The sequence below is a fragment of the Micrococcus sp. GPGPB33 genome (genome assembly GCF_037853785.1).
In the GTDB taxonomy this organism is placed as follows: domain Bacteria; phylum Actinomycetota; class Actinomycetes; order Actinomycetales; family Micrococcaceae; genus Micrococcus; species Micrococcus luteus.
The window spans coordinates 1815067-1872737 of sequence record NZ_JAQMWO010000002.1; the positions used below are offsets into that span (position 1 = coordinate 1815067).

The 57671-nt window shown below is 73.1% G+C and carries 45 protein-coding genes and 4 pseudogenes (2 of these 49 only partly in view); 32 read left to right on the top strand and 17 right to left on the bottom strand.

Annotated features, from left to right (window positions below; translation table 11 throughout):
* The 8 genes and pseudogenes from POD19_RS08685 to POD19_RS08720 form a co-directional block, all read left to right on the top strand.
* A protein-coding gene (locus POD19_RS08685; protein WP_036382845.1) for an APC family permease crosses the window boundary here: on the top strand, window positions 1-1440 show its 3' portion. The gene continues 513 nt to the left of window position 1, outside the view; only the last 1440 of its 1953 coding nucleotides appear in the window; its start codon lies off the left edge, out of view; it ends in the stop codon at window positions 1438-1440.
* Between the two features lie 159 nt (window positions 1441-1599).
* A complete protein-coding gene (locus POD19_RS08690) occupies window positions 1600-3072 on the top strand; it encodes a class I SAM-dependent RNA methyltransferase (RefSeq protein WP_020625083.1) in 1473 nt (490 codons plus the stop codon).
* Window positions 3073-3273: 201 nt separating this feature from the next.
* A complete protein-coding gene (gene acnA / locus POD19_RS08695; RefSeq protein WP_020625084.1) occupies window positions 3274-5976 on the top strand; it encodes an aconitate hydratase AcnA in 2703 nt (900 codons plus the stop codon).
* A 183-nt stretch (window positions 5977-6159) separates the two neighbouring features.
* Window positions 6160-6751: pseudogene (locus POD19_RS08700) on the top strand (transposase); the annotation flags it as partial.
* 213 nt (window positions 6752-6964) lie between these two features.
* On the top strand, window positions 6965-8488 hold the full coding sequence (locus POD19_RS08705) for an IS21-like element ISMlu14 family transposase (RefSeq protein WP_031943827.1): 1524 nt from the start codon (window positions 6965-6967) through the stop codon (window positions 8486-8488).
* Window positions 8485-9270, top strand: coding sequence for an IS21-like element helper ATPase IstB (istB, locus tag POD19_RS08710; protein ID WP_010078636.1), 786 nt, complete (start codon window positions 8485-8487; stop codon window positions 9268-9270). The genes POD19_RS08705 and istB overlap by 4 nt, the downstream gene beginning before the upstream one ends.
* Before the next feature lie 127 nt (window positions 9271-9397).
* Window positions 9398-9574 (top strand): annotated as a pseudogene (locus tag POD19_RS08715) (IS5/IS1182 family transposase); the annotation flags it as partial.
* A 369-nt stretch (window positions 9575-9943) separates the two neighbouring features.
* Window positions 9944-11094, top strand: a protein-coding gene (locus POD19_RS08720; RefSeq protein WP_340309509.1) for an IS3 family transposase whose coding sequence is annotated in 2 segments (ribosomal slippage) — window positions 9944-10214 and window positions 10214-11094 — 1152 coding nt in all. Because the reading frame shifts where the segments join, the coding sequence is not laid out codon by codon here.
* 67 nt (window positions 11095-11161) lie between these two features.
* On the opposite strand, the gene POD19_RS08725 is transcribed toward POD19_RS08720, so the two are convergent.
* The 4 genes from POD19_RS08725 to POD19_RS08740 all read right to left on the bottom strand — a co-directional run bounded on the left by POD19_RS08725 (window position 11162) and on the right by POD19_RS08740 (window position 15127).
* Window positions 11162-11785, bottom strand: coding sequence for a CueP family metal-binding protein (locus tag POD19_RS08725; protein ID WP_144819003.1), 624 nt, complete (start codon window positions 11783-11785; stop codon window positions 11162-11164).
* A 182-nt stretch (window positions 11786-11967) separates the two neighbouring features.
* The gene (locus POD19_RS08730) at window positions 11968-12303 is read right to left on the bottom strand and encodes a metal-sensitive transcriptional regulator (RefSeq protein ID WP_020621614.1); all 336 of its coding nucleotides are present in this window, start codon (window positions 12301-12303) and stop codon (window positions 11968-11970) included.
* Between the two features lie 11 nt (window positions 12304-12314).
* The gene (locus POD19_RS08735) at window positions 12315-14450 is read right to left on the bottom strand and encodes a heavy metal translocating P-type ATPase (RefSeq protein WP_036382829.1); all 2136 of its coding nucleotides are present in this window, start codon (window positions 14448-14450) and stop codon (window positions 12315-12317) included.
* An 89-nt stretch (window positions 14451-14539) separates the two neighbouring features.
* Entirely contained in the window at window positions 14540-15127 is a 588-nt protein-coding gene (locus POD19_RS08740) for a YdhK family protein (RefSeq protein WP_020627858.1), read from the bottom strand.
* A gap of 501 nt (window positions 15128-15628) precedes the next feature.
* Here POD19_RS08740 and dxs point away from each other — a divergent pair.
* The 4 genes from dxs to POD19_RS08760 are packed head-to-tail and all read left to right on the top strand — an operon-like array spanning window position 15629 to window position 19466.
* The gene (gene dxs, locus POD19_RS08745) at window positions 15629-17644 is read left to right on the top strand and encodes a 1-deoxy-D-xylulose-5-phosphate synthase (RefSeq protein WP_144819005.1); all 2016 of its coding nucleotides are present in this window, start codon (window positions 15629-15631) and stop codon (window positions 17642-17644) included.
* Window positions 17641-18159 carry a hypothetical protein gene (locus POD19_RS08750; protein WP_036317662.1) on the top strand — a complete coding sequence of 173 codons (519 nt, stop codon included), beginning with the start codon at window positions 17641-17643 and terminating at the stop codon, window positions 18157-18159. Before dxs ends, POD19_RS08750 begins: the two co-directional genes overlap by 4 nt.
* A 3-nt stretch (window positions 18160-18162) precedes the next feature.
* Window positions 18163-19137: an aldo/keto reductase gene (locus tag POD19_RS08755; RefSeq protein ID WP_036317666.1), complete on the top strand. Its 975-nt coding sequence runs from the start codon at window positions 18163-18165 to the stop codon at window positions 19135-19137.
* Window positions 19137-19466: a PLD nuclease N-terminal domain-containing protein gene (locus tag POD19_RS08760; protein WP_020627854.1), complete on the top strand. Its 330-nt coding sequence runs from the start codon at window positions 19137-19139 to the stop codon at window positions 19464-19466. The genes POD19_RS08755 and POD19_RS08760 overlap by 1 nt, the downstream gene beginning before the upstream one ends.
* A gap of 7 nt (window positions 19467-19473) precedes the next feature.
* On the opposite strand, the gene POD19_RS08765 is transcribed toward POD19_RS08760, so the two are convergent.
* Window positions 19474-19986, bottom strand: coding sequence for a Rieske (2Fe-2S) protein (locus POD19_RS08765; protein WP_020627853.1), 513 nt, complete (start codon window positions 19984-19986; stop codon window positions 19474-19476).
* A gap of 94 nt (window positions 19987-20080) precedes the next feature.
* On the opposite strand from POD19_RS08765, the gene POD19_RS08770 reads away from it, so the two are divergent.
* On the top strand, window positions 20081-20737 hold the full coding sequence (locus tag POD19_RS08770) for a hypothetical protein (protein WP_036382836.1): 657 nt from the start codon (window positions 20081-20083) through the stop codon (window positions 20735-20737).
* A 41-nt stretch (window positions 20738-20778) separates the two neighbouring features.
* On the opposite strand, the gene POD19_RS08775 is transcribed toward POD19_RS08770, so the two are convergent.
* The 4 genes from POD19_RS08775 to msrB form a co-directional block, all read right to left on the bottom strand.
* Window positions 20779-22950, bottom strand: a complete 2172-nt coding sequence (locus POD19_RS08775; protein WP_186299591.1) for a 3-hydroxyacyl-CoA dehydrogenase NAD-binding domain-containing protein — start codon at window positions 22948-22950, stop codon at window positions 20779-20781.
* Between the two features lie 76 nt (window positions 22951-23026).
* Window positions 23027-24277, bottom strand: a complete 1251-nt coding sequence (locus POD19_RS08780) for a ribonuclease D (protein WP_144819009.1) — start codon at window positions 24275-24277, stop codon at window positions 23027-23029.
* A gap of 71 nt (window positions 24278-24348) precedes the next feature.
* Window positions 24349-24963 carry a DUF3000 domain-containing protein gene (locus POD19_RS08785; RefSeq protein WP_098471753.1) on the bottom strand — a complete coding sequence of 205 codons (615 nt, stop codon included), beginning with the start codon at window positions 24961-24963 and terminating at the stop codon, window positions 24349-24351.
* 75 nt (window positions 24964-25038) lie between these two features.
* Window positions 25039-25554, bottom strand: coding sequence for a peptide-methionine (R)-S-oxide reductase MsrB (gene msrB, locus POD19_RS08790; RefSeq protein WP_144819011.1), 516 nt, complete (start codon window positions 25552-25554; stop codon window positions 25039-25041).
* 87 nt (window positions 25555-25641) lie between these two features.
* Between msrB and POD19_RS08795 the strand changes: the two genes are divergently transcribed.
* A complete protein-coding gene (locus POD19_RS08795) occupies window positions 25642-27042 on the top strand; it encodes an alpha/beta hydrolase family protein (RefSeq protein ID WP_144819013.1) in 1401 nt (466 codons plus the stop codon).
* Between the two features lie 6 nt (window positions 27043-27048).
* On the opposite strand, the gene POD19_RS08800 is transcribed toward POD19_RS08795, so the two are convergent.
* Both POD19_RS08800 and POD19_RS08805 read right to left on the bottom strand, forming a co-directional pair.
* Complete coding sequence (locus tag POD19_RS08800; protein ID WP_340309426.1) at window positions 27049-28575, bottom strand: M3 family metallopeptidase; 1527 nt, start codon at window positions 28573-28575, stop codon at window positions 27049-27051.
* The gene (locus POD19_RS08805) at window positions 28539-29141 is read right to left on the bottom strand and encodes a hypothetical protein (protein WP_340309427.1); all 603 of its coding nucleotides are present in this window, start codon (window positions 29139-29141) and stop codon (window positions 28539-28541) included. Before POD19_RS08805 ends, POD19_RS08800 begins: the two co-directional genes overlap by 37 nt.
* Window positions 29142-29240: 99 nt before the next feature.
* Between POD19_RS08805 and POD19_RS08810 the strand changes: the two genes are divergently transcribed.
* From POD19_RS08810 to POD19_RS08845, 8 genes and pseudogenes are all read left to right on the top strand, one after another.
* The gene (locus tag POD19_RS08810; RefSeq protein WP_049147641.1) at window positions 29241-30002 is read left to right on the top strand and encodes a YebC/PmpR family DNA-binding transcriptional regulator; all 762 of its coding nucleotides are present in this window, start codon (window positions 29241-29243) and stop codon (window positions 30000-30002) included.
* Between the two features lie 47 nt (window positions 30003-30049).
* Window positions 30050-30684, top strand: a pseudogene (ruvC, locus tag POD19_RS08815) (crossover junction endodeoxyribonuclease RuvC).
* Window positions 30685-30764: 80 nt separating this feature from the next.
* Window positions 30765-31409 carry a Holliday junction branch migration protein RuvA gene (ruvA, locus tag POD19_RS08820; protein WP_049147639.1) on the top strand — a complete coding sequence of 215 codons (645 nt, stop codon included), beginning with the start codon at window positions 30765-30767 and terminating at the stop codon, window positions 31407-31409.
* Window positions 31406-32428: a Holliday junction branch migration DNA helicase RuvB gene (gene ruvB, locus POD19_RS08825; protein ID WP_144819690.1), complete on the top strand. Its 1023-nt coding sequence runs from the start codon at window positions 31406-31408 to the stop codon at window positions 32426-32428. Before ruvA ends, ruvB begins: the two co-directional genes overlap by 4 nt.
* A 60-nt stretch (window positions 32429-32488) precedes the next feature.
* Window positions 32489-32926: a preprotein translocase subunit YajC gene (yajC, locus tag POD19_RS08830; protein WP_049147635.1), complete on the top strand. Its 438-nt coding sequence runs from the start codon at window positions 32489-32491 to the stop codon at window positions 32924-32926.
* A gap of 70 nt (window positions 32927-32996) precedes the next feature.
* Window positions 32997-34800: pseudogene (gene secD, locus POD19_RS08835) on the top strand (protein translocase subunit SecD).
* Complete coding sequence (secF, locus tag POD19_RS08840) at window positions 34797-35837, top strand: protein translocase subunit SecF (RefSeq protein ID WP_036317952.1); 1041 nt, start codon at window positions 34797-34799, stop codon at window positions 35835-35837. The pseudogene secD and the gene secF overlap by 4 nt, the downstream one beginning before the upstream one ends.
* Before the next feature lie 136 nt (window positions 35838-35973).
* Window positions 35974-38253 (top strand): RelA/SpoT family protein, encoded by a 2280-nt coding sequence (locus POD19_RS08845; protein ID WP_340309428.1) that lies wholly within the window; start codon window positions 35974-35976, stop codon window positions 38251-38253.
* Between the two features lie 11 nt (window positions 38254-38264).
* Here POD19_RS08845 and POD19_RS08850 read toward each other — a convergent pair whose 3' ends face one another.
* Both POD19_RS08850 and POD19_RS08855 read right to left on the bottom strand, forming a co-directional pair.
* On the bottom strand, window positions 38265-38882 hold the full coding sequence (locus POD19_RS08850) for a hypothetical protein (RefSeq protein ID WP_036380977.1): 618 nt from the start codon (window positions 38880-38882) through the stop codon (window positions 38265-38267).
* 85 nt (window positions 38883-38967) lie between these two features.
* Entirely contained in the window at window positions 38968-40506 is a 1539-nt protein-coding gene (locus tag POD19_RS08855) for a DUF349 domain-containing protein (RefSeq protein WP_036380974.1), read from the bottom strand.
* 174 nt (window positions 40507-40680) lie between these two features.
* On the opposite strand from POD19_RS08855, the gene hisS reads away from it, so the two are divergent.
* Entirely contained in the window at window positions 40681-42057 is a 1377-nt protein-coding gene (gene hisS / locus POD19_RS08860; protein ID WP_036313678.1) for a histidine--tRNA ligase, read from the top strand.
* Window positions 42058-42117: 60 nt separating this feature from the next.
* On the opposite strand, the gene POD19_RS08865 is transcribed toward hisS, so the two are convergent.
* Window positions 42118-43419 carry an APC family permease gene (locus POD19_RS08865; protein WP_136939974.1) on the bottom strand — a complete coding sequence of 434 codons (1302 nt, stop codon included), beginning with the start codon at window positions 43417-43419 and terminating at the stop codon, window positions 42118-42120.
* 145 nt (window positions 43420-43564) lie between these two features.
* On the opposite strand from POD19_RS08865, the gene aspS reads away from it, so the two are divergent.
* The gene (gene aspS / locus POD19_RS08870) at window positions 43565-45379 is read left to right on the top strand and encodes an aspartate--tRNA ligase (protein ID WP_136939975.1); all 1815 of its coding nucleotides are present in this window, start codon (window positions 43565-43567) and stop codon (window positions 45377-45379) included.
* A gap of 23 nt (window positions 45380-45402) precedes the next feature.
* On the opposite strand, the gene dtd is transcribed toward aspS, so the two are convergent.
* The 3 genes from dtd to POD19_RS08885 all read right to left on the bottom strand — a co-directional run bounded on the left by dtd (window position 45403) and on the right by POD19_RS08885 (window position 48369).
* Window positions 45403-45855: a D-aminoacyl-tRNA deacylase gene (dtd, locus tag POD19_RS08875; RefSeq protein ID WP_036313682.1), complete on the bottom strand. Its 453-nt coding sequence runs from the start codon at window positions 45853-45855 to the stop codon at window positions 45403-45405.
* 44 nt (window positions 45856-45899) lie between these two features.
* On the bottom strand, window positions 45900-47639 hold the full coding sequence (locus POD19_RS08880; protein ID WP_020621557.1) for a choice-of-anchor I family protein: 1740 nt from the start codon (window positions 47637-47639) through the stop codon (window positions 45900-45902).
* Between the two features lie 139 nt (window positions 47640-47778).
* Window positions 47779-48369 (bottom strand): DUF1697 domain-containing protein, encoded by a 591-nt coding sequence (locus tag POD19_RS08885; protein ID WP_020621558.1) that lies wholly within the window; start codon window positions 48367-48369, stop codon window positions 47779-47781.
* Between the two features lie 52 nt (window positions 48370-48421).
* On the opposite strand from POD19_RS08885, the gene POD19_RS08890 reads away from it, so the two are divergent.
* From POD19_RS08890 to aroC, 8 genes are all read left to right on the top strand, one after another.
* Complete coding sequence (locus POD19_RS08890; RefSeq protein WP_020621559.1) at window positions 48422-49819, top strand: replication-associated recombination protein A; 1398 nt, start codon at window positions 48422-48424, stop codon at window positions 49817-49819.
* Window positions 49820-50107: 288 nt separating this feature from the next.
* Window positions 50108-50554, top strand: a complete 447-nt coding sequence (locus POD19_RS08895) for a general stress protein (protein WP_036313790.1) — start codon at window positions 50108-50110, stop codon at window positions 50552-50554.
* Between the two features lie 283 nt (window positions 50555-50837).
* On the top strand, window positions 50838-51464 hold the full coding sequence (gene rpsD, locus POD19_RS08900; RefSeq protein WP_036313685.1) for a 30S ribosomal protein S4: 627 nt from the start codon (window positions 50838-50840) through the stop codon (window positions 51462-51464).
* 555 nt (window positions 51465-52019) lie between these two features.
* Entirely contained in the window at window positions 52020-54731 is a 2712-nt protein-coding gene (gene alaS, locus POD19_RS08905) for an alanine--tRNA ligase (protein ID WP_036313688.1), read from the top strand.
* A gap of 7 nt (window positions 54732-54738) precedes the next feature.
* On the top strand, window positions 54739-55260 hold the full coding sequence (ruvX, locus tag POD19_RS08910; RefSeq protein ID WP_051995205.1) for a Holliday junction resolvase RuvX: 522 nt from the start codon (window positions 54739-54741) through the stop codon (window positions 55258-55260).
* A complete protein-coding gene (locus tag POD19_RS08915; protein WP_136939976.1) occupies window positions 55257-56525 on the top strand; it encodes an endolytic transglycosylase MltG in 1269 nt (422 codons plus the stop codon). The genes ruvX and POD19_RS08915 overlap by 4 nt, the downstream gene beginning before the upstream one ends.
* Window positions 56525-57448: a shikimate dehydrogenase family protein gene (locus POD19_RS08920; protein ID WP_036313793.1), complete on the top strand. Its 924-nt coding sequence runs from the start codon at window positions 56525-56527 to the stop codon at window positions 57446-57448. Before POD19_RS08915 ends, POD19_RS08920 begins: the two co-directional genes overlap by 1 nt.
* Before the next feature lie 79 nt (window positions 57449-57527).
* Window positions 57528-57671, top strand: the 5' end (the start) of a protein-coding gene (gene aroC / locus POD19_RS08925) for a chorismate synthase (RefSeq protein ID WP_036336604.1). It continues 1092 nt past the right edge of the window; 144 of the gene's 1236 nt are visible here — the first part of the coding sequence; its start codon is at window positions 57528-57530; its stop codon lies off the right edge, out of view.

Here is a 57671-nt window from a genome sequence, read left to right on the forward strand (position 1 = left end):
GTGCTGCCCGTGCTCGTGAGCGTGTTCGTCGCCCTGACCGCGCTGCTCGTCCTGGCGGGCCTGTGGCAGGAGGGCCGTGGGCTGCTCGGCGCGGCGCCGACGGCCGGCTGGACGCAGGAGGGCGCCGGGGTCGGCGGGACCGTCGGCACCGTGGCGACGGCGCTGCTCGCCCTGCGCGCGTTCAGCGCGGGATCGGTGCTGCTCACCGGCGTCGAGGTGCCGGTCTCGAGCACCCGCCTGATGGCCCGGCCGGCCGTGCCCACGGTGCGGTGGGTGCTCACCGTGATGGCCCTCACCCTCGGCGCGCTGACCGTGGGCGTCATGCACCTGGCCCAGCGCACCGGCGTCGTCGTCGGGCTGGAGCTGGAGAACCTCCGGGACGCCGCGGGTGCCGAGGTCACGCCCGACCGCGCCCCCGCCCCCGTGCTCGCCCAGCTCGCGGACACCGTGTACGGCCCGGGCAGCATCCTGTCCGTCGCCACCATCGCGGCCACCGCCCTGCTCCTGCTGTTCGCGGCCAAGTCGGCGTTCCGCTCGTTCCCCGCCCTGGCCGCGCGCGTGGCCGAGGACGGCTACCTGCCCCGGCAGCTGAGGGTCCGCAGCGACCGGCTGGTGCACACGTGGAGCGTCCTCGGGATGGGGGCCGTGGCCCTCTCGCTCGTGCTGTTCTTCGAGGCCCGGACCGCCCTGCTCGTGCAGCTCTACGTCATCGGCGTGCTGCTGGCCTTCACGCTCGCGCAGGCCGGCATGCTGCGGCTGTGGCGCCGCCGGCTCGTGCACACACCGGGCGCCCGGGCCCGCGCGGCCGTCCGGCTGCGCCTGATCATCACGGCGGTGGCCTGGGTGGTCACGGCGCTGGCGGGCGTCGTCGTCCTGGTCACCCGCTTCACGCAGGGCGCGTGGGTGGCGCTGCTGGCGATCGTGCTCGGCTCGCTGGTTATGGGGCGGATCCGCCGCCACTACGCGGACGTGGACCGCGAGCTCGCACCGGACCCCCAGGACGACGCGCGGGCCCTGCCCTCGCGGGTCCACGTGGTGGTCGTCGTGACCACGCTGGACCGGCCGGCGCTGCGGGCGCTGGCCTACGCCCGCGCGTCGCGGCCGTCCTCCCTCGAGGCCGTCGTCGTGGACGCCGAGCGCGCCGCCACCCTGGAGGTGATCGACGCCTGGGAGCGTGCCGGCCTGCCGATGTCGCTCACCGTGATCGCCTCGCCCTACCGCGACACGGTGGCCCCCCTGGTGCGGCATGTGCGCGAGCACCGACGCCGCTCCCCGCGGGACCTGACCATGGTGTTCATCCCGGAGTACGTGGTCCGGCCGGGCTGGCGCACGCTCCTGCACAACCGGACCGCCACCCGCCAGACGCGGCGACTGCAGCGGGAGCCGGGCGTGATGGTGGGCTCGGTGCCGTGGCAGGTCCACGAGGGCCAGGGCTCTTGACCGCCCCGGCGCCCCCGGGGAGCGGCGGATGACGCCGTCCGACGGCGCGCCCACGATCAAGGCGACACAGCCGCATCGGTCTGCAAGGATGATGATGATCTGACCAGTCGATGCTCAGGGCAAGACCTGAAGCGCGCTGCGATGCGAGAGGAGCCAGACATGGCAGTCGTCGACACGTCCACAGACGTCACCGGGATCGGGAGGACCATCGAGGTGGAGGTCGGGGCCATGGCCCACGGCGGCCACTGCGTGGCCCGGCACGAGGGGCGGGTCGTCTTCGTGCGCCACGCCGTGCCCGGTGAGAAGGTCCGGGTGGCCCTGACCGAGGCCGAGGACGGGGCCCGCTTCTGGCGCGGCGACGTCGTGGAGGTGCTGCGGCCCTCCGAGTTCCGCCGCATCCACCAGTGGAAGCTCGCGGACATGCTGCGCGCCCACGCCTCGGGTCGCCCGCCCGTGGGCGGCGCCGAGTTCGGCCACATCGTGGTCCCGCACCAGCGCCGGCTCAAGGCCCAGGTCTTCCGGGACACGGTGCACCGCATCGCCGACCTCGCGGTGGAGCCGGAGGTGTGCTTCGCCGGCTCCGAGGACGAGCCCACCGGCCAGCGCTGGCGGACCCGGAACGCGTTCGCGGTGACCCCCCAGGGGCACATCGCGATGCACGCCTACCGTTCGGCGACCCTCCTACCCGTGCGCAACATGCCGCTCGGCGTGCCGGCCCTCGATGCGCTCGCCCTGTGGGACTGGGACTTCACCGGAGCCGCCCGCGTGGACGTCGCGACGCCGGCCTCCGGCTCCCGCCCCCTCGTGCTGGTGACGCCCACCCCGCAGACGCGGGCGGACGAGGTCAAGCTCGGCCGGCTGCGCACCCGGATCCGCCAGGCGGCCAATGCGTGCGGCGTGGACGTCTCCACCGGCCTGGCCCTGCCCGGCCCGAAGCAGTTCCAGCCGGTCAAGGTCGAGCGCATCACCGGCAAGACCTGGGTCGAGGAGACCGTGGAGTCCGAGCGCGGCGGCACCAAGCGCTTCCGCGTCACGGGTGACGGCTTCTGGCAGGTCCACCAGCACGCCCCGGCCACCCTCGTGGACGCGGTGCTCGAGGACGCGCGCGTCGAGCCGGGCCAGGTCGTGGCCGACCTCTACGGCGGCGCCGGCCTGTTCAGCGCGTACCTGGCGGACGCCGTGGGACCCGAGGGCCGCGTGTACTCGGTGGAGGCCTCCCGCCAGGCCTCGAAGGACGCCCGCCGCAACCTGCACGACCAGCCGCAGGCCTCGGTGCTCAACGGCCCCACGGACAAGGTGCTCGGCAGCTGGCTGAAGTACCCCGAGCGTCCCGTGGCGGACGGCGGCCTCGGCGGTGCCGCGCTGGACACCGTCGTCCTGGACCCGCCGCGGGCGGGCGCGGGGCGGCGGGCGATCGAGCGCATCCTCGCGCTCGAGCCGGGCCGCATCGTGTACGTCTCGTGCGACCCCGCCTCGTTCGCCCGCGACCTGGCGTGGCTGCGCGACGGCGGCTACGAGGTGGAGCGCGCCCGCGTGTTCGACCTCTACCCGGACACCCACCACCTCGAGTCGGTGACCGTGCTGGTGCCGGCCGCCCAGAGCGCCCCGGCCGCGGCCGTCGTCGAGATCTGACCCGGCATCCGCGTGGCGGCCTGCGGGCCGCCGCGCGCCATGCCCGCGTCACACGGGACCGGCGCGGTACCCTGGGACGCAGTGCGGCACCTGTGACGCAGACGACGCCCGTCCCGGACGGGGCGCGGTCCGCGGCCGCGGGTGACCACCCCCCACTGGACGAGCGCCCGGAGGAAACCGGGCGGGAAGAGGAGTCCTCTCGTGACCACCGTCGACAGCTTCGGCTCCAAGGGCGTCCTGGACGTCAAGGGCGCCGAGTATGAGATTTTCCGTCTGAACAAGGTCGAGGGGGCGCAGAAGCTGCCCTACTCCTTGAAGGTGCTGCTGGAGAACCTGCTGCGCACCGAGGACGGCGCCAACGTGACCGCCGACCAGATCAAGGCCCTGGCCGCCTGGGACCCGAACGCCCAGCCGGACACCGAGATCCAGTTCACGCCGGCGCGCGTGATCATGCAGGACTTCACCGGCGTGCCCTGCGTCGTGGACCTGGCCACCATGCGTGAGGCCATCCAGGACCTGGGCGGCGACCCGGAGCGCGTGAACCCGCTCTCCCCGGCCGAGCTCGTGATCGACCACTCCGTGCAGATCGACTCCTTCGGCAACGACGCCGCCATCGAGCGGAACATGGAGATCGAGTACGAGCGCAACGGCGAGCGCTACAAGTTCCTGCGCTGGGGCCAGACCGCCTTCGACGACTTCAAGGTCGTCCCCCCGGGCATGGGCATCGTCCACCAGGTCAACATCGAGAACCTGGCCCGCACCGTGATGACCCGCGAGGTCGACGGCGTGCTGCGCGCCTACCCGGACTCCTGCGTCGGCACCGACTCGCACACCACCATGGTCAACGGCCTGGGCGTGCTCGGCTGGGGCGTCGGCGGCATCGAGGCCGAGGCCGCGATGCTCGGCCAGCCCGTGTCCATGCTGATCCCGCGGGTCGTGGGCTTCAAGCTGACCGGCAGCATCCCGTCCGGCGCCACCGCGACCGACGTGGTGCTGACCATCACCGAGATGCTCCGCCAGCACGGCGTGGTCGGCAAGTTCGTCGAGTTCTACGGCGAGGGCGTCGGCTCCGTGCCCCTGGCCAACCGCGCCACCATCGGCAACATGTCGCCCGAGTTCGGCTCCACCGCCGCGATCTTCCCGATCGACGAGGTCACCCTCGACTACCTGCGCCTGACCGGCCGCTCCGAGGAGCAGGTCGCCCTCGTGGAGGCGTACACCAAGGAGCAGGGGATGTGGCACGACCCGTCCTCCGAGGTCGCCTACTCCGAGTACCTCGAGCTGGACCTGTCCACCGTGGTGCCCTCCATCTCCGGCCCGAAGCGTCCCCAGGACCGCATCGAGCTCACCGACTCCAAGGACCAGTTCCGCAAGGACCTGCACAACTACGCCACGCAGGACGAGGCCGGCGAGGGCCGCCCGTCCAAGCTCGTGGACGTGGCCATGCCGGACGGCCGCCAGTTCCAGCTGGACCACGGTGCCGTGTCCATCGCCTCGATCACCTCGTGCACCAACACGTCAAACCCCTCCGTGATGATGGCGGCCGGCGTGCTGGCCCGCAACGCGGTCGCCAAGGGCCTGAAGTCCAAGCCGTGGGTGAAGACCTCCGTGGCCCCGGGCTCCCGCGTGGTGACCGACTACTACGAGAAGTCCGGGCTGCGCGAGTCCCTCAACGACCTCGGCTTCAACGTGGTCGGCTACGGCTGCACCACCTGCATCGGCAACTCCGGCCCGCTGGAGTCCGAGATCTCCGAGGCCATCCAGGAGAACGACCTGTCCGTGACCGCGGTGCTCTCCGGCAACCGCAACTTCGAGGGCCGCATCAACCCGGACGTGAAGATGAACTACCTGGCCTCCCCGCCGCTGGTGGTCGCCTACGCCCTGGCCGGCACCATGGACTTCGACTTCGAGAACGAGGCCCTGGGCCAGGACACGGAGGGCAACGACGTCTTCCTCAAGGACATCTGGCCGGACCCGACCGAGGTCCAGCAGATCATCGACGCGTCGATCGACACCGAGATGTTCACCTCGCAGTACGCCACGATCTTCGACGGCGACGAGCGCTGGCAGTCCCTGGAGACCCCCTCGGGCTCCACCTTCGAGTGGGACGAGAAGTCCACCTACGTGCGCAAGCCCCCGTACTTCGAGGGCATGACCATGCAGCCGGACCCGGTGTCGGACATCTCCGGCGCCCGCGTCCTGCTCAAGCTGGGTGACTCCGTGACCACGGACCACATCTCCCCGGCCGGCTCCTTCAAGTCGGACACCCCGGCGGGCCGCTACCTGCTGGAGAACGGCGTGCAGCGCAAGGACTTCAACTCCTACGGATCCCGTCGTGGCAACCACGAGGTCATGATCCGCGGCACGTTCGCGAACATCCGCATCAAGAACCAGCTGCTCGACGGCGTGGAGGGCGGCTTCACGCGCGACTTCACCCAGGAGGGCGCCCCGCAGGCCTACGTGTACGACGCGGCGCAGAACTACGCCGAGCAGGGCACCCCGCTGGTGGTCCTGGGCGGCAAGGAGTACGGCTCCGGCTCCTCCCGTGACTGGGCGGCCAAGGGCACCGCGCTCCTGGGCGTCAAGGCCGTGATCACGGAGTCCTTCGAGCGCATCCACCGCTCGAACCTCATCGGCATGGGCGTGCTGCCGCTGCAGTTCCCGGAGGGTGAGAACGCCGACTCGCTGGGCCTGACCGGCACCGAGACCTTCGACATCTCCGGCATCACCGCCCTCAACGAGGGCACCACGCCGAAGACCGTGAAGGTCACGGCCACCGGTGAGGACGGCAGGGTCACCGAGTTCGACGCGGTCGTCCGCATCGACACCCCCGGTGAGGCCGAGTACTACCGCAACGGCGGCATCCTGCAGTACGTGCTCCGTCAGATCGCCGCGAAGGCCTGATCCACGGGACACCGCCCGCGCGCGGGCACCACGACGACGGCGGCCCGCCGCCCTCCGCACGGAGGGCGGCGGGCCGCCGTCGTCGTGGCCGCTGGGGCCGACCCCGGTGCACGACCGCTCTTCATCCCCCAGTTCAGAGTCCGGCTCACCCTCGGGCCAGACGGGCCTAGGGCGTGTCTGACAATGAATCCAGGGTCGGCTGGCGCCCTCGAAGACACGTCCCGGTTCCAGATGCTCCCCGCCTGCACGGGCCGGCAGGGGCGGCCGTTCGCCGATGACCGCACGAGGGTCGAAGCCATCATCCACCGGGACAGGTGCTTCGATCCCGTGGCGGGACCTGCCCGAGGTCTCCGGGCCCTGGCTGAGTAGTGTGGACCTGGCACGGCCGCATGGCCGAAGAGGGCACCTGGGACACGGTGCTGGCAACACGGACCACCTGCAGCGGATGCCGAAATCCTGATCGATTGGTCGGTCTCGGTCGACTCCACGATCGCCCGCGCCCATCAGCACGCGAGGAACACCACCCGGCTCAGAGGGGCTGGATCGAACGACAAGGAATCCGCGTGAAGAACCCGCCGATCACGGCCTCGGGCGCTCACGGAGCGGGCTGAGCACGAAGACCCATCAGCTGGTCGACGGTGCTGGGCGAGAGGGCGTACTCATCGCGGGCGATCGGCACCCATCTGCGCGCCGGTGGCATCAAGGCCGTCCTCCCCAACCGGCTGACCAGCAGGGCCACCGCAGACGCCGCGGCTCGGCCGGCGGCCGACCCGTGTGTAAGCGGCCATGAAAAGCTGCCCATAGGTGGCCAGGGAATGACCCGCTGACGGCCATGAGGACTGCCCAGTGATGGCCACGGGAACTGCCCGGTGCTGGCCATCTGGTTTGCCCGCGTTGCTCGTTGCCCGCCGCGTCGTGAGCCGGCGGGGGCCTCCTCCCCGGGTTGGATATCGGTGTCGAATCGAATCCAGCGAGGAAGAGGCCCTGAATGAAGGATGCCGCAGAAACCATGAAAATACTCAGTGCCTATGACCTGACCAAGTCATTGCGGGGCGCCGCCGAGCTGGCCGGTTGCTCCCATCACACCGTGGCCCGGCTGGTGCGGGCCCGCGACGCCGGCCAGACCCCTGGATCCGGAGCCAGCCGCCCGAAGGTCACCGATGTCTGGCTGCCCAAGATCGAGGAATGGGTCGAGGCCTCCACGGGCAGGATCCGCGCCGATGTCGTGCACGCCAAGCTCACCGCAATGGGCTACACCGGCTCTGAGCGCTCCACCCGGCGGGCGGTGGCCGAGGTGAAGGCCGCCTGGCGGGCCGGGAAGCGCCGGGTGCACCGGCCCTGGATCACCGAGCCGGGCGCATGGCTGCAGTACGACTTCGGCGATGGGCCGGCGATCGACGGGGCCAAGACGGTGCTGTTCGTGGCCTGGCTGGCCTGGTCCCGCTACCGGATCGTCATCGCCCTGCGTGATAGGACGGCTCCGAGTGTGTTCGCCGCCCTGGACCGGTGCTTCCGGCTGATCGGGGGCGCGCCGACCTATGTGCTGACGGATAACGAGAAGACAGTGACGGTCTCTCATGTGGCCGGGGTGCCGGTGCGTAACCAGGCCACCGTGGCGTTCGCTCGGCATTACGGCGTGGAGGTGCTGACCTGCCAGCCAGCGGATCCGGCCGCCAAGGGCGGGGTGGAGAACGCGGTGAAGCTGGCCAAGGCCGACCTGGTCCCGAAGGACACCAACCTGCGGGACCAGTACGCCTCGTTCGCTGAGCTCGAGGCCGCCTGCGCGGGGTTCATGGCCATGGTGAACTCCCGGGAGCACCGGGTGACCCGGCGCCGCCCGGACCACATGCTCGCCGAGGAGACCAGCGCGTTGCATCGGATCCCCGCCACGGCGCACACCGTGGCCTACGGGGTGGGACGGAAGGTGCCGGAGAACACGCCGATGGTCTCCTTCGAAAACGCCCAGTACTCGGTGCCCGCGCACCTGCTCGGGGCCGAGGTGTTCGTGCGCCATCACGGCACCGGACCGGACTCGATGGTGGTGATCATGCACGCCGGTGCGCAGGGGCCGGTGGAGGTCGCCCGGCACCGGGTGGCCCGGCCCGGGTCCCCGGCCATCGACGACGCGCACTTCCCCGGCCACGAGACGGACAAGGTGCCCGGGGACTACACCCCGGTGCCCCGTTCGGCGGCGGAGGCCGAGTTCCTGGCCATCGGGGCCGGAGCGAGGACCTGGCTGGTGGAGGCCGCCGCGGCCGGCACCAGCCGGATCGGTCAGAAGATGGCCGAGGCCGTCACCCTGGCCAAGCTCGCCGGCACCGACCAGGTCGACCGCGCCCTCGGGGTGGCCGCGGTGCACCAGCGCTTCGCCCACGGCGACCTGGCCTCCCTGCTCACCGCCGCCGGCCACCGCACCGGGATGCACACCGCCACCGAGGAACGGTCCCTGACCCAGGGCACCGCCGGCTGGGCCGGCCTCGGTACCTCCAACACCGAGGGGGCAGCCCGGTGAGCATCCACACCCCGAACACCGCCGCACCGGCGCTGCCGGCCGATTTGGAGGCGCTGTTGCGGCAGCTGAAGATGCCCCACGCCCGCGGTATCGCCGCCGAGGTACTGGCCACCGCCCGGGCCCAACGCTGGGAGCCGGCCGAGGTCCTCAAGGCCCTGCTGGTCGAGGAGACCACCGGTCGGGCCCGATCCATGCTCGCCGCCCGGCGCAAGGCCGCCGGGTTCCCCACCGGCAAGACCTTCACGACCTGGGATCCGGGCGCCTCCTCGATCCCGGCCCCGACCCAGCAGTCCCTGCGCACCCTGGAATGGCTCTCGCGCAGAGAGAACCTCGTGGTCTGCGGGCCCTCCGGCACCGGCAAGACCTTCTTCCTCGAGGCCCTGGGCCAGCAGGCCGTGGAGGAGGGCAAGCGGGTGGCCTGGTTCACCCTGGAGGACCTCGGGGCGATGATCCGGGCCCACCGGCCCGATGACACCATCACCAAAGCCGTCGCCCGAATCCTGCGCGCCGACCTGATCGTCATCGACGACATCGGCCTGCTGCCGGTCGCCGACGATGCCGCCGAGGGCCTCTACCGCATCGTGGACGCCGCCTACGAGAAACGCTCCGTAGCGATCAGCTCGAACCTGCACCCGGCCGGCTTCGACGAGCTGATGCCCAAGACCCTGGCCACCGCCACCGTGGACCGGCTCCTGCACCACGCCCACGTGTGCCAGACCACCGGAGACTCCGTACGGATGACCCAGGCAATGGCCGGGAAGGGAGTCATGCCACTGAACTGATCCCATCACGGTGGCCAGCACCACCACCCAAACGGGCAAACCAGCTGGCCACCAGTGGGCAGTTCTGATGGCCACCAGCGGGAAGAAACACTGGCCGCCTATGGGCAGAACTCAATGGCCCTTGACACCCGTGGGCCTGGACTCGGAGGCTTACACGGGCCGGAACGTGATCGAGCGCCAGGACGCGCACCTGAAGCAATGGCCGGGCCTGGCGAGCAGGTACGACGAGTACGCGATCGTGTACTGGGCTGCCGTGGTCCTGAATGCTGTGCTCGCGTGGTCGACGGCATTGTCGGACACGCCCGAGTGGCGTGTTCGAACTGATCGACGATCCAGGTCAAGTGCTCGAGAAGCTCGGCGAGGCTCAGCACCGGCAGGTATGAGCGTGAGGACCTGGACAGAGAGGATCCCCCGAAATGCACATCGTGAAACAGAGTGAGCGATGTAGTGCTCTTCAGTTGGCACTGGTTGATATTGGTCGACGAGGCTTCAGCCCGGTCTGGTGATGCCCTGCGATGACTCTGAAGCCGGCTCTCGGGCGAATCCTCACATCGGGACGCCGAGACCCTGTGGGAGTCCAAGGATGGGACTGGGCTGACCCCGTTTCGTAGGTCCAGTCGTTATGAGAGTCGTCCTGTTGCCCGCGGTCGCGGGCAGGGAGACTGGTCAGATCATGACGAACAGCAGGAAGCGTCACACCCCCGAGCAGGTCGTCCGTAAGCTCGGGCAGGCCGACAGGATGCTCGCCGATGGTCAGGACGTCGCGGCGGTGTGCCGGGAGCTCGGGGTGTCCGAGCAGACGTACTACCGGTGGCGGAACCAGTACGGCGGCCTCAAGGCCGACGACGCAAAGCGCCTGAAGGAGCTGGAGAAGCAGAACGCGACCCTGAAGCGTCTGCTCGCGGAAGCGGAGCTGGAGAAGGCCGCGCTCAAGGAGCTGGCTGAGGGAAACTTCTAAGCCCGGACAGGCGCCGCGCCGCCGTCGATCACCTCAAGCGCAAGTTGCGGGTGAGCGAACGGATGGCGTGCCGTCTGGTCGGGCTGAGCCGCTCCGCGTACCGGCGACCGCTCAAGGGCGACACGGTCGCGGACCCGGATCGGGCGCTCAGGGAGTGGCTGCGCGCCTGGGCGAAGGGCCATCCCCGCTACGGGTATCGGCGGGCGTATCACGACGCCCGCGCCGAGGGGTGGGTGGTGAACCACAAGAAGATCCAACGCCTGTGGCGTGACGAAGGGCTCCGGGTCCCGCAGCGGCGTCGACGCAAGCGCGTCGGGTCCTCGACCGTCGACGCGCCGACGGCGGACGCGCCGAACGTGGTGTGGGCGGTGGACTTCCAGTTCGACGCCGACGAGCACGGACGACCGATCAAGATCTGCTCGATCGTCGACGAACACACCCGGGAGTGCATCGGCGGGCTCGTGGAGCGCTCGATTACCGCCGACCGACTCACCGCCCACCTCGAGGACCTCGTCGCCGCCCGGGGCGCCCCGGCGGTGCTCAGGTCGGACAACGGGCCGGAGTTCATCAGCGAGGCGGTGGCCGACTGGGCCGGCACCCGCACCGGCCTGTCCTACATCCCTCCGGGCTCGCCGTGGCGCAACGGGTACGTCGAGTCGTTCAACAGCCGGATCCGCGACGAGTGCCTCAACATCAACAGCTTCTACTCGCTGCTGCACGCACAGGTCATCATCGGCGACTGGAAGGACGAGTACAACCACCACCGCCGGCACTCCTCGCTCGGCTACCTAACCCCAGCCGAGTACGCTCGGCAGTGCACCCATCAAATGGAAACCGACGACTCACAGAACGTCCGGACCGAATGAAGGGGGCGGCTCAGGACGTCTCGACGCCTGATCTGTCGGCGCTGCAGAGGAGCATGAGACCTGGGCCTTAAACCAGCTGAAGACCGGTCAAGCAGGTGGGGTCGTCGGGGCGGGTCGAGATGGCCTTTTTCGCGGTGCGGCCTTCAGCTGAGACAGTGAGAGTAGCGTCAATTCCACGCGGCAGCCAGACCCCGACGAATCCGTTGTCGTACGTCGTCAGCGTTTCATCGAGGAGGGTCTCCCCGGACGTCGCCTCGACCACGGTGACGTGGACGTCAGTATTGGCGAGTTCGCCGGTGCAGGTCGTGAGGCTGTGGAAGTAGCATTCGTGAGTCTGGCTGCGATACGGGGCGATAGAGACGTAGAACTCGTCTTCTGGCATCGGCACGGTGGTCTGATTGTTCTGATCGTCGGTCAGTACAAGCTGGTCGGGTTCAATCGACGCGATGAATTCAGACGAGCGATCTGTCACCTTCGTTGAGTCGAGGCGCGTGATGATCTCGCGAGCATTCAATCCGTCTAGATTGTGCTCGACCACCAGTGAGTGATCGGATCCTGCATCAGCGGACGGTCCCGCATCAGCACAGCCGCTGAGCAGGAGGACGGCGCTGGTCGCCAGACCGGTCAAGGCCGCGCAGATCCTCAGGCGGCTCCTGGAGGACTGGATCGGAGCAACAATGGCAAGTGGCATGCCCAACTCTTTTCTCAGGTGAACGTGTTCATGTCGTCAGGTTAGACAGAAGGCATCCCGAGTTCGCCGGTGCCAAGGGCGCGACGAGGTGCAAAGCACGCCTGCCCGGAGACATCAAGAGCCTTGTCCTGATCTGGGGTCCACCGGTCCGAAGCACCCTGTGTTGACGAAATCGGATGGTGTCAGGAGCGCACGAGGCGATTGATGGCGTCGGTGGCCTCCTGGATCTTGGTGATGGCCGCGTCTTCATCGCCTTTCTTGGCGGCGTCGAGCACGCAGTGCTTGAGGTGGTCATCGAGCAGACCGGTCGCCACTCCTTGCAGGGCGCGGGTGAGGGCCGAGACCTGGGTGAGGATGTCGATGCAGTACTTTTCGTCGTCGATCATCTTCGTGATGCCGCGGGCTTGGCCTTCGATGCGCTTCATGCGGTTGCGGTAACGGTCCTTGTCACTGATGTAGCCGTGCCGATGGGCTCCGGTGTCGGCACCGGTCTCATCGGCTGCAGTTTCAGTGGTCACGAGTGCGTCCTTCACTTCTGGTGCTCCAGGACGGAGCGGGTGCTGGCATCTGGGGCGAGGTCGATGCGACGCAGCAGCTGGGCGTTGAGCGCGACGACGACGGTGGAGATCGACATCAGGATCGCACCTACTGACATCGGCATGACGAAGCCGACGGGTGCGAGCACGCCAGCCGCGAGCGGCACAGAGAGCAAGTTGTACCCTGCAGCCCACCACAGGTTTTGCCTCATTTTACGGTATGCGGCACGGGAGAGCTGGATCACCGAGAGCACGCTACGCGGGTCGGAGCTGGCGAGGATGACACCTGCAGAGGCGATGGCGACGTCGGTGCCGGCCCCGATGGCGATGCCGACGTCGGCCTGGGCCAGGGCAGGGGCGTCGTTGACGCCGTCGCCGACCATGGCGACCTTCTTGCCCTCCTTCTGCAGCTGGTCGACCTTGGCGGATTTGTCCTCGGGGCGGACGCCGGCGAAGACCCGGTCGATGCCGAGCTCTCTTCCCACCTCGTTCGCCACGGCTTCCGCGTCGCCGGTGATCATGACGACCTCGACGCCGAGCTGATGGAGCGCATCGACGGCGTCGCGGGACTCTGGGCGAACCTCGTCGGCGAGCTTGAGACCGCCGATGACCTTGCCGTCGCGGAGGACGTGCAGGATGATCGCACCCTCTGCCCGCCATTCGTCGGCGACACCGATCTCGTCCTGGCCGGTCTCCTCGAGCAGACGGGGTCCGCCGACGCGGATCTCATGGTCGGCCACCGTCGCGGTGACGCCGACCGCCGGGGAGGAGGTGAACCCGCTGGCCGGTTCGACGGCGAGGCCCTTCTCCTTGGCGGCGGTGACGATGGACCGGGCGAGGGGGTGCTCACTGTCGGCCTCGGCGGAGGCGGCCAGGGCGAGAAGCTGTTCGGCATTCAGGCCGCCGGTCGGCTCCACGCCGGTGACGGTGGGCTCGCCCTTGGTCAGGGTGCCGGTCTTGTCGAAGAGCACCGCGTCGACCTGGCGCATGGACTCCAGGGCGAGGCGGTCCTTGATCAGGACGCCGCCGCGGGCGGCGCGCTCGGTGGCGATGGACACGACCAGAGGGATCGCCAGACCCAGCGCATGGGGGCAGGCGATGACGAGGACAGTGATGGTGCGAACGACCGCGTCGTCGGGGAGCCCGAAGAGCGTCCAGACGACGGCGGTGATCAGCGCAGCTCCGAGGGCGAACCAGAACAGCAGGGCCGCAGCCCGGTCGGCGATGCGCTGGGCACGGGAAGATGAGCCCTGCGCCTCGGCGACGAGCCTGTTGATGCCCGCCAGAGCCGTGTCGTCGCCGGTGGCGGTGATCTCTACGCGCAGGCCGGAGTCGGTGGCCACGGTGCCGGCGGTGACGTTCTCGCCCTCGCCGCGGGCGACGGGGTGTGATTCGCCGGTGATCATGGACTCGTCCATGTCGGCGCGGCCGTCGACGATGGTGCCGTCGGCGGGGACGCTGCCGCCAGGCCGGACGATGACGACGTCGCCGACGCGCAGCTCTGCCGGGTCGACCTTGACGACGTCGTCTCCCTCTATACGCTCAGCCTCGTCAGGGAGCAGCGCGGCGAGGGAGTCCAACGCCGAGGTGGTCTGGGCCAGTGAGCGCATCTCGATCCAGTGGCCCAGCAGCATGATGACGATCAGCAGCGCCAACTCCCACCAGAACTCGAGCTCGGGGTGGACGAGACCGACAGTGGCGGCCCAGGAGGCGAGGAACGCTACGGTGATGCCGAGCGCGATGAGCAGCATCATCCCCGGCTGGCGGCTTTTCAGCTCGCTGACAGCACCGGTGAGGAACGGGGTGCCGCCCCAGGCGTACATGACGGAGCCGAGGACTGCGGCGACCCAGCCCGCCCAGCTGGGGACCGAGTAGCCCAGGAGCATGGCGAACATGGGGGAGAACGCGACCACCGGGATGGCGATGATCAGATTGATCCAGAACAGCCGCCGGAACTGGCCGACGTGGTCGCCGTGGCCCGCGTGACCACCGCCGTGATGACCGTGCCCGGCGTGGTCACCGTGTTCCATGGTGTGGTCTTCGTTCTCGGCGCGCGAGTCGTCACGGTGGCCGGACTCGGTGGTCGCGACGCCGGCGTGGTCATGGTGATGCGTGGTCGGGTCCGTCATGCTCTTCGCTTCCCCTCGTCATTCCCCGATCTTTCCTTCGATCGGGTCGTATTTCGCCGCGGACCTTCAGCGCGCCCGCGGCGATCGGCTCAGGAGGCCGGCTTGAGCTCGCTCTCGACGACCCACTTGTGGTTGGTCATCGTCATGCCGTCGGACTCGTAATCGACCATGTAGACGGTCTCCTCGGTGGAGGAGGCGATGGTCGCCTTCGCGCCCTTCATGCCTTCCATGTGTTCGGCCTCGAGAGTGACCTCGGTGCCGTCGGCCAGACGTTCATCTCCGGCGTCCTTGATCTCCTGCTGGACGACCCACTTGTGATCCTTGACCGGCTCCCCGCCTGCGGACGGCGTGAAGTCCACCGCATAGGTGTACGTGTCGTACGCGCCGGCGATCATCGCGTTCGCACCGTCCATGCCCTCCATGTGGTCGGCGGTGAGCGTGACCTCGGTGCCGACCGGGTATGTGGGCGACGCAGCCGTCTCGATGCCCTCGGGGGCGGGGCCGCCGTCCATCGGATGCTCCATCCCGCCGCTGTCAGAGCTGCTGCCGTGGCCCTCGTGCTGGCTGGTCGTCGAGGGGGTCCCTTGGTCCTGGTCGCCGCCGGTGCTGCAGCCGGTGAACACGAGCGCTCCTCCGAGCACTCCTGCGGCGACGGTGGTCTTGAGGTGCTTGCGCATGAAGTCTCCTGTTCGTTCTGGTCCAGTCAACGCTATACCCCTCCCGGGTATCAAGTCGATGTCGATCGGCGGGCGTGGAATCGCCCGGCCAAGATCCAATCGACCCGGGGTGGCAGCGCTGAGGCTGCGATGGAGAACATCGGCTCGGCGGCCCTGGTCGCAGATGGAATCGAGGCCCGAACGGACGGGCTCACCTCGCTCGCCGTCGTGACGGGATCGGCTGCGTCGTCTCGTGAACATCACCGTGGTGAGAAGACGATCCCAGTACCGCCGATCACCCAAGAGAAATTGGTCTTGTACGGTTGCATCGTCGGGCGTCCCATCGAGACAGGGATCCTGAGAGCCGACGGAAGCTGTGCAACTATCGCCAGGCAGAGCGAAGCATGTCTCAGTACGTGCTCCGTCAGATCGCCGCGAAGGCCTGATCCACGGGGCCCGCCCGCGCGGGCCGCCGCCCGCGTCCCGCCCGGGCGCGGACCCGCGGAGTAGGCTGGTCGCACCATGGAACATCTGCCCCCCACGAGCCCCGGCGCCCCGCTGCTGCCGCAGATCGCCCGCCCGGCGGACCTGTCGGCCCTCACGGAGGACCAGTTGACCGCGCTGGCGGCGGAGATCCGCGCCTACCTGATCGCCCACGTCTCCAAGACGGGTGGCCACCTCGGACCGAACCTGGGCGTCGTCGAGCTGACGCTGGCCGTGCACCGCGTGTTCGAGTCGCCGAAGGATGCGGTCATCTTCGACACGGGCCACCAGTCGTACGTGCACAAGCTGCTCACGGGGCGCCAGGACTTCACGACGCTCCGCCAGGAGGGGGGCCTGTCCGGCTACGGCGACCGCACCGAGTCCGAGCACGACGTGGTGGAGTCCTCGCATGCCTCCAGCTCGCTCTCCTGGGCGGACGGCATCGCGCGGGCCTGGGCGCAGACCGGGCAGGGGGACCGCACCGTGGTGGCCGTGATCGGCGACGGCGCGCTCACGGGGGGCATGGCCTGGGAGGCGGTCAACAACATCGCCGCCGGCCGGGACCGTCGCGTGGTGATCGTGGTCAACGACAACGGCCGCTCGTACGCGCCCACCGTGGGCGGCGTCGCCGAGCACCTGGGCGGACTGCGCCGCGGGGTGCTGGACAAGGTGCGCACCCACCACCGCTACGAGCAGACCCTCGACTACCTCAAGCGCCGCCTCCAGGAGGCCGGCCTCGCGGGGGAGCTGGTGTACCGGCCGCTGCACGCGGCGAAGAAGGGCCTCAAGGACCTCTGGGCGCCGCAGGGCCTGTTCGAGGACCTGGGCATGAAGTACATCGGTCCGGTGGACGGTCACGACCTCACCGCCATGGAGGAGGCCCTCGAGGACGCGCGGGCGTACGGCGGGCCCGTGATCGTCCACGCGATGACCGAGAAGGGGCACGGCTATCCGCCGGCGGTCGCGCACGAGGCGGACCAGTTCCACGCGATCGGCGTGATCGACCCCTCCACGGGCGAGCCCATCACCTCGTCGACGGCCCAGTCCTGGACCTCCGTGTTCGGCGAGGAGATGGTCGCGATCGCGGACGAGCGGCCGGACGTCGTGGCCATCACCGCCGCCATGCAGAACCCCGTGGGCCTGGCCCCGATGGCGCTGGCCCACCCGGACCGGGTGTTCGACGTCGGCATCGCCGAGCAGCACGCGGTCACCTCGGCCGCCGGCATGGCCTTCGGCGGCCTGCACCCCGTGGTGGCCGTCTACGCGACCTTCCTCAACCGCGCCTACGACCAGGTGCTCATGGACGTGGGCCTGCACCGTGCGGGCGTGACGTTCGTGCTGGACCGCGCGGGCGTCACCGGGCCGGACGGCCCGAGCCACCACGGCATGTGGGACCTGGCCCTGCTGCAGTCGGTCCCGGGGCTGCGGATCTCCGCGCCCCGCGACGCGGACACGCTCCGGGAGGAGCTGCGCGAGGCCGTCGCCGTCGAGGACGCGCCCACCGTGGTGCGGTTCGCGAAGGGCTCGGTCGGCGAGCCGGTGCGCGCCCTGGAGCGGCTGTCGGACGGCACGGACGTGCTCGCCCGGCGCGGCGAGGCCGGCGGACGCGACGGCGCCGAGCGGGACGTGCTGATCGTGGCGGTGGGCGCGATGGCCGAGCTCGGCCTCGACGTCGCCGAACGGCTCGAGCGGCACGGCATCAGCGCCACGGTGATCGACCCGCGGTGGGTCCTGCCCGTGGCCCGGTCCGTGATCGACACGGCCGCCCGCCACCGGATCGTCGTGTGCCTCGAGGACGGGGTGCGGGCCGGCGGCGTCGGCTCGCGGATCCGGCAGGAGATGCGCGCGGCCGGCGTGGACACCGCCCTGAACGAGGTCGGCCTGCCGGTCGAGTTCCTCGCCCACGGCAGCCGCGAGCAGGTGCTGGCCCGCGTGGGCCTCACCGCGCAGCGCATCACCCAGGACACCGTCGCCCAGGTCCTCGGCGCCAAGGTCCCGTACGCCCGGCCCGTCCCCGAGGACGCGGCCGCCCCCCACCACCAGGAGCAGGCATGAGCATCGTCCGGCTGTACCGTGAGACCGTCGGCGACGACGGCACCCGGCTCTTCGAGTACCGCGAGGCATGGGCCGACGCGGAGGCCGGGGAGTTCGTGGTCCACCACGGCCGGGTCGGCCAGCCCGGCACCGTCGGGGAGCAGCCCCTGGCCGACCAGGTCGAGGGTGATCAGCTGCTGGCCGCGTTCGTGGCGCAGGGCGCGGAGGAGGGCTTCGCCGAGGCGGACCCCGCGACCTTCGCCGTGCTGCCGGTGGCCTACCGGCTCCGCGGCCGGGAGGCCACGGTGATCGAGCGGCGCACCGTGGAACGGCTGCGCGTCGAGGTGACCCACCAGCTGGCCTGGCGCGGTCTTGGCGAGGTCGAGGACGTCGTCGAGGAGGCCGGTGCCCTCGTGCTGCGCGTCCGGACCCCCCACGCCCGCAAGGCCGCCGCCGAGATCCCGGCGGCCGCCAAGCGCGCCGACGGCGTGCAGCCGAACAAGGTGGACGTCCGCACCGCAGAGCAGGAGGGCTGACCCGTGCGCCACACCCGTCTCGGCCGCTCCGGGCTGACCGTCTCCGTCGTCGGCCTGGGCTGCAACAACCTCGGCCGCCCCGGCACCGCCACGCTGGAGCAGGCCGGCACCGACGCCGTCGTCCACGCCGCGCTCGACGCCGGCATCACCTTCTTCGACGTCGCCGACGTCTACGGCGCCGAGCCCGGCCTGTCCGAGGAGCGGCTCGGCCGCGCCCTGGGCGCCCGCCGCGACGAGGTGGTGATCGGCACCAAGTTCGGCATGGACATGGGCGGTGTCGCCGGCGACGACGGCGGCGCGCGGGGCTCCCGCCGGTACATCGTGCGCGCCGTCGAGGACTCCCTGCGCCGCCTCGGCACCGACTGGATCGACCTCTACCAGTTCCACACCCCGGACCCGGCCACGCCCATCGAGGAGACCCTCCGCGCGCTCGACGACCTCGTGCGCGCCGGCAAGGTCCGCTACGTGGGCCACTCGAACCGGGCCGGGTGGCAGATCGCCCAGGCCGAGTACGTGGCCCGCGAGCTGGGCGTGGAGCGCTTCGTGTCCGCGCAGAACCACTACAACCTGCTGGACCGCCGGGCCGAGCTCGAGGTGGTCCCGGCGGCGGCCGAGTTCGGGCTCGGCGTCCTGCCGTACTTCCCGCTGGCCAACGGGCTGCTCACGGGCAAGTACTCGCAGGGCGACGCCCCCGAGGGCTCGCGCCTGTCCCACGTGCGCCAGCACATGGTGGCCGACGCCGACCTGGAGCAGCTGGCCGCGTTCGGCCGGTTCGCCCGGGAGCGGGGGATCACCGAGGTCCAGGCCGCGATCGGGTGGCTGGCGGCGCAGGGGCCGGTGTCCTCCGTGATCGCCGGCGCCACCCGTGCCGCGCAGGTCGTGGAGAACGCGGCGGCGGCCGACTGGCTCGCCACCGCGGAGGACCTGGCCGAGCTGGACGCCCTGTTCCCGGGCCCGGAGAAGGTCGCGCTCTTCTGATGGCCGGCGCGCTGACCGGCGCGGCCGCCGCGACCCCGCTCGTGCCGACGCCGGGGGAGGCCGCCCTGGGCTGGACCGTGTCCGTCGTGGCCGGTGCGCTGTGGGTGGCCGGCTTCGTCTCGCTGGGCCGCAGCCCCCTGGACGCCCGGGCGCGCCTGCCGTGGGTCGGCCTCATGCTGCTGCTGCCGGTGCTGGGGGCGCTCATCTGGTTCTGGTGGCGGCACCGCTACTACCCGGCGCGGCGGCGCGAGCAGCCGGCGTGGGACCCCAACGACCGCTCCGCCGTCGTGGTGCCCCCGCGCCGGCGCTACGGCGCGCCGGAGGAATGAGCCGGGCTCAGAGCTTGACGACGATGCGGTCGTCGACGACGGCCGCGTCGTAGTCCATGAGGGCCTTGCGGGCCGGGCCGCCGAACGGCTTCCCCGAGGTGACGTCGAAGTGCGAGCCGTGGCAGGGGCAGGCGTAGGCCGGGCCCTCCTGCCGGTCCACGACCTGGAGCAGGCAGCCCTGATGCGTGCACACGTTGGTGAAGGCGGTCACCGTGGTCTCGTCCACGCGATGCATCATCAGCGTCCGACCCTGCACCTGCACCTCCCGGGAGGCGCCCACGGGCAGCTCGGCGGCGGGCAGCGCGTCGACGGCGTCGGAGCCGGTGTAGTGGTCCTGCGCGGTGTCCTTCTCACGCAGCCGGTCCGTGCAGCCGGCCAGCGCGAGTGTGCCGGCACCCGCGGCGGCGACGGCGGCGCCGCGGCCCAGGACGGTGCGGCGGGAGGTGTCCGGGCGGGCGTGGTCGTCGCAGCAGCCGGACCGGGAGGAGTTCGGGGTGAGGGGGGAGTCCTGCGTGGTCATCGACCCATTATCGCCCGTGGCGAGGGCGGATGCGACCGGGCCCGACGGGTGCGAGGATCGGGGGGACGGACCCCCGAGCCCCAGGAGCACCGCCGTGACCCACCCCGCCCCGCGCCCCACCGGCGCCGCCCGTTTCGACCTCACTCCCTTCGAGCGGTGGGAGGCCGTGACCCTCGACGACGTGCACGTCGGCTTCCTGCACCGGGTGCTGGAGGACGGCGTGCTGACCACCCGCATGGGCTTCGCCCCCACGCCCGCCCAGCGCGCCGCCCGCGGTGGACTGCCCGAGCGCTACCTCGCCCAGACGCAGGTCGGCTTCACGCCCGACGGGGACGGCTGGGCATGGACGACCCACGAGGACTCCGCCGGAGCCCAGCGGGTGCGCATCGACCGTGAGCGGGCCGGCATCGACGCCGCGGTGCTGCCCTCGTACGCGGAGTACCTCCTCCTCGCGCGGGTGGCCGCCGAGGGCCCGCTCGCCGTGGACCGGCTCGAGGAGGCCTCGCCCCTGCAGGGCGGGCTGCGCGTGCCCCGCGCCGAGCTGCGCCCGGCGGACGCGGGCGGGTCGGACGTGCGGGTGGCCGTCGTCGCGGACGGCGTGGAGCTGGGGGCGCACCTCGTGCGCGAGGGCGCCGTGGTCGCCTCCGACTGGGGCGGGGGCACCGCCTCGACCCCCGTGGCCGACCAGGCCGCGGCGACCGCCGGGCTCGACGCGCACGTGGTGACGTTCGCCGGGCTGCCGATCGCCTGAGCCGTGGGCCGGGCCGTCGCGGACGGCCCGGCCGGGGCCGGTCAGGCCTGCGCGGCCGGGTGGAAGCGCCGCCCGTTCACCCGCTCGGCGGCCCCGCAGTCGTCCAGGTACGGCGTGATGCCGCCCAGGTGCAGGGGCCAGTTGGCGCCGAGGATCATGCACAGGTCCACGTCCTCGGGGGCCGCGACGACGCGCTCGTCCAGGAGCAGGCCGATCTCCTCGGCCAGCGCGTCCTCGACCCGGCGCAGCAGCTCCTCGGAGGTCTGCGGGGTCGAGCCCTGCTCCAGCAGGGCCGCGGTCGCCTCCGGGATCTGCTCGCCGGTCGCGCCGGCGGCCTCCTCGTCGCGCCGGTCGGGGCGGACGTCCTTGGCCCAGATCGCGGTCTTGCCGGCGTCGATCAGGCGCTGCAGGTTCGCCGAGACCGGGAAGCGCTCCGCGCCGAAGGACGCGGAGAGGGACTCGGACACGTGCTGGGCCACGGGGATGCCGACCATGGCCAGGAGGGTGAACGGCGTCATCGGCAGGGCCAGCGGGTCCAGCGCGTGGTCGGCCTCGTGCGCGTCGGTGCCCTCGTCGAAGGAGTTCTGCACCTCGCCCATCATGCGCAGCAGGACGCGGTTGACCACGAACGCGGTGGCGTCGTGGACGAGCACGCCGGTCTTGCGGAGCCGGCGGGTCAGTTCGAACGCGGTGGCCACGACCTCGTCCGTCGTCGCCTCGGTCCGCACGATCTCCACGAGCGGCATGACCGCCACCGGGTTGAAGAAGTGGAAGCCCACGAGGCGCTCGGGATGCTCGAGGACCTCGGCCATGGCGGCCACGGACAGGCTCGAGGTGTTGGTCATCAGGATGGCGTCCTCACGCACGATGCCCTCGAGCTCGCGGAAGACGGTGCGCTTGACCTCGAGCTCCTCGAAGACGGCCTCGATGACGACGTCGGCGTCCGCATACACGGCTTTGTCCGTGTCCGCGGTGATCAACCCGGCCAGGGCCTGGCCGTCCTCGGCGGAGAGCCGTCCACGGGAGACCATCTTCTCGACCTGCGCGCGCACGCCCGCCAGGCCGCGCTCGACGCGCTCGGCGTCGATGTCCGTCATGACGACGGGCACCCGCAGGTGCCGGGCGAAGACGAGGGCGAGCTGGCCGGCCATCAGGCCTGCACCGACGATGCCGACCTTGCGGACCTCGCGGGCGAGCTCGCGGCCCGGGTCGCCGGCGGGGCGCTTGGCGCGGCCCTGGACGAGGTCGAGGAACGCGTACACGGTGCGGCGGAACTCGGGGGAGTGCAGCAGGGTCCCGAGGGCGTCCGCCTCGGCCTGGGCGGACTCGGCGCGGGTGCGCGTGCGGGCGCCGGTGAACAGGTCCTCCAGGTGGCGGCGTGCCGGCAGGTGGCGTCCGGGGCGAGCGTCCTGCAGCCGCTCCAGCGCCGCCAGGGCACGGTCCCAGGCGGCGTCGGACACGTCGCGGTCGCGGTGGGCGGCCAGTTCGGCCGCCACGGACTCGTCCCCGGCGACCAGGGCGGCGGCGAGCTCGAGGCCCGCGTCGAGGAGGTCCCCCTCCACGATCCGGTCCATCAGGCCGAGCCCGTGCGCCGCGCGGGCGTCGAGCATGCGGTTGTCGTCGAGGGGGTTCTTCAGCACGACGTCGACGGCGGCCTCCGGGCCGATCAGATGGGGCACGCGCCACACGCCGGACCAGCCGGGGATCAGGCCGAGCCGGACCTCGGGCAGGCCGAAGCCCTTCGCATCGGCGGCCACCACGCGGTGTCCGGCGGCCAGGGCCAGCTCGAGGCCGCCGCCGAGGGCGAGGCCGTTCACGAGCGCGACCGTGGGGATCTCGAGGGCCGCGAGCCGGTCGTAGACGGCGTGGCCGAGCAGGGCCAGGTCGCGGCCGACGTCGTCGGTGAGGCCCGCGATCAGGGACAGGTCCGCCCCGGCCGCGAAGGTCCCCTCCACACCGGTCACGGCCAGGGCCTGGATCTCGCCCGCGGCGGCCCGGGCGGCCTGCTCGTCGAGCACCCGGCCGAGGCCGAGGAGCGTGGCCGGGCCCAGGGTCGCGGGCCGGCGGGGTCCCTGCCCGTTGTCCAGCGTGAGCAGCGCGAGCGTGCCCGCACCCTCGGGCAGGGCGTGGTCGGTCACGGTGACGGTGGTGACGACCTCATCCGGGGCCAGGGCGGGCAGGTGGTCGAAGGAAGCAAGAGAAACGGATGTCATGCGGGTCACACTACCGGCGAGTAGCCTCCGCGTCGACGCGACGCGACGGACCGATCCGGCCGGCCGCGTCGGGGGCTCAGGCGCCGGCGGGATCGGGGTCGAGGAGCGCGACCGTGACGATCGCGCCGACGTTCTCCACCTGCCACGGGCGCGCGCCCCGCTCCGTCAGGAACGCGTCGACGGTCTCGGGGGTGATCGGGGCGGGCGGGGTCCAGCAGATCCGCCGAAGGGTGTCCGGGGTGAGGAGGTTCTCGGTGGGCATCCCCAGCTGCTCGGCCCGTCGGGCGACGCGGGCCTTGGCCGTGCGCAGGCGGCGGTCCGCCACCGGGTCCCGGTCCTTCCAGGCCCGGGGTGGGGGCGGGCCGTCCCCGGTGCGGATCTGCGCCGCGGGGGCGTCGCCCCGCTCGGCGTCCTCGACGCCGGCCCGGATCGCGGCGATCCAGCGCGGGGCCTCGCGGCTCGCGGCGCGGCCGTGGAAGCCGGAGGTCTGGCGCAGGGCGGGGACGGTGCGCGGCTGGGCGGCCGCGGCGGCGACGATCGACCGGTCCGGGATGAGCCGGCCGGGGGCGACGTCGCGGTGGCGGGCGAGGTCCTCGCGGGCCTCCCACAGGCGCTTGAGGACCGCGCGCTGCACGGGGCGGCGCAGCGTCTGGGAGCCCGAGGTGCCGCGCCAGGGGTCCTTCTTCGGCGTGGGCGGCGGGGCCGTGCGCACGTGCTCGAACTCCTGCTCGGCCCACGCGAGCTTGCCGTCGGCCTCGAGGCGCGCGATCAGGGCCTCGCGCAGCGGGACGAGCAGCTCGACGTCGAGCGCCGCGTAGGTGAGCATCGCCTCGGGCAGCGGACGCACCGACCAGTCGGCGGCCGAATGCTCCTTGGCGAGGGTGACCCCCAGCAGCTCCTCCAGGACCGCGGCCAGGCCGACGCGCGGCAGGCCGGACACCCGGGCCGCGAGCTCGGTGTCGAACAGCCGATCGGGGCGCAGCCCCTGCTCGGCCAGGCAGGGCAGGTCCTGGCTGGCCGCGTGCAGGATCCACTCGACGCCCGCGAGGGCCTCCTGCAGCGGGGCCAGCCCGTCGAGGGCTTCGGGATCGACGAGCCAGATGCCGGCGCCCTCGCGCTTGAGCTGGACGAGCATAGCCCGCTGGCCGTACCGGATCCCGGAGGCGCGCTCCGCGTCGATGGCGACGGGCCCGGTCCCCGCGGCGAGCGCCGCGGCGCAGGCCTCCAGGCCCGCGCGGGTGTCGGTGAGCCGGGGGACTCCACCGGCCGGTGTGGCGATCAGCCGCGGGGGCGCGTCCGGGGCGGCCGTCTCGGGGGCGTCGGTCATGCTGCTCCTGTTCGGGGAGGTCGGGGCGGGGACGGGCCGGGGCCACGTGCGTCTCAGGCGCGGGCGCGCGGTCAGGGGCCGGCCGTGGAGACGTCCGCGGCGTGCTCCGGCGGCAGGCCGGCGAACGCGCAGATCATGTCCGACCACGCCTCGAGATGCGAGCCGAGGTCCCGCGGGGCTGGGGTCCACGAGGCGCGCAGCTCGATGTCGGTGGTGTCCGGGGCCGCACTGAGCGTCCCGAAGCCCTCCGCGATGCTGCGCGTCGCGGTGCCGCCGGCGTGGGAGTGCTCGGCGTGGCGGCGCTCGAGCGCCTCCACGAGCCACGTCCACGCGACGGCGCCGGCCAGCTGGTCCAGTGCGACGTCCGGTTCCAGGCTCGCACGGATCCAGGTCACCGCCCGGAAGCCTCCCGGCCACCGGGCGTCCGGGGCCGGGTCGTGCAGGAGGACGAACCGCCCCGTGGCCAGCACGCCGCCGGTCGCCCCCGGCCCGCCGCACACGTCGGCGGCGAGGGCGACGGCGAAGGGCGCCTGCCCCTCGGGCGCCGGGATCTCCCGCAGCCGCACCTCGGTCCGCGGCCGCGCATCGCGCAGGTCCGCCAGGGCACGCCGGAACACCCCCGGCGGCACGGGCGCCTCGACCGCCCCGGGGGCGGCGGAGAGGCGACGGGGCCCGATCACGCTCATGCCCGTCAGCCTAGGCCGCGGGGCCCACCGGTCCGCGGGGGCGCGCCGTGGAGGCCACGGCGCTCCCGCACCGGCTCAGCGCGCCCCGTCCGGGGCCGCCGCGTCGTCGGCGGGGGCCAGGCGCAGCGAGATCGAGTTGATGCAGTAGCGCAGGTCCGTGGGGGTGTCGTAGCCCTCGCCCGCGAAGACGTGACCCATGTGGGAGCCGCACGCCGCGCACCGCACCTCGATCCGCTCCATGCCCAGGGTGGTGTCCTTCAGGTACTCCACCCGGTCCTCCGCGAGCGGCGCGAAGAACGAGGGCCAGCCGCAGTGCGCGTCGAACTTCTCGTCCGAGCGGAACAGCTCGGACCCGCACGCCCGGCACGCGTACACGCCCTTCACGTGCGAGTCCCAGTACTCGCCCGTGAAGGGCCGCTCCGTGCCGGCCCGGCGCAGCACCTGGAACTCCTCGGGCGTGAGCCGTCGGGCCCACTCCTCGTCCGTCAGGCGGGCGCCGCCCGGGGCGGCCAGGGTCTGCTCGGGAGCCGGGGCGTCCCGCGCGGGGTCGGGGGTGGGGCCGTCATGGGGGGTGTGGGGAGTCTCGGTCATGCCCGGTGCAACGGTCCGGAGCGCCGTCGTGTTCCCGACCGGCGCCGCATTGGCGGGCGCGCCCGCCCGTGGAGGACAATGGCGCGCATGGCCGCACGACCCCGCCGTCCCCGTCCCCGCCCCGCCGACCTGCCGCCCGCCCTGGCCGCCGCCGTCACCGTGGCAGCCCGGCGGGCCGGGAGTCGCGAGTCCCGCGTCCGCCGAGCGGGCCGCCTGGTCCGCCGCGGAGTCACCGGATCGGTGCGCGGCGGCGTGGCCGTGGCCTCCCCGGTGGCCCGCTGGGCCCCGCCCGTGCTCAGCGTCGCCGCGGCCTCCGCCTTCGTGCTGGCCGGGGCGAGCTCGGCGCTCGCAGGCGTGTTCGCCCGCACCGTGGTGACCCCCGTGCGCCGCCACGCCGAGTCCACGCCGATCCTCGCCGTCGTCGACACGCCCGCCGGGCAGGACGTGATCCTGCAGGCCGACGAGTACACCACCGTGCCCGGCCAGTACTCCCTCACGTTCGACGACGGCGCCGGATGCGCCCGCATCGGGGAGATCACCTCCTTCGACCCCCGGGACGGCACGGTGCAGCGCGCGGTCGAGGAGGTCTTCTCCGGCGATCTGACGACGGCGACCCGGGGCCGGTTCACCGGCTTTGTCTACCCGACCCCCGCCGACGCCGGGCTCGACGCCGAGGACGTGCAGGTGCCGGTGCCCGGCGGCCACGCCCGCGCATGGCGCATCGAGCCGGACCCCAGCGAGGACGGCGAACCCCGTCCCGCGGAGGGGCTGTGGGCGGTGATGGTCCACGGCCGCGGCGCGCGCCGCAACGAGGGCATCCGCGCCGTGCCGACCGCCCGCCGCCTGGGCATGACGTCGCTGCTGATCTCCTACCGCAACGACGGCGACGCCCCGGACGCCGCCGACGCCCGCTACGGGCTCGGCACCACCGAATGGGAGGACGTCGAGGCGGCCATCCGCTACGCCCTCGACCACGGCGCCCGGGACGTCGTCCTCTTCGGCTGGTCCATGGGCGGGGCCGTGGTGCTGCAGACCGTGGACCGCTCCCCGCTGGCCCCGCACGTGCGCGGCGTGGTCCTGACGGGCCCCGTCATCGACTGGGTGGACGTGCTGCGCCACCAGGCCCGGCTCAACCGGATCCCCGAAGCCGTGGGCCTGCTCGGCCAGTGGCTGCTGGCCAACCGGGCCGGCCGGTTCATCACGGGCCTGGCCGCCCCCGTGGACCTCAAGGCCCTGGACTGGGTGACCCGCGCCGACCACGTGCGTGTGCCCACGCTGATCCTGCACTCCGAGGACGACGAGTACGTGCCCGTCGGCCCCTCGCAGGACCTGGCCGAGCGCAACCCGGACCTCGTGCGGTTCGTCCGCTTCCACCAGGCCCGCCACACCCGCGAGCAGAACGTGGACCCGCGCAAGTGGGACACCACCGTGCGCGGCTGGCTGCGCGCCGTGCTCAGCGCCCCCCGCCCCGGCGGCCGGGGGCGCTGACCGCGCTCAGGCCGCGGCGTCCGCCAGCCCCCGACGGCGCAGCAGCGGCTCGAGCTCGGCGTCCCGGCCACGGAACGCGCGGTAGGACTCCAGCAGGTCACGCGTATCGCCCCGCGAGAGCAGCTCGTCCGCGAACCGGCGGCCGTTCTCCCGCGTCATCCCGCCGTGCTCGCGGAACCACTCCACGGCGTCCGCGTCCAGCACCTCGGCCCACACGTAGGAGTAGTACCCGGCCGCGTAGCCGCCGCCGAAGATGTGCTTGAAGTAGCCGGTGCCGTAGCGCGGAGGCACCAGGTCCGGGTCGATGCCCGCCTCGGTCAGCACCCGGCGCTCGAACGCGGCCGGGTCGGCCGTGGCGGCGTCCACCGTCTCCTCCGTCAGCGAGTGCCAGGCCCAGTCCACGAGCGCCGCGCCCAAATACTCGACCGTGCGGTGCCCCTCGCCCCACAGGTCCGCCGCCTCGAGCCGCTCCAGCGTCCCCGCCGGCAGCGGCTCGCCCGACTCCACGTGCCGCGCGTACGCGGCCAGCAGGGACGGCTCGCGCAGCCACACCTCGTTAACCTGCGACGGGAACTCGACGACGTCGCGCGGCACGTTCGTCCCGGTGAGCGAGGCGTACTCGCCCCGGGCCAGCAGCCCGTGCAGGGCGTGGCCGAACTCGTGGAACAGCGTCGTGGCCTCATCCAGCGTCAGCAGGGCCGGACGCCCCGCCGCCGGGGCCGGCACATTCATCGTGGTGAACACCACCGGGCGCTCGCCCAGGGCGTCCGCCATGTCCCGCACCGTGTGCATCCAGGCACCGCCCGACTTGGTCGGCCGCGCGAACAGGTCCGCGACGAACAGACCCACCCCGGCACCGTCCTCACCCGTCACCTCGAACACCCGGATCCCGGGGCGGTACAGGTGCCGCGCCAGCTCCGGGCGCTCGGCGAACGTGAGCCCGTACAGCGCCGTCGCCGCCGCGAACACGCCCTCGGTCAGCACCCGGTCCAGCTCGAAGTACGGGCGCAGGGCGTCCGCGTCCACCGCGAACTCCTCCCGCGCGTACGCCGCGGACAGCGCCGGCCAGTCCCATGGGGCCACCTCGGCGTCCGTCCGGCCCGCGTGCGCCGCCGCCGTCGCCGCGTCCGCCCGCGCGTTGGCCATCGCCCGCGGCGCCATCGCGGCCAGCAGCTCCTCCACGGCCGCCGTCGACGGCGCCGCCCGGTCCTTCAGCGCCTGCTCGGCCCAGCTCTGCGCCCCCAGCAGCCGCGCCTTGCGCAGCCGCAGCCGCACCATCGCCATCGCCGTCGTCAGCGTCTCGTGCTCCCCGGCCCCGCCCCGGCCCGTCGACGCCTCGAACACCTCGCGCCGCATCCCCTCGTCCTGCAGGGACGCCAGCCACGGCTGCGACGTGAACAGGGACAGCGTCAGCAGCCACGGGCCCGCCGCCGCGTCCCCGTCCCCGTGCCCCGCCTCGGCGGCCGCCCCCGCCGCCGCGGCCAGGTCGTCCTCGCTCAGACCGGCCAGGCGCTCGCGGTCCGTGACGAGCACGGCGCGGGCCGCGGTGTCCGCGACGAGGCGGCGCGTGTAGGCGGCCGAGAGGGACGCCAGCTCCGTGTTGATCCCGCGCAGCTCCTCGCGCGCGGCGTCGTCCAGGTCCGCCCCCGCCAGGGAGAGGCGCAGGCGCAGCGCCTCCAGCAGGCGGGCGTCCTCGCCCGTGAGGCCGCCGTCGTCGATCGCCGCGACGCGCGCCGCCAGCCGCGGGTCCAGCAGGATCGCGTCCTCGTGGGCCGCGAGCTCGGGGAGAGCTCCTCTGCCAGGGCCTGCCGCGCGTCCGTGCCGTCCGAGCCGACGAGCGTGAAGAACATGGCGGCGGAGCGGCGCAGCAGCTGGCCGGACAGCTCGAGCGCGCGGACGGTGTTCTCGAAGGTCGGCGCCGTGGCCGCCCCGAGGATCTGGTCGACCTCGGCGCGCTGGGCCGCCATCCCCGCGCGCACGGCCTCGGCCAGCTGCGCGTCGGAGACGGCGGAGAAGTCGGGCAGCCCGTAGGGCAGGTCGGAGGGGGTCGCCAGCGGGTGGTCGGCGGGCAGGACGGAGGGCGCGGAGGTGTGGGTCATGGGCGCGAGTGTAGTCAGCCGTGATCCGCGCCACCCCACCGGGCGTCGCTAGACTGGGCGGTCGAGCCAGCAGACGAGATCCAGACCTGAGGAGGCGTGATGGCAGGACATTCCAAATGGGCGACCACCAAGCACAAGAAGGCCGTCATCGACGCGCGGCGCGCCAAGGCGTTCGCGAAGTACATCAAGAACATCGAGGTCGCGGCACGTGCCGGCGGACCCGACGTCGCCGGCAACCCCGCCCTCGACCTGGCCGTGTCCAAGGCCAAGAAGGCCTCGGTGCCCAACGACAACATCGACCGCGCCGTCAAGCGCGGCGCCGGCCTGACCGGCGAGGTCATCGACTACGCCGAGATCATGTACGAGGTCCGCGGCCCCCAGGGCTCGGCGCTGCTGGTCGAGTGCCTGACCGACAACAAGAACCGCGCCGCCGCGGACGTGCGCGCGGCCGTCACCCGCAACGGCGGCACCATGGCGGACTCCGGCTCCGTCTCCTTCCTCTTCGAGCGCAAGGGCCTCGTGCGCCTGCCCACCGAGGGCAACACCGAGGACGGCCTGCTCGAGGCCGTGCTCGAGGGCGGCGCGGACGCCGAGGAGGTCGTCGTCTCCGGCGACTCCTTCGAGATCCTCTCGGACCCCTCCGACCTGCAGTCCGTGGCCAAGGCCCTCGACGAGGCGGGCGTGGAGTACGAGTCCGACGAGCTCGAGTTCGTCCCCACCATGAAGGTGGACCTGGACGCGTCGGGCGCCCGCACCTTCCTCAAGCTGGCCGATGCGCTCGAGGACCTCGACGACGTCCAGAACGTCTTCTCGAACGTGGACATCGCCCCCGAGGTCCTCGCCGAGCTCGACGAGGACTGATCGCGCTGAGCGCGCGCCGGCCCGCCGACGTCGTCCGGATCCTCGGGGTGGACCCGGGGCTCACCCGCTGCGGGATCGCCGTGGTGGACGTGGACGCGCGACGGCGGGCCGCGCTCGTCCACGTCGAGGTCACGGGCACCCCGCCCACCGCCCCCTGGACCAGCGCCTCCTGCGCATCGACGAGGCCGTCTCCGCGGTCCTCGCCGCGCACCGGCCCGATCGCGCCGCCGTCGAGCGCATGTTCGCGAACACGAACACGCCGACCGTGCTGGGCACGGCCCAGGCCGCGGGCGTGGCGATCGCCGCGGCCGCGCGCGCCGGCGTCCCCGTGGGCCTGCACACCCCCTCCGAGGTCAAGGCCGCCGTCACCGGACACGGCGATGCGGGCAAGGAGCAGGTCACCACGATGGTCACCCGGATCCTCCGCCTCGACGCCCCGCCGCGCCCGGCCGACGCGGCCGACGCCCTCGCCTTGGCCATCGCCCACGGCTGGCGCGGCACCGCCCTCGGCGCGGCCGCCGGCCAGACCGGCCTCGACACCGCAGACCTCGCCTCCCGGGCGGGGCGCTCGCAGTTCGCCGCCAAGGCGCCCGCGCGCGCCCGCCCGCGGGGCCAGCTCACCGCCGCGCAGCGGGCCTGGCTCGACGCCGAGCGCTCGGCGGGCGGCGGGCGTCGCCGGTAAGCCGCTGCCGGGCCGGCGTTCGATGATATGTTCGAATCCGCGCCGACCGGCGTCCGTCCGTCCCGACAGGAGGGCCCCTCATGATCGCCTCGCTCAGCGGCACCGTCGAGCACGTGGCCCTCGACCGGGCGGTCATCGCCGTCGGCGGCCTGGGTGTGCAGTTCTCCGCCACCCCGCAGACGCTGTCCACCCTGCACGAGGGCCGGCCGGGGGCGGTGCAGACCCACCTCGTGGTCAAGGAGGACGCCCTGACCCTCTACGGCTTCGCGGACCGCGACGAGCGCGAGGTGTTCGAGGTGCTCATCACGGCCAACGGCGTGGGTCCCCGCCTCGCCCTGGCGATCCTCTCCGTCCACCACCCCGAGACCGTGCGCCGGGCGGTCACCGAGGAGGACGAGAAGACCCTCACCCGCGTGCCCGGCATCGGGCCGAAGATGGCGCGCAAGATCATCGTCGAGCTCTCCGGCCGCCTCGCGCCCACCGGGGAGCCGGTGCCCGAGGCGGAGGCCGAGGCGAGCGCCGAGCCGACCGTCGAGGCGCTCTGGCACGCCGACGTCGTGCAGGCGATGGCCGGCCTGGGCTGGTCCGAGAAGGAGGCGCTCAAGGCCGTCGAGGCCACCGTGGCGGCCCGCCCGGAGCTGGACGAGGGCCGCGACGTCGCCGCGCTGCTGCGCGCCACCCTGCGCGACGTCGGCATGGCCGGCGCGGTGCGAGGCGGGCGATGAGCGCGGAGTCCTCACCGCTGTCCGCGGCGGCCGTCGACCCGGAGGAGCGCCGGCTCGAGGCCGCGCTGCGCCCCAAGCACCTGGACGAGTTCGTGGGCCAGATGCGGGTGCGCGAGCAGCTGGACCTCATGCTCGCCTCCGCCCGGCTGCGGGACCGCGCCGCGGACCACGTCCTGCTCTCCGGCCCGCCCGGGCTCGGCAAGACCACGCTGGCGATGATCGTGGCCGCGGAGATGAACGCCCCCCTGCGGCTGTCCTCCGGCCCCGCGATCCAGCATGCGGGCGACCTCGCGGCCATCCTGTCCTCGCTCACCGAGGGTGAGGTGCTCTTCCTCGACGAGATCCACCGGATGTCCCGCCCGGCCGAGGAGATGCTCTACATGGCCATGGAGGACTTCCGCGTGGACATCGTGGTGGGCAAGGGCGCCGGCGCCACCTCGATCCCGCTCGAGCTGCCGCCCTTCACGCTCGTGGGCGCCACCACGCGGGCCGGCCTCCTGCCGGGGCCGCTGCGCGACCGCTTCGGCTTCACGGGCCACCTGGACTTCTACACCGAGGAGGAGCTCGAGCGCGTCCTGCGCCGCTCCGCCCTGCTGCTGGACATGCGGCTGGCCACGGAGGGGTACCGGCAGATCGCCCGGCGCTCGCGCGGCACCCCGCGCATCGCCAACCGGCTGCTGCGCCGGGTGCGGGACTGGGCGCTCGTGAAGGGGCTGGCCGAGGTCGGCCCGCACGACGCCGCCGCCGCCCTGGACATGTACGACGTCGACGGGCGGGGCCTGGACCGGCTCGACCGGTCCGTGCTCACCGCCCTGTGCACCACGTTCGGCGGCGGGCCCGTGGGGCTCAGCACGCTGGCCACCGCCGTGGGGGAGGAGGCCGAGACCGTGGAGACCGTGGCCGAGCCCTTCCTCATCCGCGAGGGCATGGTGGCGCGCACCCCCCGTGGCCGCGTCGCGCTGCCGGGGGCCTGGGAGCACCTGGGCCTCGCCGCTCCAGAGGCCACGCCGGGGCCGTGACGCCCAGGGCGGGCCCCTACACTGGACAGGCCCGCCCACCCCGAGCATCAGGAGTCCCCCATGCCCGTCGCCACCGCCGCGACCCTGCCCGTGATCGCCCAGCAGGCCCAGGGAGGCGGTGGCAGCTTGCTCATGCTCTTCGCCTTCGCCCTGCTCGCGGTGATGCTCTTCCTCTCCTTCCGCAAGGGCAAGAAGATGCAGCAGCAGCAGGCGCAGATGCGCAGCACCCTCGCCCCGGGCGTCGAGGTCATGACCGGCGCCGGCATCTTCGGCACCGTCGTGGCCGTGGACGCCGAGGCCCAGCGGGTGACGCTGGAGACCGCCCCGGGCACGCGCATGGACGTGCACCTGCAGGGCATCACCACCGTCGTGGAGCCCGAGACGGCCGCCGCGGCCGCCGCGCCCACCACGGACCCGTCGCGTCGGGATGACGCCCCCGGCACCGAGTACCGCGCCGACGACGCCGACCCGCGTCCGCGCCGCGACGACCTGGCCTGAGGCCCACCCACCCCTGCACACGCGGCCCCGCCTGGCGGGGCCGCTCGGATGTGACGGAAGCACCTGAGCAATGGCGAAGAGAACACCCTCCGGCTCCGCCGGGCGCACCCTGACCTGGCTGGCCGCCCTCCTCGTGGTCCTGGCCGCGATCCTCGGCGGGGGCGTGGCCTCCGGCGCGGCCTCCTGGGCTCCCAAGCTCGCCCTCGACCTCGAGGGCGGCACGCAGATGGTGCTGGCCCCCGAGACCTCGACGGGCGAGTCCGTCACCCCCGAGCAGCTGGACCAGGCCGTGGAGATCATCCGCCAGCGTGTGGACGGCTCCGGCGTGGCCGAGGCGGAGGTCGCCACGCAGGGCTCCCAGAACGTGGTCGTCTCCCTGCCCGGGGTCCCGGACGAGGAGACCCGCCGGCTGATCCAGGCGTCCGCGGACATGCAGTTCCGCCCCGTGCTGCAGTCCGGCTCGGGGAGGCCACGCCCGAGGACCAGCGCCTGCCCGAAGACCAGCTGCCGAAGCCCGACGGCGAGCCGGCCGACGCCTACGACCCGAACTGGGTCACCCCGGCCCTGCTGGCCGAGTTCCAGGCCACGGACTGCACCGCCCCGCGGGACCCGGCCGCGCCCCCGCCGCCGTCCGACCGGGCGATCGTCGCCTGCCAGCCCTCCGAGGAGCTCGCCGACGGCGCCGTCACGTCCGCCCAGAAGTACATCCTGGGCCCCGTGGTCATCCCGGGCACCCAGATCAAGGGCGCGTCCAACGGCATGGCCCAGGCCCAGAGCGGCGTCTCCACCAACCAGTGGGTCGTCAACATCGAGTTCGACGAGGAGGGCACCAAGGCCTTCACGGAGGTCACCCAGAAGCTCACCCCGTACCCCGAGGGCGACCCGCGCAAGCAGTTCGCGATCCTGCTGGACGGGGACGTGATCTCCGCGCCGCAGTCCAACGTGGTCATCACCAACGGCAGCGCGCAGATCAGCGGCCCCACCCTGAACGAGCAGACGACGGCGCAGTTGGCCGAGCAGCTCAACTACGGCTCCCTGCCGATCTCCTTCTCGATCGAGTCCGAGCAGCAGATCTCCGCCACGCTCGGCCGGGACCAGCTCTTCTGGGGCCTGATCGCCGGCCTGATCGGCCTCGGCCTCGTGGCCGTGTACCAGTTCTTCCAGTATCGGGCCCTGGGCCTGCTGACCTTCGCCTCGATCATCGTGGCGGGCGTGCTGACGTGGCTGACCATCGCGATCCTGGGCTGGACGGACAACTACCGCCTGTCCCTCGCGGGCATCGCCGGGCTCATCGTGGCGATCGGTCTGACGGCGGACTCGTTCATCGTCTACTTCGAACGCATCAAGGACGAGCTGCGCGCGGGCCACACCGTGCCCGTCGCCGTGCACGAGGGCTGGAAGCGCGCCCGGCGGACGATCACCGCGTCCAAGGCCGTGAACCTGCTGGCCGCCGTCGTGCTGTACTTCGTGGCCGTCGGCAACGTGCGCGGCTTCGCGTTCACCCTCGGCCTCACCGCGATCGCCGACCTGATCGTGGTGTTCATGTTCACCCACCCGCTCATGGTGCTGTTGGCCCAGACCCGCTTCGTGGGCGAGGGACACCCGATGTCCGGACTGGACCCGTCGCTGTTGGGCGGGCCGTCCCTGTACCAGGGCGCCGGGCGCTTCCGCGAGCCCGCCACTGCCCCCCGCACCGGGCTCCCGGCGGAGGCCTCCGACGAGCCGGCCGCCGACGCCCCGCGCCCGCTCGCCGCGACGGGCGCCCCCGCGCGGGCTCGTCCGCCCGGGGCGGCCGCCGCTCGCGCACCGCGCCGCCCATGACGATCGCCGAGCGACGCCGCGCCGAGCGCCGCCGCCAGGAGGAGGACCAGTGAACCGCTTCGCCGACTGGGGCAACGCCCTCTACTCGGGCCGCATCTCCTACCCGTTCATCCAGCGCTGGCGGCGGTGGTTCGCCCTCGCCGCCCTGCTGCTCGTCCTCGCCGGCGGCCTGACCGCCCTCCGCGGTGGCTTCAACCTCGGCATCGAGTTCCGGGGCGGCTCCGAGTTCACCGTCTCGCAGACGGCCTCCACCGACGTGGCCGCGGGCGAGCGCGCCGTGACCGACGTGCTGGCCGACGGCCACGCCACCGTCACGAACGTCGCCCCGGGCACCGTGCGCGTCCAGACCGAGCAGCTCGACGACGCCCAGACCCGAGCCGTGGCCGCGAACCTGCAGGAGGCCTACGGCGTCGGCCAGGACCAGGTGACCTCGACCTTCGTGGGGCCGACCTGGGGCGCCGCGGTGTCGCAGCAGGCCCTGATCGGCCTGGTGATCTTCGTGGTGCTCGTGACCCTGTTCATGGCCGTGTACTTCCGCACCTGGAAGATGTCCCTGGCCGCCGTGCTCGGCATGCTCTACGTGGTCGCGCTGACCGCCGGCATCTACGGCGCCACCGGCTTCGAGATCACGCCGTCGGCCATCATCGGCTTCCTCACGATCCTGTCGTACGCGCTCTACGACACCGTGGTGGTCTTCGACAAGATCCGCGAGAACACGATCGGGGCCGAGGAGGACCCGGAGCGCTCCTTCGTCGAGAACGTGAACCTCGCGGTGAACCAGACGCTCGTCCGGTCCATCACGACCTCCGTCGTCGGCATCCTGCCGGTCGGCTCGATCCTGTTCATCGGCGCGGGGCTGCTCGGTGCCGGCACGCTGCGGGACATCGCGCTCGCGCTGTTCGTGGGCATCATCGTGGGCACCCTGTCCACCCTGTTCCTCCAGGCGCCGCTGTACGCCCTGCTGCGCCGCAACGACCCGGACGTGCGCGACCACGACGCCCGGGCCGCGGCCCGCGCCGCCCGGGAGCGTGCCTCAGAGGCGGTCACCGATCCCGACGTCGCCCCCTGGGACGACGGCGCGCGACTCTGACGGAGCCGCTGCGGCCCCGGTGCACCTGCCACCGGGCCCGGCGGTCTTTCTGGGGCGGGGCGGGACGGGCGCGGGTAGACTCGCCGATCATCCCGGCCGGAGCGGTCGGGGCCGCACGAGTCAGGAGGCGTGGCCCATGAGCGAGCAGGACCCCACTCCCGTCCCGGTCCGGCCCCGCGGCCGGATCGCACGCCTGACCGGCCGGCACGCCACCGAGTACTCGCCCCTGCTCGAGCCGCTGATGCGCACGGTGCGGCAGCGAGCCACCAAGACCGAGCTGGCCGACATCGTCCGCGCCTTCGAGGTCGCCCGCGCGGCACACGAGGGGCAGATGCGGCGCTCCGGGGACCCGTACATCACCCACCCCGTCGCGGTCGCCACGATCCTCGCCGAGATCGGCGTGACCGGCCCGACCCTCCTGGCGGCCCTGCTGCACGACACCGTCGAGGACACGGACTACTCCCTGGAGCGCCTGCGCGCCGACTTCGGCTCCGACGTCGCCCTCCTCGTGGACGGCGTGACCAAGCTGGACAAGGTGACCTACGGCGCCGCGGCGCAGGCCGAGACCGTGCGCAAGATGGTCATCGCGATGGCCCAGGACGTGAACGTCCTGCTCATCAAGCTCGCCGACCGGCTGCACAACGCGCGGACGTGGCGGTACGTCTCCCCGGAGTCCAGCGCCCGCAAGGCCCAGGAGACCTTGGACATCTACGCCCCGCTGGCCCACCGGCTCGGCATGAACACCGTCAAGTGGGAGCTCGAGGACCTCTCCTTCGCCGCCCTCAAGCCCAAGATGTACGCGGAGATCGTGCGCCTCGTGGGGGAGCGCAACCCGGAGCGGGAGAAGCACATCGCGGCGCTGCGCACCGTGATCGAGGAGCACCTGCGCGAGCACCGGATCCGGGCGACCGTCACCGGACGGCCGAAGCACTACTACTCGATCTACCAGAAGATGGTGACGCGCGGGAAGGACTTCGACGACATCCACGACCTCACGGGCATCCGGGTGCTCGTGGACTCCGTGCGTGACTGCTACGCCGTGCTCGGCGTCATCCACGCGCGCTGGAACCCGGTCCCGGGCCGGTTCAAGGACTACATCGCGGTCCCGAAGCTCAACATGTACCGCTCCCTGCACACCACGGTGATGGTGCCGGGCGGCAAGCCGGTGGAGATCCAGATCCGCACGCAGGAGATGCACCGCCAGGCCGAGTACGGCGTCGCCGCGCACTGGCGGTACAAGGCCCAGGTCGCCGGCCAGGCGCCGGTGCAGGCCACGCCGGCCTGGCTGCGCTCGGTGATGGACTGGCAGGCGGACACCCGGGACCCGGACGAGTTCCTCGCCTCGCTGCGCACCCAGATCGGGGCGGACGAGGTGTACGTCTTCACGCCGAAGGGGGAGATCCGCACCCTGCCGGCCGGCTCCACGCCCGTGGACTTCGCCTACGCCATCCACACCGACGTCGGCCACCGCACCATCGGCGCCCGGGTCAACGACAAGCTCGTCCCGCTGTCCACGCCGCTCAGCCACGGCGACACCGTGGAGGTCTTCACCTCGCGCGCCGAGGACGCGGGGCCGAGCCGGGATTGGCTGGGCTTCGTGGTCTCGCCGCGGGCCCGGTCCAAGATCCGTCACCACTTCGCCACGCAGCGCCGCGACGAGCAGGCCGACCGGGGACGCGAGTCGCTGACCCGTCAGCTGTGCAAGGCCGGCATGGCCGTGCAGCAGGTGCTCGGCGGCGAGGAGCTGGTGCAGGTGGCCACGGATCTCGGCTACGCGGACCTCGACGGGCTGTTCGTGGCCCTCGGCGACGGCCACGTGTCCGCCCAGTCCGTGCAGGAACGCGTCGCGGAGCGCCTCGCTCCGCCGACGCCGACGCAGGCCGAGCCGGAGGGCGAGCTGACCGTCGGCGAGGTGGACCTGCAGGAGCTGGTCCCGGCCCAGTCGCGGCGCGCCCCCGCGCGGGCCACCAACGACGCCGGCGTGCTCGTGGACGGCGACGGCGGCGTCATGGCCAAGCTGGCACGGTGCTGCAACCCGGTGCCGCCGGACGCCATCGACGGGTTCGTCACCCGCGGCTCCGGGGTCTCCGTGCACCGGGTCGACTGTCCCAACCTGGCGACCCTGCTCGCGCAGGAGCCGGAGCGCCGCACCCCGGTCAGCTGGGCGCCGTCGCGGGACACCGTCTACCTGGTGGAGATCCAGATCGAGGCGCTGGACCGCAAGTCGCTGCTCTCCGACGTCACCCGGGTCCTCTCCGAGAACCACGTGAACATCCTCTCGGCCTCCGTGAACACCACCCGCGACCGCGTGGCGATGAGCCGGTTCGTCTTCGAGATGGGCGACCCCCGGTTCCTCGGCCACGTGATCGACGCGGTGCGCCGCATCGACGGCGTCTTCGACGTGCACCGCACCTGAGCCTCCCGGCCTCAGTCGGGGACGTCCAGCGCCGCCAGCAGCGCGCCCAGCCGGCGCCGGGCCGCCACGACGCCGGCACGGCGGGTCCGGCGGGCCAGCCGCTCCCGCAGCCCGGCGGCGCCGTGGGCGCCGATCACGGCGGCCGCGCGCCGCGCCGCATCCGGGTCGGCGCTGAGCAGCAGGTCTTCGACTGTCCGGGCGGGCGTCGTGACCCGCACGGGGCCGAAGCGGAGCACGTCGTGCTCGGCGGGGGCGACGCCCGTGGCATCGGCCGCGACGTCCGACTGCGTGAGCGTCCAGGGCAGCAGGCCCCCGCCGGCGGGGCGCCGGTGGAAGTGCGGCACGGCCGCGTGCAGCCGCCCGGGCGCCGCGCCGCCGGCCAGGATCCAGGCCGCCGACGGGCCGATCGCGGTCCAGCCGGCGGCCAGGAGCGGGCCGCCGAGGGTCCACAGGGCAGCGGCCCGGACCGCGGGATCGTCCGCGGCGTCCGGCCGCGCCCACACCCCGGGCAGCAGCGGCCGCACGGCGCCCCGCGCGCCGAGCGCCTGCAGCTCCGGCTCCGTGAAGGGGTCGCCCGCCAGCACGAGTGCCCCGGTCGGGGCGGTCTCCTCGATCGTCACGGTCGTCATGCCCGGATCCTGCCAGAGACGGGGACGCCCCCGCGGCCGCCTGTGGACAGGCGGGCCGCGGGGGCGTGCTCGAGACGGGTGGGGCTCAGCGGAGCTCGGAGGCCGAGGCCTCGAGGGCCTGCTTCCACTGCAGGCGCGCGTCGAGCGCCTCCTGGGCCTTCTTGACGGCGCGCTGGTCGCCCCGGGCCTGGGCCCGGGCGAGATCCGCCTCGAGCCCCGCGATGGTCTCCTCGAGCTGCGTGAGGGCGGAGTTCGTGCGGGCCTTGGTCTCCGGGTCGGTGCGGCGCCAGTGCTCGTTCTCCGCCTGCTTGAGGGCGTCCTCGAGCTTGCGGAAGCCCTCCTCCATCCGGCGGACGTCCCCGCGGGGCACGCGGCCGGCATCCTCCCACCGCCCGCGCAGCTCGTTGAGCGCGCGCCGTCCGGCCTTGACGTCCGTGAAGGGGAGCAGCTTCTGGCCGTCGGCGAGGATCTGCTCCTTCACCTTCAGGTTGGCCCCGTACTCGCGGTCGATCTCCTGGTTCGCGGCCTTGCGGGCGGCGAAGAAGACGTCCTGGGCGGCGCGGAAGCGGGCCCAGAGGGCGTCGTCCTCCTTGCGGGAGGCCCGGGGGGCGCGCTTCCACTCGTCCATCAGGTCGCGGTACTTGCCGGCGGTCACGCCCCAGTCGGTGGACGTGGACAGCTCCTCGGCGCGGGCGATGAGGCGCTCCTTGACCTGCTTGGCCTCGGCCGAGGCGGCGTCCAGCCGGGAGAAGTGGGCGCGGCGGGTCTTGTCGAACGTGGTGCGGGCGCCGCGGAAGCGCTTCCACAGGTCGTCCTCGACCGACTTGGCCAGACGCGGACCGGCCTTCTGGGCGGCCTTCCACTGCTCGAACAGCTCCGTCATGCGCTTGGACGCGGTCTTCCAGGGCATCCGCTCGGCCGGGGTCTGGGCGAAGGTCTCGGCCTCGGCGACGATGGCCTCGCGGGTGGCCAGCTGCTCGGCCTGGGCGGCCTGCCGGGCCTCCTGTTCCGCGGCGCGGTAGTCGCCCAGGAGGGTCTCCAGGGCCGCCAGGCGGGTGCGGAGGGCGTCCATGTCGCCGACCATGTGGCGCTCGTTCACCGCGGTCGTCATCTGACCCAGCGCGCGGCCCAGCTCACCCGAGGGGGCGCCGGCGGCGATGCGCTGCTCGAACAGGGCCATCTGGGCGCGCACGTCGTCGTACTTGCGCACGAAGTACGCCAGCGCGTCCTCGGTGCTCGCGTCCGGCACCTGGCCGACCGCGTGCTCCTCCTGCCCGTCCAGCAGCGTGACGTGGCCGTCCTCGCTCACCCGGGCGAACCTGGCGGCCTCCTCCACCGGGGTGGGCGGCACGGTCGGGGCCACGACGGGGGCCGGGGCGACGGACGCGGCGGCGGGCGTCGCGGGGCGCACGGCGGCCGGGCTGGCCTTCTTCATCGCGGCCGGGGAGGGCACGGCGGGCGTCTCGGCGGGCTGGGAGGAATCACCGTGCGCCGGGGCGTCGGGGACGATCTCGGGGACGGGCCGGGCCTCGGCGGGCACGGTCGTATCGGCGGCCTCGGCCGACGCGGGGGTGGACTCGGTGGCGGGGGACTGCTGGTCGTCGGGCTGCATGTGATTGGTCACCGCTGGAACTCTCCCTGACTGCGCCGGCACGCAGTCGTCGAGGGATGCGGCCGGTCGGGATGGACACGAACAGGGCCAGCGTACCGGGCCGGACAGCGCCCGCGCCTAGAATGGGCCGGTGCGCCGGCGGGGGACCGTCGCGCGTCCCCGCCGTCGTCGTCTCGAAGGATCGCCATGTCCCGCAAGGCCTCCCTGTCCGGTTTCCACGAGTGGCTGCCCGCCGAGCGGCTCGTGGAGCAGCACGTGCTCGACACGCTGCGGCGGACCTTCGAGCTGCACGGGTTCGCCGGCATCGAGACCCGTGCCGTGGAGACCCTGGGCCAGCTGCTGCGCAAGGGCGAGGTGGACAAGGAGGTCTACGCGGTCTCGCGCCTGGCCGAGGACGAGGAGGTCGCCGCGGGCCTGCGCGATCCCAAGGACCCGGCCGACCCCAAGCGCCTGGCCCTGCACTTCGACCTCACCGTGCCGTTCGCCCGCTACGTCGTGGAGAACGCCGGCCACCTCGCCTTCCCCTTCCGTCGCTACCAGATGCAGAAGGTCTGGCGCGGGGAGCGCCCTCAGGAGGGCCGCGCCCGCGAGTTCACCCAGGCGGACATCGACGTCGTCGGCGACGGCGCCCTCTCGCCCCGGTACGACGCCGACGTCGCACTGGTGATGGCCGAGGCGCTCGGCGCCCTGCCGATCGGCGACTTCCTCATCCGCGTGAACAACCGCAAGCTCGCCGAGGGCTTCTACCGGGGCATCGGCCTGGAGGACACCGCCGGCGTGCTGCGCAGCATCGACAAGCTGGAGAAGGTCGGCCCGGAGGAGGTCGCGCGGCTGCTCCAGGAGGAGGTCGGCGCGAGCCCCGAGCAGGCTGCGCAGGCGCTGGCCCTGGCGGACATCCGCACGTCGGACACCTCGTTCGTCGAGCGGGTCCGCGCCCTGGGGGTGACCCACGAGCTGCTCGAGGAGGGGCTGACCGAGCTGGCCGACGTCGTCGCCACCCTGCACCGCCGCGCCCCCGGGCGCGCCGTGGCGGACCTGTCCATCGCGCGCGGCCTGGACTACTACACGGGCACCGTCTACGAGACCGTCCTGGTGGGCCACGAGCAGCTCGGCTCGATCTGCTCGGGCGGCCGCTACGACGCGCTCGCGTCCAAGGGGAACCGCGTGTTCCCCGGTGTCGGACTGTCCATCGGCGTGACGCGGCTGGTGATGCGCATGCTGTCCCAGCAGATGGCCGTGGCCTCCCGCTCCGTGCCGACCGCGGTGTACGTGGCGCTGACGGCGGACGAGGACTGGTCCGAGGCCCAGGACGTCGCGGCCCTGCTGCGGGAGCGCGGCATCCCCGCGGAGGTCGCGGTGTCCGCGGAGAAGTTCGGCAAGCAGATCAAGTATGCGGACCGCCGCGGCATCCCGTTCGTCTGGTTCATGGGTCGGGACGACGCCGGCGCGCGGGTCCACGAGGTGAAGGACATCCGCTCCGGCGAGCAGCACGCCGCGGACCCGGCCGACTGGACCCCGCCGGCCGAGGACCTGCTGCCGCAGGTCGCCCGCGCGCAGGACTGAGCGGACGCGGCCGCTATGCCGGCCCCGGTGTGCGGCGGCGGTGGGTGTCTGCGCGTCGGGTCACCGGCCCCGGCGCCCGGCCCGCACGAACGCGCGCCCGCCCACCCCGATCAGGAACACGCCCGCCATCGCGGCCACGGACATCGGCGGCAGGCTGAGGGCGAGCAGCAGGCACAGGGCCAGGCCCAGGACGTTGACGGCGCGGGGCACGCGCAGCGGGCGCAGCGGGCGCGGCCGGGCCGGGCGGCGGCCGTCGTCGTCCCCGCGCAGGGTCAGGGCGGACAGGTTCGCCACCGCGTAGTAGACGAGCACGCCGAACGAGCTGAAGCCCACCACGGTGAGGATGTCCGTGGTGAGCAGGAGCAGGATCACGGCCGCGGCCAACGTCAGCTGAGCCGTCCACGGCGTGCCGGTCCCCGCATGGACCCGTGCCAGGGGGCGGGGCAGGTCGGACTCGCGGGCCATGGCCAGGGCGGTGCGGGAGATGCCCGTCAGCAGGTTGAGCATGGCCCCGGCCGCGGCGAGGGCGGCGCCGGCCACCGCCACCCAGCCCCAGCCGGAGCCCAGGGCGGTCTCGAGCAGGTCGCGCACGGGCGCCGGGGACCGGGCCAGCCCGGAGGTCCCGAGGCCCGAGATCAGCGCCGTGGCGAGCAGCAAGTACAGCGCCACGGTCACGGCGAGGGCGATCAGGATGGCGCGCGGGATCGTGCGTGCGGGGTCGATGACCTCCTCACCCATGGTGGCCACGCGCGCGTAGCCGGCGAACGCGAAGAACAGGACGCCCGCGCCCATGAGCACGCCCTGCACGGGGGAGTCGACGCCGAGCGCCGCGGCCGAGCCCCCGGGGGCCTCGCGCGCCAGGCCTGCGCCGATGGCCAACACGAGCACGGCGAGCACGGGCACGAGGATCGCCAACGTCGCCTGCGCGGTCCGCGTCACGCCCGCCATCGCCACCCCGGTGAGCACGACGACGGCGGCCACGCCCGTCCACCGGGCCGCGGCGGCGTCGTCGGGGAAGAGGTACAGGCCGAGGGTGGCCGCCATCGCGGCCACCGACGCGGTCTTGCCCGTGACGAAGCCCCAGCCGGCGACGAAGCCGGCCCACGGGTGCAGCTGCCGCCGGCCGTAGACGTAGGCGCCGCCGGACTCGGGGTGGACGGTGGCCAGCTGCGCCGTGGACAGGGCGTTGCACAGGGCCGCGACGGCCGCGACCGCCAGGGCCCCGTACAGCAGGCCGGGGTGGCCGCCGGTGAGCGCGGCCGCCAGGCCGATCGCGGTGAACACGCCCGCGCCGATCATCGAGCCGAGGCCGATCGCGACGGCGTGGAGCAGGGTCAGGCGGCGCTGCAGGGCGGCGGTCATGACGGGGTCCTCCTGGGCTGGGGCAGTGTGGACGGGGCACTAGACTGACGGGAACGGCGCGCGCCCGCCCCGCAGGCGTATCACACGGCGTCGACCATCACATGAACCCCGCACATCGTCCGGCGACCGGACGGAGAGGATCCTCGTGCTGCGCACCCACTCCCTCGGCGAGCTCAACGCCTCGCTCATCGGCCAGACCGTCACCGTCACCGGCTGGGTGGCGCGGCGGCGAGACCACGGCGGCGTGGCCTTCGTGGACCTGCGCGACGCCTCGGGCTTCGCCCAGGTCGTGGTGCGGGACGAGGCGGACTTCGACCCGCTGCGCAACGAGTGGGTCCTGCAGGTCACCGGCACGGTCGAGCGCCGCCCCGAGGGCAATGAGAACCCGAACCTGCCCTCCGGTGAGATCGAGCTGATCGCGGAGACCGTGACGGTGCTCAACACCGCCGCCGCGCTGCCGTTCCAGGTGGACGAGCACGTGGAGGTCGGCGAGGAGGCCCGGCTGCGCCACCGCTACCTGGACCTGCGCCGCCCGCAGCCCTCGCGCATCATGCGCCTGCGCTCCGAGGTCAACCGGACGGCGCGCGAGCTGCTGCACGGCGAGGGCTTCGTGGAGGTCGAGACCCCGACACTCACGCGCTCGACGCCGGAGGGCGCCCGCGACTTCCTCGTCCCGGCCCGCCTGGCTCCCGGCTCCTGGTACGCCCTGCCGCAGTCACCGCAGCTGTTCAAGCAGCTGCTGCAGGTGGGCGGGATCGAGAAGTACTACCAGATCGCCCGCTGCTACCGCGACGAGGACTTCCGCGCGGACCGCCAGCCCGAGTTCACCCAGCTGGACATCGAGGCCTCCTTCGTGGAGCAGGACGACGTGATCGCCCTCGGCGAGAAGATCGTCAAGGCCCTGTGGGCCCTCGTCGGTGTGGACGTCCCGACGCCGATCCGCCGCATGACCTACGCCGAGGCGATGGAGAAGTACGGCTCGGACAAGCCGGACCTGCGCTTCGGCCTCGAGCTGACGGACCTGACCGAATACTTCAAGGACACCCCGTTCCGCGTGTTCCAGAACGAGTACGTGGGCGCCGTCGTGATGCCGGGCGGCGCCTCCCAGGCCCGCCGCACCCTCGACGCGTGGCAGGAGTGGGCCAAGCAGCGCGGCGCCAAGGGCCTGGCCTACGTGCTCATCCAGGAGGACGGCGAACTGACCGGCCCGGTGTCCAAGAACATCTCCGAGGAGGAGAAGGCCGGGCTGGCCGCCGCCGTGGGCGCGAACCCGGGCGACTGCGTGTTCTTCGCCGCCGGGAAGCCGAAGGAGTCCCGCGCGCTGCTGGGTGCGGCCCGCGTGGAGATCGGCCGTCGCTGCGGGCTGTTCACCGATGCCGGTGACGGCGTGGCCGCGAAGGACGCCGACTGGGCGTTCGTGTGGGTCGTGGACGCGCCGATGTTCGAGCCGGCGGCCGACGCCGTGGCCTCGGGCGACGTCGCCGTGGGTGCGGGCGCCTGGACCGCCGTGCACCACGCGTTCACCTCGCCCAAGCCGGAGTTCGCGGACACCTTCGACACCGACCCGGGCGCGGCCCTGGCGTATGCGTACGACATCGTGTGCAACGGCAACGAGATCGGCGGCGGTTCCATCCGCATCCACCGTCGGGACGTGCAGGAGCGCGTGTTCGAGGTCATGGGCTTGTCCCCGGAGGAGGCGAACGAGAAGTTCGGCTTCCTGCTCGAGGGCTTCAAGTACGGCGCCCCGCCGCACGGCGGCATCGCGTTCGGCTGGGACCGCGTGGTCGCCCTGCTGGCCGGCACCGACTCGATCCGCGAGGTCATCGCGTTCCCGAAGACCGGCGGCGGCTTCGACCCGCTGACGGCCGCACCGGCGCCCATCACCGCCCAGCAGCGCAAGGAGGCCGGCGTCGACGCGCAGCCGGAGCCGAAGCAGGCCGAGGCCGAGCCGGAGGCCTGATCCGGGTCCGCGGCGGGCCCGCCTCAGCCGCGCCGCGGACCGGCCAGCTCGTCCGAGTCCACGATCAGCGTGAACGGCCCGGAGTTGGTGAGGGAGACGTCCATCTTCGCGCCGAACACCCCGCGCTCCACGCGCACGCCGGCGGCCTCGAGCTCGGCCGTGAACCGCTCGTAGAGCGGCTCGGCCTGGTTGCCCTTCGCCGCGCGCGTCCAGGACGGCCGCCGGCCCTTCCGCACGTCGCCGTACAGCGTGAACTGGCTGACGACGAGCGCCGGGGCACCGGCGTCGGTGAGGGACCGCTCGCCGTCGAGCATGCGGAGCCCGGCCACCTTGCGGGCCACCTGGACGGCCTCGGCCTCCGTGTCCGTGACTGACACTCCGAGCAGGATCACCAGCCCCTCGCCCTCGAAGGAGCCGACCACCTCGCCATCCACGACGACGGAAGCGGAACGGGCGCGTTGCAGAACGGCTCTCATGCAGCCATTCTGCAACGCGCCCGGAACCGGTCCGCGTCAGCGGATCACTGACGACGGGTCGGATCCACCTCGTACACGGTGGTCGAGCCGGAGACCTCGTTGGCGACGATCAGCAGGGCGGTGCCGGAGGGGGACTCGTCGGCCGGCACGAAGGTCAGGCCCTCGGCGCCCATGTCACCCAGGCCGGCCGCGGCGTCGTCGCCCGCGGCATCCCAGTCACGGTCGTTGACGTAGTCCACGTAGGTGGCGTTCCGCGGGTCGGTGATGTCGAAGACCATCACGCCGCCGATGCGCTCGAGGCCCACGAACGCGTAGGTGCGGCCCTGGATCGTGCCCACCACCACGGACTCGGGCTCGGGGCCCTTGTCATCCGAACGGGAGTCCCCGGACGGGGTCTCGTCGTTGTTCGCGTTGAACGCGTGCTCCGGCAGCTCGCCGGCGGCCACGAGCCGGGCGATCTGCTCTTCGATCATGCCGGCGGAGTCGAACAGGCGGGTGCCGTCCGCGGTGTAGATGGAGAAGGACCGGCCGCCCAGTGTGGTCAGGGAGGAGTGGCACTCGCGCTCAGAGTCGTAGCCGAGGTCGGTGAGCACCTTCAGGCGGCCCAGGGCATCCTTCTTCTGCAGGGCCTTGGCCCCCGGGAACTCGGCGGCGCACAGGTCCAGGTCGCTGACGCGCTCGGAGTCGTTGAAGTCGCCCCACTCCCGCCCGTCACCCTCGTTGGCGGTGACGACCAGGTTCTGACCGCGCCAGCGGTACGTGTCGATGCCGTCGGGCATGGGCAGGCCGTCGACCGGCCAGTGGCCCAGCTCGATGCCGCCGTCCTTGTCCGAGGCGTCCAGCATGCCCTCGGTGGACCAGTCGGTGGGCGTCAGCGCCCAGAGGTCCTCCAGCGTGGCGGACTTCAGGTCCACGACGGCGACGGCGTTGGCCTCCTGCACGGACACGTAGGCGGTGCGTCCGGGCGGGTCGATGGTGACGTACTCCGGCTCGAGGTTGCGGGCCACCCGACCGGCGGGCTCGTGACCGGCGGGCACGGCCACATCGGGGCCGGAGACGCGCACGCCGGCGGGCAGGGCGGTGCCGGCGTCGTAGGCGCGGAAGTCCACGGTGCGCACCGCGTCTTGGGTCAGGCGGGAGAACTGCTGGGCGTTCTTCGGCACGGAGACCACGGAGATCGTGCCCTCCGGGTCGACGGAGAAGTCGTCGGCCGGTTCGCCCTCGTTGGCGACCACCACGTACGCCCCGTTCGGGGAGAAGGCCAGCGAGTCCGGCAGGGCGCCCACCCGCACGCCGCCGAGGTAGCGCAGGGTGGTGGTGTCGAAGAACACGACCCAGCCGTGGTCGGTCTTCTCGGCGGCCTCCACGGCGACGGCCATCACGCCGCCGGAGACGGCCACGGAGTTCACCGTGGCGCCCTTGTCCGTGACGGAGCCGTCCGCGGTGCGCAGGCCCTCGGCGGAGAGGGTCCGCTCGGCCACGGGGGCGGCGTCGGCGCCCAGGCGCATGACGTCGACGGCGCCGCGCTGCGCGTTCACCACGAACAGGCGGCCGGAGACCGCGTCGAAGGCCGGGATCTCGGCGGCGGACTCGCCGAACACGCCGGTCTCGTGGGTGCCGGCGCGGGTGAGCTCGATGCTCTTGCCGGACGGGTTGGCGGCGATGGCGGCGCGCTGGGCCGTGGCCGAGTGCGGGGCGGGCGCGCTGAGGGAGGCCGGGGCGAGGAAGGCCGTGGACAGGGCCGCGGCGGTGACGGCCGTGGCGAGGCGTGCGAGGCGAGGCATGGATGCTCCAGTCAGGGCAGGGAGGCGGAGGACGGGGTCACCCCATCGCACGGATGTGAACGGACCGTGACGTCCCGGCCAGCGCGCGGTGTCCCGCGGGTGTCGACGCCCCGGACGCCCCGCGTGCCGTCCGCCGAGGTCAGTCCTCGCTCGGCAGCCCCGCGAGCACCCGCACCGTCGTGAGGTTCCGGGCCGTGCCGCGCACCCCGAGCGCCCGGTCGAGGCGAGCCGGGGTGAGCGGGGAGTCGGCGACCCCCGCGGCGCAGCGCATCCACAGCAGCCGTCCCTCCAGGGCCGTGCGATCCGGCCCCGCGGGTCGGCCATCCCCGTGGTCGAGCGCGGCCAGGGCGGCGGCCGCCTCGGGTGCGGGGTCGTCCTCGAGCACGGTGAGCTGGGTGCGTTTCGGCTCGCCGCCGGCCCAGGGGAGCGCGTCGTGCAGCTCCAGGGCGCGCCGGAGCGTGCCCACGTCCACGAGGACCACGGGGACGTCGAGGCCGCCCTCCTCACGCGCCCGCCGCGCGAACCCCTGCCGCACGCCCTCGGCGGCCGCGTCGGAGGACGCCCGGAACAGGACGTTGCCGCTGGCCAGGTGGGTCGTGACCGCCTCCCCGCCGGCGGCCCGGGCCCAGCGGATCAGCGTGTCCTTCCCGACACGGTTGCTCCGGCCCACGTTGATCCCGCGCAGCAGCAGGACATGGGTGTGGTCGGCGCGCGGGGCGGCGGGGCTCATGCGGCCAGGATGCCACCCACGCGCCCGCGGGCCGAGGACTACCCTGGACCCGATGGACGACCTCTTCAGCGCCGCGCACACCGGGGCCGACGACGACGGCCCGGCCGGCACCGTGGCCGCCCCGCACCCCGGCGCACCGCTGGCCGTGCGCATGCGCCCGCGCACGCTGGATGACGTGCTGGGCCAGCGGCACCTCATGCGGCCGGGCTCCCCGCTGCGCAAGCTCGCCGAGCCCGATCCGGACTCCGCCGCGGGACCGAGCTCGGTCATCCTCTACGGGCCTCCGGGCATCGGCAAGACGACGCTGGCCCACGTGATCGCCCGCGCCCCCGGGCGCACGTTCACGGAGCTGTCCGCGATCACGGCCGGTGTGAAGGACGTGCGGCAGGTGATGGAGCAGGCCCAGCGCGAACGGGACCTCTACGGGCGCACCACCGTCCTGTTCCTCGATGAGATCCACCGCTTCTCCAAGGCGCAGCAGGACGCGCTGCTGCCGGGCGTCGAGAACCGCTGGGTCGTGCTGGTGGCCGCGACCACGGAGAACCCGTCCTTCTCCGTGATCGCACCCCTGCTCTCCCGGTCGCTGCTGCTCACGCTGCGTCCCCTCACGGACGACGACATCGTCGGGCTGCTGGACCGTGCCGTGACCCAGGAGCGCGGGCTCAACGGCGCCGTGGTGCTCCAGGACGACGCGCGGGACTACCTGGTGCGGATGGCCGGCGGCGACGCGAGGCGGGCGCTCACGGTGCTGGAGGCCGCGGCCGGCGTCGCCCTGGACAAGGCGCGCGAGGCCGGCCGGGCGGGGGAGGGCGCCGTCGCGGTCACGGAGGAGGACGCCGCGCAGGCGATGGACCACCACGTCCAGCGCTACGACAAGGACGGCGACCAGCACTACGACGTGATCAGTGCCTTCATCAAGTCCATCCGCGGCTCGGACGTGGACGCGTCGATGCACTACCTCGCCCGGATGCTGGAGGCGGGGGAGGACCCCCGGTTCATCGCCCGGCGGCTGATCATCTCCGCGTCCGAGGACGTGGGCATGGCCGACCCGACCGCGCTGCAGACCGCCGTGGCCGCCGCCCAGGCCGTGCAGCTGATCGGCATGCCGGAGGGACGCATCATCCTGGCGCAGGCCGTGACGCATCTGGCCACCGCGCCGAAGTCCAACGCGAGCTACACCGCCGTGAACGAGGCGATCGCGGACGTGCGGGCCGGCCACACGGGCGCGGTGCCGGCGCACCTGCGGGACGCGCACTACCCCGGCGCGGCGGCCCTCGGCCACGGCCAGGGCTACGTCTACAGCCACGACGAGCCGCACGCCGTCGCCCGTCAGCAGTACGCGCCGGACCCCCTGGTCGGGAGGGACTATTACCGGCCCAAGCCCATCGGACACGAGAAGCGGCTCACCGAGCAGGTGGCCGCGCTGCGCCGGATCATCCGCGGCGACTGAGCGCGCGCCGGGCCCGAGGGCGGAGGCCTCGGGCGGCCGCGCGGAATAAAGACGCCCGGATCACCGGTTGTCCAGGGATGAGCGGGGCGGTCGACGTCGGCCCGCCGACTCCTCGCCCGCTCGCGCCCCCATGCACCACCGACGCACAGAAGGAACAGAAGGAGCCGCCCCCATGACCCAGTCCACTCCGCAGCAGTCCACCCCCAGCACACCGCCGCGCAGCAGCCGGCCCCGTACGGCCGCCCCGGCGCCGGCGGCCCCGCCCTCCCGCAGGCCGACTACCGCATCCTGCGCTCCGTCCCGGCCTACGCCGAGGCCCAGGCCCTCGTGGACCAGCTCTCCGACGCCGGGTTCCCCGTGGAGCGCGTGCGCATCGTGGGCACCGGGCTGCGCTCCGTGGAGCAGGTCCTGGGCCGGATGACCACCGGCAAGGCCGCCGTCCGCGGCGGGCTGCAGGGCCTGTGGTTCGGCCTCCTGCTCGGCCTGCTCTTCTCGATCTTCGCCCCCGGCTTCGGGTTCCTCTGGATCCTGCTGATCTCCCTGGGCCTGGGCGCCCTGTGGGGGGCGGTCTTCGGGGCGATCGGCCACGCGGCCACCGGCGGCAGGCGCGACTTCACGTCCCTGCAGACCATGGAGGCCGAGTCGTACGACGTGCTGGTCGAGGCCTCCCACCTGGACCAGGCCGGTCAGCTCCTCGGCGCGGACCCCGGCACCGCGGCCACGCCGCGCGCCTGAGCCCCGGCCCGCCCCGTCGTCGTCGCTCTGGTAAGGTGGACCGGTCTGGCAGGCGCTGCGCCCCGGACGCATCCCCCTCGCTCGGATCCCCGCGGACGCCCGCGTGCCCGGGCGAGGGACGCGCAGCGCATCAGTGGATGACGGGCGGCGGCACGCCCTCAGCTCTCCTCAGGATCGCGGGGAGGCCAGGTTCGAGGCCCCTTGACCCGTGCGCCCCGGCGCCCGGACGAGACCTCGAGACAAACCCGAACCGTGCCGCACGTCAAGGAAAGGCAGGTCCACCATGAGTGGCAACCTTCGCACCCGCCGCACCGTGCGGCACTCCCGCGCCCTGGGCATCGCGCTGACCCCCAAGGCCGAGAAGTACATGGAGCGTCGTCCGTACGGCCCCGGCCAGCACGGCCGTGCCCGCCGCAAGCAGGACTCGGACTACGCGGTGCGCCTCAAGGAGAAGCAGCGTCTGCGCGCCCAGTACAACATCCGCGAGGCCCAGATGCGCCGCTACTTCGAGGAGGCCAAGCGCACCGCCGGCCTGACCGGTGAGAACCTGGTCGAGCTCCTCGAGCAGCGCCTCGACGCCCTCGTGCTGCGTGCCGGCTTCGCCCGCACCATCCAGCAGGCCCGTCAGCTCGTCGTGCACCGCCACATCATGGTGGACGGCAAGCGCGTGGACGTCCCCTCGTTCCGCGTGAAGGAGGGCCAGATGATCCACGTGCACGAGCGCTCGGAGAAGATGGTCCCCTTCCAGCTGGCCGCCGCCGGCGCCCACCAGCAGGTCCTGCCCGCCACCCCGGGCTACCTGACCGTGGAGATCGACAAGCTGCGCGCCACCCTCACCCGTCGCCCGAAGCGCTCCGAGGTCCCCGTGACCTGCGAGGAGCAGCTCGTGGTCGAGTACTACGCGCGCTGATCCGCCGCGGCCGGGTCCGTCCCGGACGACGGCGCCCCGCGCGTCCCGCAGGCCCGGTCACCTCTCGGAGGTGACCGGGCCTGCGGCGTCCCCGGGCCCGCCGCCGGGGATCGGCGCCGCGCCCGGTAAGGTGGGGCCGGAATCCCTGCCGTCCGAAGGAGGCCCCCGCCATGCTCCGCTCGCTGCTGCTCGTCGGCGCCGGCGCCGCATCCGGCTGGTTCGCACACCGCGCCCTCGGCGACCGTGCCCACCCGGCCACCGACGCGACCGACGCGCCGACGTCTGACCCTGGCTCCGCGGGGGGCGCGCGGGGTTCTCCGCCCGCCTGGACCCGGAGCGTCTGGCCCGCCAGGCCGGTGAGGCCGCCGCCGACGCCGCGGCGGCCGCCCTGCAGGACGGTGCCCGGCGCCTGGCCGAGCGCGTCCGCGCCGAGGCCCCCTGGGCCGCGCCCTACCTGCCCCACACGGGGCCGATCATCTCCGGGGAGACCGTGGAGCCGCCGTCGCACGGCGCCGCCCGCCCCCAGACCACCACCACGCAGAAGGACACCCCCGCATGAAGTCCCAGGAGATCGCCCGCCGCTGGACCGCCTTCTTTGAGTCCAGGGGGCACCGCGTGGTGCCGTCGGCGTCGCTCGTCTCGCCGGATCCGTCGCTGCTGTTCACGGTGGCCGGCATGGTCCCGTTCATCCCGTACTTCCTGGGGGAGCAGACCCCGCCGAGCCCGCGCGTCGTCTCGGTGCAGAAGTGCATCCGCACCGCGGACATCGAGGAGGTCGGCAAGACCGTCCGCCACGGCACCTTCTTCCAGATGTGCGGCAACTTCTCCTTCGGCGACTACTTCAAGGAGACGGCCATCCCGATGGCCTGGGAGCTGCTGACGTCCTCGGTCGAGGACGGCGGCTTCGGCCTGGACCCCGAGCGCCTCTGGGTCACCGTGTACCGCGAGGACGACGAGGCCGAGCGCATCTGGCGCGAGGACGTGGGCGTCCGTCCCGAGCGCATCCAGCGCATGGGCAAGGACGACAACTACTGGAACACCGGCCAGCCCGGCCCGGGCGGCCCCTGCTCGGAGATCTTCTACGACCGCGGCCCCGCGTACGGCGTCGACGGCGGCCCGGCCGCGGACGACACCCGCTACATCGAGATCTGGAACCTCGTGTTCATGCAGTACCGCCTCTCCGCGGTGCGCTCGAAGGACGACTTCGACATCGCCGGCGAGCTCGAGCACAAGAACATCGACACCGGTCTCGGCCTCGAGCGGCTCGCCATGATCCTCCAGGGTGTGGAGAACATGTACGAGACGGACCAGGTCCGCCCCGTGCTCGACCGCGCCGCGCAGCTGGCCGGCCGCTCCTACACCTCCACCGAGGACCCGGCCGACCCGCACTACGACGACGACGTCCGCCTGCGCATGGTGGCCGACCACGTGCGCTCGGCCCTGATGCTGATCAGCGACGGCGTGCGTCCCGGCAACGAGGGCCGCGGCTACGTGCTGCGCCGCCTCATCCGCCGCGTCGTCCGCGCCCTGCGCCTGATGGGCGTCACCGAGCCCGTGTTCCCCGAGCTGCTGCCGGTCTCCCGGGACGCGATGAAGGGCACCTACCCGGTGGTCGCGGACGAGTTCGAGCGCATCTCCCGGATCGCCTACGCCGAGGAGAAGGCGTTCCTGCGGACCATCGCCGCGGGCACGGCCCGCCTCGACGCCGCGGTGGGCCAGGCCCGCTCGGCGGGCGGCGGCATCGCGGGCCCGGACGCGTTCGAGCTGCACGACACCTACGGCTTCCCGATCGAGCTGACGCTCGAGATCGCGGAGGAGGCCGGCGTCGCCGTGGACGAGGCCGGGTTCCGCGCCCTCATGGCCGAGCAGCGCGACCGCGCCCGCGCGGACGCCAAGGCCAAGAAGTCCGGTCACACGGACACGGCCGTGTACCAGCGCCTGCGCGCCGAGGGCCAGACCCACTTCACCGGCTACACCGAGCACACCACCGAGTCCGTGGTGCGCGGCCTGCTGCAGAACGGCGAGGAGGTCGCGTCCGCGGGCGCCGGCACGGAGCTCGAGCTCGTCCTGGACGCCACGCCGTTCTACGCGGAGTCCGGCGGCCAGGCCGCGGACACCGGCCTGATCACCGGCGACGGCTTCCGCCTCGAGGTGCTCGACGTGCAGGCCCCCGTGAAGGGGCTGTCCGTGCACCGGGTCAAGGTCCTCGACGGGGAGGTCGCCGCCGGCGCGCAGGCCCTCGGCGCGATCGACCTGCAGCGCCGCCTCGACGGCGAGAAGGCCCACTCCGGCACCCACCTGGTGCACGCCGCGCTGCACCAGGTCCTCGGCCCCGAGGCCACGCAGTCCGGCTCCTTCAACAAGGAGGGCTACCTGCGCTTCGACTTCCGCTGGGCCGAGGCGCTCTCGGCCGGGGCCCGCTCCGAGGTCGAGGACGTGGTGAACATCGCCATCCGCGACGACCACGCCGTGCTCACCCAGGAGATGAGCCTCGAGGAGGCGCGCGCACTTGGTGCGATGAGCCTGTTCGGCGAGAAGTACGGCGACCGGGTGCGCGTCGTGGAGATCGACGGTGCCTGGTCCCGCGAGCTGTGCGGCGGCACCCACGTGGGCCGCACCGCGCAGATCGGCTCGCTGACCCTGCTCGGCGAGCAGTCCGTGGGCTCGGGCAACCGCCGCGTCGAGGCGCTCGTCGGCCTGGACTCGTTCCGCCACCTCGCCGCGGAGCGCACCCTCGTCTCCGAGCTCTCGGAGATGTTCAAGGCCCCGGCCGAGGAGCTCAAGGACCGCATCGGCGCCACCCTGGACCGGCTCAAGGCGGCCGAGAAGCAGGTCGCGGAGCTGCGGGCCCAGGCGCTGCAGGCCCAGGCCGGCCAGCTCGCCGGGCAGGCCCAGGACGTCACGACGTCCGCCGGGACGTCGGTGCGGGTGCTGGCGCACCACGTCGGCGACGTGGCCGGGGACCAGCTGCGTTCCCTCGTGCTGGACCTGCGCGCCCGGATCGAGTCGGCCGGCGGCAACGCGGCGGGCACGCCTGTGCTCGTGGCCCTCACGGCCGAGGCCAAGGGCCGGCCCCTCGTGGTCGTGGCGACCAACGAGGCCGCCCGCGCGGCCGGCCTCAAGGCGGGCGCCATGGTCAAGACCGCCACCGGCGTGCTCGGCGGCGGGGGCGGAGGCAAGGACGACGTCGCCCAGGGCGGCGGCCAGGACGTCACGCGCGTCGAGGACGCGCTCGAGGCCGTCGTCGCCGCGGTGCGCGCGGCCTGAGGCGGACGTGAGCGCAGGTCAGGACGGGGCCGCCGTGGCGAGCGACGCCGTGCGCCGGGGGCGCACCCTCGGCGTCGACGTCGGCCGTGCCCGCGTGGGCGTCGCGTCGGCCGACCCCGACGGCCTGATCGCCACCCCCGTGGCCACCCTGCGGCGGGATGCGCGTCGACGTCGTGACGTGGACGAGCTCGTCGCCCACGCACGCGAGCTCGACGTCGTCGCCGTGTACGTCGGTCTGCCGGTGAATCTGCGGGGCGAGCACACGCCGTCCACGCAGGACGCCCTCGACTACGCGGACGCCGTCGCCGCCGCCCTGGTCGAGGCGGGCCAGCCTGTGCCGGTCCGGCTCGTCGACGAGCGGCTCAGCACGGTCTCCGCGCAGGCCGGACTGCGGGCCGCGGGCCGGTCCGTCAAGGACAGCCGCGGCGTGATCGACCAGGCGGCCGCCGTCGCGATCCTGCAGGCCGCCGTGGACGAGCAGCGCCGCACCGGACGCTGGGCCGGCCAGGACCGGGAGCGGATCCGGTGACCGGCGACCGCCAGCACGCTCGGCGTGAGGACCAGTGGGACGATCTGCTCGGCGACGAGGCCGACGTCCACGACGACCTCGACGTGTTCGGCTTCGCCCACGGCGAGGCGGACGAGGCCGATCTCGGCGCCCCGTCCCAGCCGGTCGACGCGGCCGGCCCACGCCGGCCTCGCAGGTTCCTGCGTCGCCGGGGCTCCGGGTCTCACCCGGCCCCGCGGGTCGACCGCGGCGCCGACCGGCGGCGGACCGCGCTGGTGCTGGGCACGGTGCTCGTGGCGTTCGCCGTCGTGGTCGGGCTGATCGTGCGCGGCTTCCTGAGCGGCCCCGACCACACGGCCGTCGAGGGTGACGAGGTGACGTTCTCGGTGGGGCCGGGCGAGGACCTGGGCTCCGTGGCGGCCCGCCTGGACCGGGCCGGCATCGTGGCCTCCGCCCGTGCGTTCGAGCGCGCTGCCCGGGACACGGACAGCGGTCTCGTGCGGTCGGGGGACTTCGTGCTGCGCGAGCGGATGCCCGCGGCCGAGGCCCTCGCGGTGCTCCAGGGCGCCACGGACGGGGCCGTGCACTACGTGCTCGTGGAGCGCGGCCGGCGGCTCACCGAGGTGCTGGACGCCGTCGCCGAGGCCACGGGGCTGCCCCGCGAGGAGCTCGAGGCCGCCGCCCAGGACCCGACCCGCTACGGCGTCCCCGGGGAGGCGGGCACGCTCGAGGGCTGGCTCGACGCGGGGGAGTACCGCCTCCCCGTCGACGCCACCGCCGAGCAGGTGCTCGACGCCCTGATCCGGCCCACCCTCGCCGAGCTCGACGCCCTCGACATCCGCGACCCGGCCGACCAGCAGCGCGTGCTCACGATCGCCTCCATCCTCGAGGCGGAGGCCCTGCCCCAGGACTACCGGCAGGTCGCCGGCGCCATCGAGAACCGCCTCGCCCCGGACAACACCGAGACGCACGGCCTCCTGCAGATCGACGCCACCGTCACGTACGGCCTCGGCGTGCGCAGCCTCAGCTTCACCTCGGGCCAGCGCCAGGACGCCTCGAACCCCTACAACACGTACGTGCACCCGGGCCTGCCACCGGGTCCGATCGGCATGCCCTCCGACGCGGCCGTCGAGGCCGCCCTCGACCCGGCCGAGACGGACGCCTACTACTGGGTGACCACGGACATCGGCACCGGCCACACCGAGTTCTCCCGCACCTATGAGGAGCACCAGCAGCACGTGCGCACCCTGCAGCGCTACTGCGCCTCCAATCCGGGGGTGTGCTGATGCGCCCCGTGCTGCGCGCGGCGGTCCTGGGCCGGCCGATCGCCCACTCGCTCTCCCCGGTGCTGCACACGGCCGCCTACCGGGTCCTGGGCCTCGACGTCGACTACGGCCGCCGTGACCTGGGCGAGGACGAGGTGCTCGCCTTCGCGGCCGAGCACCTCGGCGCCCCGGGCGCGGCCGACGGCGGCGCGGCCGCGGCCCGCGGGCAGGACTGGCTCGGCTGCTCCGTCACCATGCCGCTGAAGCGGGCGGTCGTCGCCGCCGCCGGGCACGTCAGCGACCGTGTCCGGCTCCTGGGCAGCGCGAACACCCTCGTGCGCGACCACCCCTCCGCGCCCGGGGTCGTCCACGCCGAGAACACGGACGTGGACGGCATCCTCGGCGCCCTCGCCGCGGCCGGCCTCGACCGTGCCGCCCGGGGCGGGACCCTCGGCGTCCTCGGGAACGGGGGGACCGCGACGGCGGCCGTCCTCGCCGCCGCCACGCTCGGCGCGGACGCGGTGCTCTTCGGCGTCCGCGACGCCGCCCGCGCCGCCGAGGTGACGGCCCTGGCCGACGCGCTCGGGCTGCGCTGGGCGACCCTGACCCAGGCGGATCTGCTCCGGCGGGCGCCGGGGCTGCGTGCCGTCGTCGCCACCCTGCCGCCGCGCGCCGCGGACGCCCTGGCCGCACACGTGCCGGCCGACGCCGCCCTGCCGCCCCTGCTGGACGCGGCCTACGACCCGTGGCCTTCCGTGCTGGCGTCCGCCTGGTCCCGGGAGGTCGGTCCGGTGGCGTCCGGGCTGTCCATGCTGCTGCACCAGGGCATCCAGCAGGTCCGGCTGTTCACGGCCCGGCCCCGCGCCGCGGCCGGGATGCCCGAGCCGGACTGGGCGGCGGTGACGCGCGCCGCGGCGGACGCCCTGGGGCCGGCCGCCGGCTGAGTGCCGGACGCCGCACCCGGCGCGTCCCGTCCGGTCACACGTGGCGGCGCGGTGCCCCGTGCGTGAGAGACTGCACGCCATGGTGCGCTGGTTGACAGCGGGGGAGTCTCACGGCCCCGCGCTCACAGGAATCGTTGAGGGACTGCCGGCCGGGATCCCGGTCACGACGCAGGACGTGCAGGACGCGCTCGCGCGCCGCCGCCTGGGGTACGGGCGCGGCGCG

Excerpts from the sequence above, each read along its gene's own strand:
- POD19_RS08690 (WP_020625083.1), top strand. The coding sequence starts at position 1,600 with ATGGCAGTCGTCGACACGTCCACAGACGTCACCGGGATCGGGAGGACC.
- POD19_RS08705 (WP_031943827.1), top strand. The coding sequence starts at position 6,965 with ATGAAGGATGCCGCAGAAACCATGAAAATACTCAGTGCCTATGACCTG.
- POD19_RS08725 (WP_144819003.1), bottom strand. The coding sequence starts at position 11,785 with ATGCCACTTGCCATTGTTGCTCCGATCCAGTCCTCCAGGAGCCGCCTG.
- POD19_RS08735 (WP_036382829.1), bottom strand. The coding sequence starts at position 14,450 with ATGACGGACCCGACCACGCATCACCATGACCACGCCGGCGTCGCGACC.
- POD19_RS08740 (WP_020627858.1), bottom strand. The coding sequence starts at position 15,127 with ATGCGCAAGCACCTCAAGACCACCGTCGCCGCAGGAGTGCTCGGAGGA.
- dxs (WP_144819005.1), top strand. The coding sequence starts at position 15,629 with ATGGAACATCTGCCCCCCACGAGCCCCGGCGCCCCGCTGCTGCCGCAG.
- POD19_RS08750 (WP_036317662.1), top strand. The coding sequence starts at position 17,641 with ATGAGCATCGTCCGGCTGTACCGTGAGACCGTCGGCGACGACGGCACC.
- POD19_RS08760 (WP_020627854.1), top strand. The coding sequence starts at position 19,137 with ATGGCCGGCGCGCTGACCGGCGCGGCCGCCGCGACCCCGCTCGTGCCG.
- POD19_RS08765 (WP_020627853.1), bottom strand. The coding sequence starts at position 19,986 with ATGACCACGCAGGACTCCCCCCTCACCCCGAACTCCTCCCGGTCCGGC.
- POD19_RS08775 (WP_186299591.1), bottom strand. The coding sequence starts at position 22,950 with ATGACATCCGTTTCTCTTGCTTCCTTCGACCACCTGCCCGCCCTGGCC.
- POD19_RS08780 (WP_144819009.1), bottom strand. The coding sequence starts at position 24,277 with ATGACCGACGCCCCCGAGACGGCCGCCCCGGACGCGCCCCCGCGGCTG.
- POD19_RS08785 (WP_098471753.1), bottom strand. The coding sequence starts at position 24,963 with ATGAGCGTGATCGGGCCCCGTCGCCTCTCCGCCGCCCCCGGGGCGGTC.
- msrB (WP_144819011.1), bottom strand. The coding sequence starts at position 25,554 with ATGACCGAGACTCCCCACACCCCCCATGACGGCCCCACCCCCGACCCC.
- POD19_RS08795 (WP_144819013.1), top strand. The coding sequence starts at position 25,642 with ATGGCCGCACGACCCCGCCGTCCCCGTCCCCGCCCCGCCGACCTGCCG.
- POD19_RS08805 (WP_340309427.1), bottom strand. The coding sequence starts at position 29,141 with ATGACCCACACCTCCGCGCCCTCCGTCCTGCCCGCCGACCACCCGCTG.
- POD19_RS08810 (WP_049147641.1), top strand. The coding sequence starts at position 29,241 with ATGGCAGGACATTCCAAATGGGCGACCACCAAGCACAAGAAGGCCGTC.
- ruvA (WP_049147639.1), top strand. The coding sequence starts at position 30,765 with ATGATCGCCTCGCTCAGCGGCACCGTCGAGCACGTGGCCCTCGACCGG.
- ruvB (WP_144819690.1), top strand. The coding sequence starts at position 31,406 with ATGAGCGCGGAGTCCTCACCGCTGTCCGCGGCGGCCGTCGACCCGGAG.
- yajC (WP_049147635.1), top strand. The coding sequence starts at position 32,489 with ATGCCCGTCGCCACCGCCGCGACCCTGCCCGTGATCGCCCAGCAGGCC.
- POD19_RS08845 (WP_340309428.1), top strand. The coding sequence starts at position 35,974 with ATGAGCGAGCAGGACCCCACTCCCGTCCCGGTCCGGCCCCGCGGCCGG.
- POD19_RS08850 (WP_036380977.1), bottom strand. The coding sequence starts at position 38,882 with ATGACGACCGTGACGATCGAGGAGACCGCCCCGACCGGGGCACTCGTG.
- hisS (WP_036313678.1), top strand. The coding sequence starts at position 40,681 with ATGTCCCGCAAGGCCTCCCTGTCCGGTTTCCACGAGTGGCTGCCCGCC.
- POD19_RS08865 (WP_136939974.1), bottom strand. The coding sequence starts at position 43,419 with ATGACCGCCGCCCTGCAGCGCCGCCTGACCCTGCTCCACGCCGTCGCG.
- dtd (WP_036313682.1), bottom strand. The coding sequence starts at position 45,855 with ATGAGAGCCGTTCTGCAACGCGCCCGTTCCGCTTCCGTCGTCGTGGAT.
- POD19_RS08880 (WP_020621557.1), bottom strand. The coding sequence starts at position 47,639 with ATGCCTCGCCTCGCACGCCTCGCCACGGCCGTCACCGCCGCGGCCCTG.
- POD19_RS08885 (WP_020621558.1), bottom strand. The coding sequence starts at position 48,369 with ATGAGCCCCGCCGCCCCGCGCGCCGACCACACCCATGTCCTGCTGCTG.
- POD19_RS08890 (WP_020621559.1), top strand. The coding sequence starts at position 48,422 with ATGGACGACCTCTTCAGCGCCGCGCACACCGGGGCCGACGACGACGGC.
- rpsD (WP_036313685.1), top strand. The coding sequence starts at position 50,838 with ATGAGTGGCAACCTTCGCACCCGCCGCACCGTGCGGCACTCCCGCGCC.
- alaS (WP_036313688.1), top strand. The coding sequence starts at position 52,020 with ATGAAGTCCCAGGAGATCGCCCGCCGCTGGACCGCCTTCTTTGAGTCC.
- POD19_RS08920 (WP_036313793.1), top strand. The coding sequence starts at position 56,525 with ATGCGCCCCGTGCTGCGCGCGGCGGTCCTGGGCCGGCCGATCGCCCAC.